Origin of the sequence: Hyphomicrobium sp., assembly GCF_035548195.1 — a bacterium.
Taxonomy (GTDB): domain Bacteria; phylum Pseudomonadota; class Alphaproteobacteria; order Rhizobiales; family Hyphomicrobiaceae; genus Hyphomicrobium_B.
In genome coordinates this window covers 1-57,144 of record NZ_DASZTY010000037.1, presented here as the reverse complement: position 1 = coordinate 57,144, position 57,144 = coordinate 1, and the positions used below count along the sequence as shown (strand labels likewise).

Annotated in this window: 54 protein-coding genes and 1 other RNA gene (1 of these 55 only partly in view); 27 read left to right on the top strand and 28 right to left on the bottom strand. The window is 59.3% G+C overall.

The features are described 5' to 3' along the window. Positions 1-292, top strand: the 3' portion of a protein-coding gene (hisC, locus tag VHB22_RS15350; protein ID WP_325457859.1) for a histidinol-phosphate transaminase. 812 nt of this gene lie to the left of the window's left edge; the window shows 292 of its 1,104 coding nt (coding positions 813-1,104); its start codon lies beyond the left edge, outside the window; it ends in the stop codon at positions 290-292. After that, a complete protein-coding gene (locus VHB22_RS15345) occupies positions 292-1,254 on the top strand; it encodes a prephenate/arogenate dehydrogenase family protein (RefSeq protein WP_325457858.1) in 963 nt (320 codons plus the stop codon). Before hisC ends, VHB22_RS15345 begins: the two co-directional genes overlap by 1 nt. 16 nt (positions 1,255-1,270) lie before the next feature. On the opposite strand, the gene VHB22_RS15340 is transcribed toward VHB22_RS15345, so the two are convergent. The 6 genes from VHB22_RS15340 to ftsE all read right to left on the bottom strand — a co-directional run bounded on the left by VHB22_RS15340 (position 1,271) and on the right by ftsE (position 7,856). Beyond that, positions 1,271-1,696 (bottom strand): hypothetical protein, encoded by a 426-nt coding sequence (locus tag VHB22_RS15340; RefSeq protein ID WP_325457857.1) that lies wholly within the window; start codon positions 1,694-1,696, stop codon positions 1,271-1,273. A gap of 248 nt (positions 1,697-1,944) precedes the next feature. Continuing rightward, positions 1,945-4,380: an adenosylcobalamin-dependent ribonucleoside-diphosphate reductase gene (locus tag VHB22_RS15335; RefSeq protein WP_325457856.1), complete on the bottom strand. Its 2,436-nt coding sequence runs from the start codon at positions 4,378-4,380 to the stop codon at positions 1,945-1,947. A gap of 131 nt (positions 4,381-4,511) precedes the next feature. Continuing rightward, positions 4,512-5,312: a lysophospholipid acyltransferase family protein gene (locus VHB22_RS15330; protein ID WP_325457855.1), complete on the bottom strand. Its 801-nt coding sequence runs from the start codon at positions 5,310-5,312 to the stop codon at positions 4,512-4,514. Beyond that, positions 5,305-5,919 carry a YdcF family protein gene (locus VHB22_RS15325; protein WP_325457854.1) on the bottom strand — a complete coding sequence of 205 codons (615 nt, stop codon included), beginning with the start codon at positions 5,917-5,919 and terminating at the stop codon, positions 5,305-5,307. Before VHB22_RS15325 ends, VHB22_RS15330 begins: the two co-directional genes overlap by 8 nt. A gap of 196 nt (positions 5,920-6,115) precedes the next feature. Continuing rightward, positions 6,116-7,216, bottom strand: coding sequence for an ABC transporter permease (locus tag VHB22_RS15320; protein ID WP_325457853.1), 1,101 nt, complete (start codon positions 7,214-7,216; stop codon positions 6,116-6,118). Continuing rightward, the gene (gene ftsE / locus VHB22_RS15315) at positions 7,200-7,856 is read right to left on the bottom strand and encodes a cell division ATP-binding protein FtsE (protein ID WP_325457852.1); all 657 of its coding nucleotides are present in this window, start codon (positions 7,854-7,856) and stop codon (positions 7,200-7,202) included. The genes VHB22_RS15320 and ftsE overlap by 17 nt, the downstream gene beginning before the upstream one ends. A 174-nt stretch (positions 7,857-8,030) precedes the next feature. Here ftsE and hpt point away from each other — a divergent pair, with 174 nt between their 5' ends. After that, on the top strand, positions 8,031-8,573 hold the full coding sequence (hpt, locus tag VHB22_RS15310; RefSeq protein ID WP_325457851.1) for a hypoxanthine phosphoribosyltransferase: 543 nt from the start codon (positions 8,031-8,033) through the stop codon (positions 8,571-8,573). A 36-nt stretch (positions 8,574-8,609) separates the two neighbouring features. Continuing rightward, positions 8,610-8,972 carry a response regulator gene (locus VHB22_RS15305; RefSeq protein WP_325457850.1) on the top strand — a complete coding sequence of 121 codons (363 nt, stop codon included), beginning with the start codon at positions 8,610-8,612 and terminating at the stop codon, positions 8,970-8,972. A 19-nt stretch (positions 8,973-8,991) separates the two neighbouring features. Here the strand turns inward: VHB22_RS15305 and moaA are convergent, their stop codons facing one another. The 3 genes from moaA to mobA all read right to left on the bottom strand — a co-directional run bounded on the left by moaA (position 8,992) and on the right by mobA (position 11,294). Beyond that, positions 8,992-10,041 carry a GTP 3',8-cyclase MoaA gene (gene moaA / locus VHB22_RS15300; protein ID WP_325457849.1) on the bottom strand — a complete coding sequence of 350 codons (1,050 nt, stop codon included), beginning with the start codon at positions 10,039-10,041 and terminating at the stop codon, positions 8,992-8,994. Positions 10,042-10,105: 64 nt separating this feature from the next. Further along, positions 10,106-10,657 (bottom strand): molybdopterin-guanine dinucleotide biosynthesis protein B, encoded by a 552-nt coding sequence (gene mobB, locus VHB22_RS15295; protein ID WP_325457848.1) that lies wholly within the window; start codon positions 10,655-10,657, stop codon positions 10,106-10,108. Between the two features lie 13 nt (positions 10,658-10,670). After that, positions 10,671-11,294 carry a molybdenum cofactor guanylyltransferase MobA gene (gene mobA, locus VHB22_RS15290; RefSeq protein ID WP_325457847.1) on the bottom strand — a complete coding sequence of 208 codons (624 nt, stop codon included), beginning with the start codon at positions 11,292-11,294 and terminating at the stop codon, positions 10,671-10,673. 176 nt (positions 11,295-11,470) lie between these two features. Here mobA and VHB22_RS15285 point away from each other — a divergent pair, with 176 nt between their 5' ends. Then, positions 11,471-13,027 (top strand): P-loop NTPase, encoded by a 1,557-nt coding sequence (locus tag VHB22_RS15285; protein ID WP_325457846.1) that lies wholly within the window; start codon positions 11,471-11,473, stop codon positions 13,025-13,027. A gap of 8 nt (positions 13,028-13,035) precedes the next feature. Here VHB22_RS15285 and VHB22_RS15280 read toward each other — a convergent pair whose 3' ends face one another. Both VHB22_RS15280 and VHB22_RS15275 read right to left on the bottom strand, forming a co-directional pair. After that, complete coding sequence (locus tag VHB22_RS15280; RefSeq protein ID WP_325457845.1) at positions 13,036-14,058, bottom strand: c-type cytochrome; 1,023 nt, start codon at positions 14,056-14,058, stop codon at positions 13,036-13,038. Positions 14,059-14,424: 366 nt separating this feature from the next. Continuing rightward, the gene (locus tag VHB22_RS15275; RefSeq protein ID WP_325457844.1) at positions 14,425-16,368 is read right to left on the bottom strand and encodes an acyl CoA:acetate/3-ketoacid CoA transferase; all 1,944 of its coding nucleotides are present in this window, start codon (positions 16,366-16,368) and stop codon (positions 14,425-14,427) included. 276 nt (positions 16,369-16,644) lie between these two features. Here VHB22_RS15275 and VHB22_RS15270 point away from each other — a divergent pair, with 276 nt between their 5' ends. From VHB22_RS15270 to VHB22_RS15260, 3 genes are all read left to right on the top strand, one after another. After that, positions 16,645-18,093 (top strand): DHA2 family efflux MFS transporter permease subunit, encoded by a 1,449-nt coding sequence (locus VHB22_RS15270; protein ID WP_325457843.1) that lies wholly within the window; start codon positions 16,645-16,647, stop codon positions 18,091-18,093. A 76-nt stretch (positions 18,094-18,169) separates the two neighbouring features. Further along, a complete protein-coding gene (locus VHB22_RS15265; RefSeq protein WP_325457842.1) occupies positions 18,170-18,493 on the top strand; it encodes a metalloregulator ArsR/SmtB family transcription factor in 324 nt (107 codons plus the stop codon). Further along, positions 18,490-18,900, top strand: coding sequence for an SRPBCC domain-containing protein (locus VHB22_RS15260; protein WP_325457841.1), 411 nt, complete (start codon positions 18,490-18,492; stop codon positions 18,898-18,900). Before VHB22_RS15265 ends, VHB22_RS15260 begins: the two co-directional genes overlap by 4 nt. Positions 18,901-19,051: 151 nt before the next feature. On the opposite strand, the gene VHB22_RS15255 is transcribed toward VHB22_RS15260, so the two are convergent. Both VHB22_RS15255 and VHB22_RS15250 read right to left on the bottom strand, forming a co-directional pair. Further along, complete coding sequence (locus VHB22_RS15255; protein ID WP_325457840.1) at positions 19,052-19,606, bottom strand: S-adenosylmethionine decarboxylase family protein; 555 nt, start codon at positions 19,604-19,606, stop codon at positions 19,052-19,054. Between the two features lie 271 nt (positions 19,607-19,877). After that, complete coding sequence (locus VHB22_RS15250) at positions 19,878-22,184, bottom strand: AsmA family protein (RefSeq protein ID WP_325457839.1); 2,307 nt, start codon at positions 22,182-22,184, stop codon at positions 19,878-19,880. 78 nt (positions 22,185-22,262) lie between these two features. Here VHB22_RS15250 and VHB22_RS15245 point away from each other — a divergent pair, with 78 nt between their 5' ends. Continuing rightward, positions 22,263-23,066 (top strand): pentapeptide repeat-containing protein, encoded by an 804-nt coding sequence (locus VHB22_RS15245; protein ID WP_325457838.1) that lies wholly within the window; start codon positions 22,263-22,265, stop codon positions 23,064-23,066. A gap of 122 nt (positions 23,067-23,188) precedes the next feature. Beyond that, positions 23,189-23,929, top strand: a complete 741-nt coding sequence (locus tag VHB22_RS15240) for a thermonuclease family protein (RefSeq protein WP_325457837.1) — start codon at positions 23,189-23,191, stop codon at positions 23,927-23,929. Positions 23,930-24,010: 81 nt separating this feature from the next. Here VHB22_RS15240 and VHB22_RS15235 read toward each other — a convergent pair whose 3' ends face one another. The 10 genes from VHB22_RS15235 to VHB22_RS15190 form a co-directional block, all read right to left on the bottom strand. Next, on the bottom strand, positions 24,011-25,792 hold the full coding sequence (locus tag VHB22_RS15235) for an OmpA family protein (protein WP_325457836.1): 1,782 nt from the start codon (positions 25,790-25,792) through the stop codon (positions 24,011-24,013). Positions 25,793-26,031: 239 nt separating this feature from the next. Then, entirely contained in the window at positions 26,032-26,406 is a 375-nt protein-coding gene (locus VHB22_RS15230) for a hypothetical protein (RefSeq protein ID WP_325457835.1), read from the bottom strand. 212 nt (positions 26,407-26,618) lie between these two features. Beyond that, complete coding sequence (locus VHB22_RS15225; RefSeq protein ID WP_325457834.1) at positions 26,619-26,873, bottom strand: glutathione binding-like protein; 255 nt, start codon at positions 26,871-26,873, stop codon at positions 26,619-26,621. 23 nt (positions 26,874-26,896) lie between these two features. Then, positions 26,897-27,250 (bottom strand): glutathione S-transferase N-terminal domain-containing protein, encoded by a 354-nt coding sequence (locus VHB22_RS15220; RefSeq protein WP_325457833.1) that lies wholly within the window; start codon positions 27,248-27,250, stop codon positions 26,897-26,899. A 26-nt stretch (positions 27,251-27,276) separates the two neighbouring features. Then, entirely contained in the window at positions 27,277-28,905 is a 1,629-nt protein-coding gene (locus VHB22_RS15215) for an ABC transporter ATP-binding protein (RefSeq protein ID WP_325457832.1), read from the bottom strand. A gap of 5 nt (positions 28,906-28,910) precedes the next feature. Further along, on the bottom strand, positions 28,911-30,113 hold the full coding sequence (locus tag VHB22_RS15210; protein ID WP_325457831.1) for an ABC transporter permease: 1,203 nt from the start codon (positions 30,111-30,113) through the stop codon (positions 28,911-28,913). 2 nt (positions 30,114-30,115) lie between these two features. Then, positions 30,116-31,237, bottom strand: a complete 1,122-nt coding sequence (locus VHB22_RS15205) for a microcin C ABC transporter permease YejB (protein WP_325457830.1) — start codon at positions 31,235-31,237, stop codon at positions 30,116-30,118. After that, positions 31,237-33,096 (bottom strand): extracellular solute-binding protein, encoded by a 1,860-nt coding sequence (locus VHB22_RS15200; protein ID WP_414652752.1) that lies wholly within the window; start codon positions 33,094-33,096, stop codon positions 31,237-31,239. Before VHB22_RS15200 ends, VHB22_RS15205 begins: the two co-directional genes overlap by 1 nt. Positions 33,097-33,130: 34 nt before the next feature. After that, positions 33,131-35,065, bottom strand: a complete 1,935-nt coding sequence (locus VHB22_RS15195; protein WP_414652749.1) for an extracellular solute-binding protein — start codon at positions 35,063-35,065, stop codon at positions 33,131-33,133. 140 nt (positions 35,066-35,205) lie between these two features. Continuing rightward, positions 35,206-35,781, bottom strand: a complete 576-nt coding sequence (locus tag VHB22_RS15190) for a cytochrome c family protein (protein ID WP_325457827.1) — start codon at positions 35,779-35,781, stop codon at positions 35,206-35,208. Between the two features lie 168 nt (positions 35,782-35,949). Between VHB22_RS15190 and VHB22_RS15185 the strand changes: the two genes are divergently transcribed. From VHB22_RS15185 to truA, 13 genes are all read left to right on the top strand, one after another. Next, a complete protein-coding gene (locus VHB22_RS15185) occupies positions 35,950-36,699 on the top strand; it encodes a 3-deoxy-manno-octulosonate cytidylyltransferase (RefSeq protein WP_325458002.1) in 750 nt (249 codons plus the stop codon). Between the two features lie 51 nt (positions 36,700-36,750). After that, positions 36,751-37,653, top strand: coding sequence for a prephenate dehydratase (locus tag VHB22_RS15180; RefSeq protein WP_325457826.1), 903 nt, complete (start codon positions 36,751-36,753; stop codon positions 37,651-37,653). Positions 37,654-37,658: 5 nt separating this feature from the next. Next, positions 37,659-38,411, top strand: coding sequence for a glucose 1-dehydrogenase (locus VHB22_RS15175; RefSeq protein ID WP_325457825.1), 753 nt, complete (start codon positions 37,659-37,661; stop codon positions 38,409-38,411). 162 nt (positions 38,412-38,573) lie between these two features. Then, positions 38,574-38,663: signal recognition particle sRNA small type (gene ffs / locus VHB22_RS15170), an RNA gene on the top strand. A 115-nt stretch (positions 38,664-38,778) separates the two neighbouring features. Further along, a complete protein-coding gene (locus VHB22_RS15165) occupies positions 38,779-40,623 on the top strand; it encodes a DNA polymerase III subunit gamma/tau (RefSeq protein ID WP_325457824.1) in 1,845 nt (614 codons plus the stop codon). A gap of 39 nt (positions 40,624-40,662) precedes the next feature. Further along, the gene (locus VHB22_RS15160; RefSeq protein ID WP_325457823.1) at positions 40,663-40,983 is read left to right on the top strand and encodes a YbaB/EbfC family nucleoid-associated protein; all 321 of its coding nucleotides are present in this window, start codon (positions 40,663-40,665) and stop codon (positions 40,981-40,983) included. 78 nt (positions 40,984-41,061) lie between these two features. After that, positions 41,062-41,667, top strand: coding sequence for a recombination mediator RecR (recR, locus tag VHB22_RS15155; RefSeq protein ID WP_325457822.1), 606 nt, complete (start codon positions 41,062-41,064; stop codon positions 41,665-41,667). A 38-nt stretch (positions 41,668-41,705) separates the two neighbouring features. Next, positions 41,706-43,100 (top strand): MATE family efflux transporter, encoded by a 1,395-nt coding sequence (locus tag VHB22_RS15150; protein WP_325457821.1) that lies wholly within the window; start codon positions 41,706-41,708, stop codon positions 43,098-43,100. A 46-nt stretch (positions 43,101-43,146) separates the two neighbouring features. Further along, on the top strand, positions 43,147-44,073 hold the full coding sequence (locus VHB22_RS15145; RefSeq protein WP_325457820.1) for an NAD-dependent epimerase/dehydratase family protein: 927 nt from the start codon (positions 43,147-43,149) through the stop codon (positions 44,071-44,073). A gap of 31 nt (positions 44,074-44,104) precedes the next feature. Then, the gene (gene def / locus VHB22_RS15140) at positions 44,105-44,620 is read left to right on the top strand and encodes a peptide deformylase (protein WP_325457819.1); all 516 of its coding nucleotides are present in this window, start codon (positions 44,105-44,107) and stop codon (positions 44,618-44,620) included. Between the two features lie 58 nt (positions 44,621-44,678). After that, positions 44,679-45,611, top strand: a complete 933-nt coding sequence (fmt, locus tag VHB22_RS15135) for a methionyl-tRNA formyltransferase (RefSeq protein WP_325457818.1) — start codon at positions 44,679-44,681, stop codon at positions 45,609-45,611. A gap of 90 nt (positions 45,612-45,701) precedes the next feature. Further along, entirely contained in the window at positions 45,702-46,169 is a 468-nt protein-coding gene (locus tag VHB22_RS15130) for a hypothetical protein (protein ID WP_325457817.1), read from the top strand. 63 nt (positions 46,170-46,232) lie between these two features. Next, a complete protein-coding gene (gene truA / locus VHB22_RS15125; protein WP_325457816.1) occupies positions 46,233-46,991 on the top strand; it encodes a tRNA pseudouridine(38-40) synthase TruA in 759 nt (252 codons plus the stop codon). On the opposite strand, the gene folE is transcribed toward truA, so the two are convergent. Continuing rightward, entirely contained in the window at positions 46,988-47,581 is a 594-nt protein-coding gene (folE, locus tag VHB22_RS15120; protein ID WP_325457815.1) for a GTP cyclohydrolase I FolE, read from the bottom strand. The two genes, truA and folE, sit on opposite strands and share 4 nt — an antisense overlap. A gap of 141 nt (positions 47,582-47,722) precedes the next feature. After that, positions 47,723-49,093, bottom strand: coding sequence for a magnesium transporter (gene mgtE, locus VHB22_RS15115; RefSeq protein ID WP_325457814.1), 1,371 nt, complete (start codon positions 49,091-49,093; stop codon positions 47,723-47,725). A 353-nt stretch (positions 49,094-49,446) separates the two neighbouring features. On the opposite strand from mgtE, the gene VHB22_RS15110 reads away from it, so the two are divergent. Genes VHB22_RS15110 through VHB22_RS15095 form a run of 4 tightly spaced genes read left to right on the top strand, consistent with a single transcriptional unit; the run spans position 49,447 to position 53,773 of the window. Continuing rightward, the gene (locus VHB22_RS15110; RefSeq protein WP_325457813.1) at positions 49,447-51,495 is read left to right on the top strand and encodes an FUSC family protein; all 2,049 of its coding nucleotides are present in this window, start codon (positions 49,447-49,449) and stop codon (positions 51,493-51,495) included. Beyond that, on the top strand, positions 51,492-51,701 hold the full coding sequence (locus tag VHB22_RS15105; RefSeq protein ID WP_325457812.1) for a DUF1656 domain-containing protein: 210 nt from the start codon (positions 51,492-51,494) through the stop codon (positions 51,699-51,701). Before VHB22_RS15110 ends, VHB22_RS15105 begins: the two co-directional genes overlap by 4 nt. Beyond that, entirely contained in the window at positions 51,698-52,591 is an 894-nt protein-coding gene (locus tag VHB22_RS15100; protein WP_325457811.1) for an HlyD family secretion protein, read from the top strand. Before VHB22_RS15105 ends, VHB22_RS15100 begins: the two co-directional genes overlap by 4 nt. Positions 52,592-52,615: 24 nt before the next feature. Further along, positions 52,616-53,773, top strand: coding sequence for a patatin-like phospholipase family protein (locus tag VHB22_RS15095; RefSeq protein WP_325457810.1), 1,158 nt, complete (start codon positions 52,616-52,618; stop codon positions 53,771-53,773). Between the two features lie 8 nt (positions 53,774-53,781). On the opposite strand, the gene VHB22_RS15090 is transcribed toward VHB22_RS15095, so the two are convergent. The 3 genes from VHB22_RS15090 to VHB22_RS15080 all read right to left on the bottom strand — a co-directional run. Then, positions 53,782-55,458, bottom strand: a complete 1,677-nt coding sequence (locus VHB22_RS15090) for an alpha-keto acid decarboxylase family protein (protein ID WP_325457809.1) — start codon at positions 55,456-55,458, stop codon at positions 53,782-53,784. 65 nt (positions 55,459-55,523) lie between these two features. Next, entirely contained in the window at positions 55,524-55,958 is a 435-nt protein-coding gene (locus tag VHB22_RS15085; protein ID WP_325457808.1) for a CBS domain-containing protein, read from the bottom strand. A gap of 413 nt (positions 55,959-56,371) precedes the next feature. Further along, positions 56,372-57,144: tyrosine-type recombinase/integrase (locus tag VHB22_RS15080; protein WP_325457807.1), on the bottom strand; the 773-nt coding region annotated here is incomplete at its 5' end.

The following is a 57,144-nucleotide window of genomic DNA, read 5'->3' as shown; positions in this document are numbered from 1 at the left end:
GGAACGAGCCAAGCGTCACAACGACGAATGGCTGCCCTGGGTCGTAGGCGAGCTTGAAAAACTGGGGCTCGGCGTTACTCCGAGCGTCGCCAACTTCGTTCTGTTTCACTTCAAGGATAACGGCGCGAAGAACGCAGCCGCAGCCGACGAATATCTGAAATCAAAAGGCATAATTCTGCGCAAAGTCGGTGCCTATGGTTTTCCGAACGCCCTTCGCATGACGATCGGTTCGGAGGACGACAACAAGCGTACAATCGCGGCGCTCACCGAATTTCTCAAAGGCGTTGCGTGATGAGCGATAATCCGACAAGTGCAGAAGCGCCGATGTTCAAGCGGCTGGCGCTGATCGGCGTCGGTCTGATCGGGTCGTCGATCAGCCACGCCGCGCGGCGCGCCGGGCTGGTCGGCGAAATCGTCGGCAGCTCGCCATCGTCCGAGACGCGCAAGCGCGCCGAGGAACTGGGCCTCGCAACGAAGATGTACGCCGACCCCTCCGAGGCAGTACGCGGCGCCGATCTTGTAATTCTGTGCGCCCCGGTCGGCGCTTACGCCGCGATCGCAAAAACGATTGGGCCCCATCTCGAACAGGGCGCAATCGTTTCCGACGTTGGATCGGTCAAGAGCGCCGTCGTGCGCGATATCGCACCCCATATTCCAGAGGGCGTGCACTTCATCGCGGGCCACCCCGTGGCTGGCACCGAGCAATCCGGCCCGGACGCGGGATTCGCGGAATTGTTCGACGGCCGCTGGTGCATTCTGACGCCGGAAGCTGACGCCGATGAGTCCGCGCTCGCGCAACTGCGCACATTCTGGGAACGGCTTGGCTCCGACGTCGAAATCATGTCGCCCGACCATCACGATATGGTACTCGCAATCACGAGTCATGTGCCGCATTTGATTGCCTATAACATCGTCAATACCGCCGCGCACCTCGAACGCGTGACGGACAAAGAAGTCATCAAATTCTCAGCGGGCGGTTTTCGCGACTTTACGCGTATAGCGGCTTCCGATCCCGTGATGTGGCGCGACGTCTTCCTCAACAATAAGGAAGCGGTCCTTGAGATGCTCGGGCGCTTCTCGGAGGATCTCGTCACGCTGCAGCGCGCCATTCGCTTTGGCGACGGCGCCACACTCGAAAAACTGTTTACCGACGCGCGCACGATCCGTCGCGGCATCATCCAGGCGAGCCAGGATACGCCGCAGCCCGACTTTGGACGGAGGGCCGGAGCCGGTGCAAAGTCATCGGCTCGCTGACAGAGGCTGAATACGCTTAAGCCGAGCGCGGTCCGGCGGCGAATTGCGCCGTGATGAGGTCTTCCTCTACCGCAAGCGCTTCCTGCGGCGATCCGGCGAGCAGATGGACATGAACCTCGTCGGCGCCGAGGGCCGACGCGTGTTGGCGGATTTCGGCGAGATTGAGCGTCGGCGACTGATTGCAAAGCCGGCCAATGGCAAGTACGGCACGAGAAGATTTGTCTATCTTACGGACAAGAATGTAATTTGCGTCTTCGAGCGTCGGACAGTCGAAGATGCTATAAACAGTATGCACGTAGCGCTTGCCGGAAGCACCTGTCCAAAAATGGAATCTCGGCGCATTTTCGGAGGTTGTCGGAGCGATGGCTTCGACGATCTGTTCGGCTTCCTTGCTGGCCCGGCGCGCCCGAACGTCGGCAAGCCAGATTATTTCGGCACTCATAACGCACACCCCTGATCGGCAACTTTCGCCGTACACTTGTTTTGCGTCCGTGATAGCCCTCAGGGACGTGAGGAATCGTGAACTTTGGATCGAAAATTTGACGGGCCCGCCGACTCGGAAAAGCCTTGGTCAATGAATTGTTGAGAAGCACGTAGATTGCACACACTCAGCCTGAGCTTTAGTCGGCCTTGCGGGTGCAAGCATCAATATCTGGTAACGGTTGGAATAAGGTTGCGCGGAAGAAAATATTAGCCGCAGCGCGAATAGGTGCAGTTCGCGCAGGTCCAGCACCCTTCTATGCGCCGCAACGCGCGATCCCCGCAACGCGGACAAATGCGCGCTCCAGCAATTGGAGCCGAATGCAGGACATCCTGGTCGCCCGTCGCGTGAGCGAATGACCCATCGGAAGCAGGATCTTTTAACCCCTGAGTAATAGCGACAGCTTGGCGTCGTGTTTCGGCATCGGGCGTCAGGTGCGGATCGTCGCGCGTTAAAAATCCGGTCCGGAGCATATGCTCTTCAATAACGTCGCCGATCGCCGCCAACAGGCTCGGAACATAACGCCCATCCATCCAGCGCCCGCCTTCGGGATCGAAAACCGCCTTTAACTCCTCGGCAACGAATGCGACGTCGCCGCCGCGGCGAAAGACGGCGCTGATCATGCGGGTAAGGGCAACCGTCCAAGCATAATGTTCGAGGTTCTTCGTATTGATGAACACTTCAAAGGGCCGCCTGCGCCCATCGCGGACGATGTCATTGATGGTGACGTAGAGCGCGTGCGCGCTTGCGGGCCATTTGATCTTATATGTGACCCCTTCCAGCGCGGCATCGCGTTCGAGCGGCTTTGTCATGTAGACAACGCCAGGAGCCACCGCCGGATCTTCGTTCGCGAACTTGCCCGATGCTTTCTGCGGCGAAACAATTGCAGCTTTTGCCGCTTCATTGCGCGGAGCATCCCCGCTGGAAGATGTCTCGCGCGACAGAACTGCACCCGTCACCGCGTTAGGACGGTACGTCGTGCACCCCTTGAGACCGGAATCGTAAGCCGCAAGATAGATATCGCGGAAGCTTTCGAAACTGATGTCTTCCGGGCAGTTGATCGTTTTCGAGATGGCGCTGTCGACATACGGCTGCAAGGCCGCTTGCATCGCGACGTGCTCAGAGGGCGAAAGCGTCTCCGCCGTCACGAACGTATCGGGCAGTTCCACGTCGCTGCCGAACGCAGCGCGAAACACCCGATGCGCGAAATCCTCGACCGTTTCCTCCGTCGCGGCATTGTCGTCACCGAGGACGCGCCGCCGGAATACAAAATCAAAGACTGGTTCGACCCCACTCGAAACATTGCCCGCAAGGAGCGAAATCGTTCCCGTCGGCGCGATCGACGTCAGGCAGCCGTTGCGGATGCCGTGTGCCGCAATTGCGTCGCGCACATCCTTGCCGAGCCGCCCAACGTTGGGCCGCGCCAAAAATTCCTCGGCATCGTAGAGCGGGAAGGCCCCTTTCTCCGCAGCCAGCGCTGCGCTCGCACGATAAGCGGCATTCTGAATGACAGACATCCATAGTGCCGCGGCTTCACGCGCCGCCGCACTTCCATACGAGAGGCCAAGGAAAATCAGCGCATCCGCGAGCCCGGTAACACCAAGACCGATCCGCCGCTTGGCGCGCGCTTCCTCCGCCTGTTGGGGCAGCGGATACCGTGAAAGATCGATGACATTATCCAGGAAGCGCACGGCAGTCGCCACGCGCGCCTCAAGCTTCGCCACGTCAATATGCGCATCCGGCGTAAACGGCTTCTCGACGAGCCGCGCCAGATTGATCGATCCGAGCAGACACGCGCCATAGGGAGGTAGCGGCTGCTCCCCACAGGGGTTCGTAGCCGAGATCGTTTCGCAATAGGAGAGATTGTTCGCGGCGTTGACGCGGTCGATGAAAATCACGCCCGGCTCGGCGTAATCGTATGTCGCGCGCATGATCTGATCCCACAGCGTCCGCGCTTCGACCGTTTTATACACCTTGCCCTCGAACACGAGATCCCACCGCGCGCCGCGTTTCACGGCGTCCATGAAAGCGTCGGTGACAAGAATCGAGAGATTGAAATTTCTGAGCCGCTGCGAATCGGCCTTTGCCGCTACGAACGCTTCTATGTCCGGATGGTCGCACCGCAGCGTCGCCATCATCGCGCCCCGACGCTGTCCGGCCGACATGATCGTGCGGCACATTGCATCCCAGACGTCCATGAAGCTGACAGGACCGGAAGCATCCGCTCCGATACTTTTGACCGGCGCACCGCTCGGACGAAGGGTAGAGAAGTCGTGCCCGATGCCGCCGCCCGCCTGCATCGTCAGTGCCGCTTCCTTGACGCTCTCGAAGATACCCGACAGGTCGTCCGGGATTTGGCCCAGCACGAAGCAATTGAAAAGCGTCACGTTGCGGTCGGTGCCGGCCCCCGCAAGGATTCGGCCAGCCGGCTGGAAGCCGAAATCGGCCATGGCGTCGTAAAACGCGCCCGCCCACTGCTGCTGAAGATTGTTGTTCTTTTCGACGGACGCCGCCGCCGTGGCGACGCGGCGAAAAGTGTCCTCGACCGATTGGTCCTGGATCGCCGTGGACGATCCGGCAAAGCGGTATTTCCGCCGCCAAATGGCGCCGGAAATCGCTGGCAAACCTGACAAAATCGCGCTCATTTGGGTTCCCGAAATATAGGGATTTGCGCCGCATCTTCAATTCATGTTCACTATATGTTCCAAAAGAAGACGTGTCAATCGTCCGACAAGAAGCAAGCGGCCGATACGCGTTTGCGTCCGCTAATGACCGGTCAAATCGAACCTTTGCTCTCGGCTTGCCGCGCGAGAGGCGGCGGCTCGTCACCCTGGGCGGCTTCCTCAATCAACCGCCGGCTGGCCGCTTCGATTTCCGTTTCTATGCGACGGCGAAACTCCGTACGCGGAAGACCCGGCGGCAATGAGGGAAGAAACTCGACGACGATCGTGCCCGGATAGCGCCAGATGCTCCGCCTCGGCCAGAAGAGCCCTGAGTTCAACGCCAGCGGCACGGTGACCACGTTCAGCGCCTCATAGAGCGCGATGTAACCGGGCTTATAGTCCGGCGGCGCTCCCGGAATCGTGCGCGTCCCTTCCGGAAAGATAACGACCTCGCGCCCGATGCTGACCCGCTGCTTGGCATCCCGGATCAGTGCTTTCAGGGCCGCCGAAGCTTTCTCACGCTTGACGAGGATGTGCTCGAACTTGACGCAAAACCAGCCGTAGAACGGAATCCATTTCAGCTCGTCCTTCAGCACAATGGCCGGATCTCGGAAAAGAGAAATCAGTCCGAAACTGTCCCAAGCTGATTGATGCTTGGCGACAACGAGGCAGCCACTCTTCGGAAGATTTTCTTGTCCGCGCACGTCGAGCTTCGTTCCGCAAATCAAACGAAGAAGCCAGACGCAGGTGCGTCCGTGCAGCTCAAGGCCTTTCATGGCCCAGGATCGCGGACCCAACAACAGCCAGGACCCGAGCACGAGATAGAGCGCGGTCACAATATAGAACGTAAAGAAATAAATCAGCGACCTGACGATCACGAGACCGCTCGGGCGGCGTTCCGCACGATTAGCCATCGGCGCGCTTTGGAAGGGTCGCGGCAACGGAACGATCGTCGCGCCAGTCAATGACGCGCTGGGCTGCCAAGCGGGCGACAGCAGGAAGATATTTCAGGTATTCCGAAACGAGCACTCGCGTCGTCGACGCGTGCAACCACCAAGCCGTCTCTGGAAAGCGGCGCGGAGTCACCGGGAAAGGCAGTAACGTCACATTCGGCATGGCGAGCGCGAGCTCCGCAAGGCTGCGTGGCATATGATAGCGAGAGGTCACGACAATTAACCGGACAAAGCCGTTATTCTTCGCCCATGTCCGCGTTTCGTCCGCATTGCCGACAGTGTCGAGCGCCTCATAGCCAAGGTCGACACAGCAGTTGAATGTCTTCGCGTCTAGCCCAAGCAGATGTTGCATCTCTCGTCGCGTAACCTTGCGATTGACGCCGGAGATTAGGAGTCGTTTGGCCCTGCCTTCCGACAGGAGTTTAGCGCCCGCTTCCATCCGGAGATCGCCACCCGTCAAAACCACGATTCCGTCGGCTTTATCTTCGCCATTGACGTCCTCCCGCGTGACGGAAATCGCGAACAGCAGGAATCCGAATACCAGCGCGCCAAGAGCGAGCGCTAGCATTGAAACGACTGATTGCGAAAACCCCTTCATCGGATCACGGACGTTGAATGGTGCAAAGGATCGGCCGCAAGCCGCCGGTCCCGACGCATAGCCGATTCTTACGGAGCGGGCAGCTTACAGCATGAGCGCCTGTCTTTTCGCATTTTGCGTGATGTCGCAAGCCTGCACCGCCATGGCCCAGGCATTGCGGGCTCTGCTAATGTCGGCCGTTCAGAATGCGATGGACGCCGACGCGCGACGTCCCCATGCACAGGCCCGCGATAATGATCACGACGAGGCCGAGGATCACATAACCGAGGGCATCGAGCGACCCGGTGCCAATGAGTCGCTGCATTTCGACCGCGCTCACAGCCCCGCCGCCCAGAAGCTCCGTTATGGCCGGCATACTCATGAAGACGACCATCGCGCACGTCGCCCCCACAATTCCCGCTTTTATACCGAGCCGCAGAAAATGCTTCTCGAACTCGCGGGAGATGAATTTGTCCGTCGCTCCGACGAAGTGAAGGACTTCCACGATTTCCCGATTCGATGCCATCGCGCTACGCGTCGCCGAGACAATGATCGCCATCGTCGCTGCTCCGACAAGCGCCAGTATCGCTAGCCCGCCTAACGCCATTGATCGCGTAACGGCGCGGATTTGCCGTTGCCACCGCCGGTGATCGTCGAGAGAGACGCCGTTGAACTCCCGTCCGAGCGCTGCGCCGACGTCTGCAAGCGCCGGAGGATTGTCACGATCGACCTGGACCGCAATCAGGCGCGGAACGGGAAGTGACTTGAGCGCGTCGCCGGAGCCCAGCCAGGGCTTCAGGAGATCGGCGGATTCGTCGAGACTGAGCGCCCTGACATTCGCAATGCCGCGCTGTTTTTGAAGATAGGTAACCACATCGGTGACGGCCTTGTCGGTATCGCCGTTCTCCTGCGGCGTCACCTGAACCGTCACTTCGCTTGCGATATCCTTGAGCCAGGCATCGGAGGACTCCTTGATCATCCATACGGCACCCGCGGTAAGACAGGCAAGGAAGCACATGATCGCGATGACGAGCGTTAGCGAACGGCCGGTAACGGAGCCCGGCGGCACGACGGGCGCCATCACTTTCATCTTTCGGCTTCGATCGCTGCCGCGCGGCGGAATATAGGGGTCCGTCGTTTCAATCGTCGCATGAGCGTCCGATCCATTGTATTGGTATGAGGCTGCGCCGGTGGGCAGCATCGTCGGCGGTTCGTCGTATGGATCGTAGCCCCCAGCCGGCATGGCGGGTTCGGCACGTCCGGGAAAGCGGCTAGATGATCCGGACATGGCCCCTGTGCACCTCAATGCGCGGCGCCTTGAACTGCCGCATCAGTTGATAATCGTGCGTCGCGATGACCACCGACGTGCCGAGCCGGTTCAACTCCACGAAAAGGCGCAACAACCGTCGCGCCATCTGGGGGTCGACGTTTCCCGTCGGCTCGTCGGCCAACAACACTTCCGGCTTGCCAATGACGGCCCGCGCGATCGCCGCTCGCTGCTTTTCTCCACCCGACAGGACGGAGGGATTAGCATACATCCGGTCCCCAAGACCAACCCACTGCAGCAGGTCTGTCACATCCTCGCGGTAATCGGCGGGCCTCTTCCCCGTGACCTGCAGAGGCAAAGCGACGTTTTCCCAGACGGTCAGATGATCGAGAAGCCGGAAATCTTGGAAAACGATACCAATCCGGCGGCGCATCTGAGCACGTTTCTGCGGCCCGACCCGCGTAACGTCCTCATTGAACATCTGCAAAGCGCCGCGGCTCGGATGCAGGGACATGAACATCAGTCGCAAAAGCGACGTTTTTCCCGCCCCGGATTCTCCGTGTAAAAAGTGGAACGAGCCGGGCCGCAGGTGGAACGTGACATCCGTCAGCACCGCCGGTCCGTTGTCGTATTTCAGTCCGACATTCGTCAACCGAATCACGGGAGTATCAGCCTCGCTGGGAGAAATCAGACTCGTGCTTACATCCAGGCGCGTATAGACACGCCAATCCAGCACCGATCAATCGATTACGATTGTGGCGCAGTCGTGTACACAGAAAGCTGGATGATTATGACCGGCCGCAGTGGGCTGTCGGCATTTTTTTGGGTAAATTGCATGTCTGATACGAAAACGGGGCTCGCTATCGAGACGATCTTTTCAGCAGATGAGATCAGCGAGCGATTGCAGGCTTTGGCGGCCGAGATTGCCTCAAAGCGGCCGCAAAACCTGCTTGTCGTTCCGATCCTGAAGGGAAGCTTCGTCTTTGCCGCGGATCTGTTGCGAGCCCTCTATGCAGCCGGGCTTACGCCGGAAGTCGACTTTCTGACGCTTTCGAGCTACCGGAAAAGCCGGATATCGTCGGGTCAGGTATCGATTTTGCGCGACCTGGACCTCGATGTGCACCATCGGCACGTGATCCTGATCGATGATGTCCTCGATTCAGGACGAACCTTAGCCTTCGCAAAAGACCTGATTTCGGCGCGCGGCGCAGAGAAAATCGAGACCTGCGTTCTTCTTGACAAAAGGACGACACGCGCCGTTTCGATCGAGCCGGATTATTGCGCGTTCACTTGTCCGGACGTTTTTGTCGTCGGTTACGGCATGGATGTCGGACATCGTTACAGAGAACTGCCATTTGTCGGACGGCTCGTGGACTGAGCCCGTGTCGGGATCAACCGAGGGAGGTGCTGTGACATGGCGACGATCCTGCTCGCAGATGACGATGCGGCCGTGCGCGATCTCGTCAAGCGCGCCTTGAGTTCTGAAGGACATACTGTCCACGTCACGCAGGACGGTCTTGAGGCGCTCGATTATCTCGCAGGAAACGCCGCTACCGTCGATCTATTGGTCACCGACGTCGATATGCCCCAGCTGGATGGTATCTCCCTCGCCGAAAAAGCCCTCGTTTTGAGACCTGGCCTTGCGCTCGTTTTGATGTCGGGATTTTCCGATCAACTCGACCGTGCGGCTCGTCTTCGCGTACGCCGGCTGTTGTCGCTCGAAAAGCCGTTTACGCTGGAGCAGATCAAGCAAGTCGTGCGTTCGGCGCTGACTTGAAACACATCGGCATTCGGAATCAGCCGCCCGTCACGCTCATGTGGCGCGTCAGGGATGGCTTTTTCGTCCGTCGGTCGATGACGAAGTCGTGTCCCTTGGGCTTTCTTGAAATCGCTTCGACGATCGCGGTATCGAGCAACGTATCGTCATCGGAAGCGCGAAGCGGCGCGCGAAGATCGGCTGCGTCCTCCTGACCCAGACACATAAAGAGCGTCCCCGTACAGGTCAGCCGGACGCGATTGCAGCTTTCGCAAAAATTGTGCGTAAGCGGCGTAATAAAGCCGAGGCGGCCGCCTGTCTCCTTCACGGTGACGTAGCGCGCCGGACCTCCGGTCCGGAACGCGCTTTCCTGTAGCGTGAAGCGATCCATAAGCTTCGCTCGGACCATCGACAGCGGCAGGTATTGCGCCGTGCGATCCTCCCCGATATCGCCGAGAGGCATGGTTTCGATCAACGTCATGTCGGCGCCGCGACCATGGGCGAACCTGATCAGATCCTCGATCTCATCTTCGTTGACGCCTTTTAGGGCCACGGCGTTGATCTTGATTTTGATCCCCGCTTTTTCCGCCGCGTCGAGACCGCGCAGAACCGTCGCGAGATCACCCCAACGCGTAATCGCTCGGAACTTCACCGCATCGATCGTATCGAGCGAAACGTTGATCCGCTCGACGCCCGCTGCTTTCAACTCGCTGGCGTATTTTTCGAGCTGGCTGCCATTGGTCGTTAACGTCAGCTCTTGCAGATCGCCGCTTTCAAGGTGACGGCCAAGAGCGCGGAACAGCCACATGATGTTCTTGCGAACCAACGGCTCGCCGCCTGTGATGCGGAGTTTCTTGACGCCCCGGCGGACGAACGCCGCGCACAAACGATCGAGCTCCTCAAGGGACAGCAAATCGCGTTTCGGCAGAAAGGTCATATGTTCGGACATACAGTACACGCAGCGGAAGTCGCAGCGGTCCGTAACCGATACGCGCAGATACGCGATCTCCCGTCCGAAGGGATCGACGAGTTGTTGAGCGTTATCAATTCGCTGTAGAGCCAGCGACGTGTCTGCTGAAACCTGCGCCATTCGCCTTAATATCGGAGGTTGGGCGGAGGAGGGCAAGAGGCCGCAAGACCGCACGTTTTGTGCTTTATGCCCGATGCCTCAGGCTTTTGAATGACCCGAGGGCTTTTTCGATCAGTTCTGCGATGCCGACAACGTCATCGAGGTTAAAAACCGCCTTGCCGGGCGCGTCGAGTTCATAATCGGCCGCAATGGCCAAAACATGCGGATCACTGGCCGCAAGCAACCGTTCATGGGCAACAGCTGCGCGTCGCACTTCGATTTTCGGTATGGCTGCCGATTTGTAGCCTTCCACAAGGATTATGTCCGCAGGCTCAAGTCTGGCCGCAACGGCATCAAGTGCCGGCTCTCCTGCCGTTTCGATTTCTTCAATGATCGCCACGCGCGATCCTGAAACGATGGCCGTCTCGGCGGCTCCGGCAGCGCGATGTCGCGCCGTGTCGCTCCCCGGCGCATCGATATCGAATTTATGATGCGTATGCTTGATGGTCGCGACACGGAGGCCGCGTTGCGCAAAGTGCCCTGCCAGCTTTTCGATGAGCGTCGTCTTGCCGGAGTTGGACCATCCTGCAATGCCAAAAAGTGGGGCAGGCTGCGGCACAGAGGAATCAAAAGACATCGCTTAATCCCTTTCAGATCTTGCCGATCAGAGCCTTCGCAATTGCGAGATCGTCCCTCGTGTTGACGTTGAAAAAAGGATCGACGTCAACACCGTCAATGTTGCGCATCGCGAACGGCACAGCAACGGCTTTGAGGCCCTCCGTCAGCGCATTCACGCTCAAAGCCCGTCGCTTCAAGGCGTCTACGACCGCGTCGCGCGCGCCGAGAGGCCAGAGAGCTATGGTTGGATGCCGCCGTTCCGCCGACATCGCGATGGCAACGCCGTCACCGCGCTGGACATCGAGCTTTTCCACGAGATCGAGCGGCAGAAAGGGGACGTCCGTCGAAACGGTCGCGATCGCAGTGCAATCGGAGGCATTCTCCCTTTGCCAGTCGAGCGCCGCAAGGATGCCGCTGAGCGGGCCAAGCTCCGGTTCGACGCGGTCGGAAATCGTCTCAAGGCCGAATTGTGCGAAACGGCTGGCGTCGCCATTAACATTCAGGACCAATCGGCCGACCTGTGGGCGAAAGCGCGCGATGACGTGGGAGAGGACAGGTTGCGCCGCAAGCTCGGCGAGCCCCTTGTCGCTTCCGCCGAAGCGCCGCGATTTACCACCTGCCAGGATAACGCCGAGAATCTGGGGCTTTGCTGCCATGTGGCACGCTTAAATGTCTCGCTTGCGCGCCGCAAGAACCGATCAAAGTCCAAACAAGCTAAAGTCGTGGTCTTTATTGGCGTATCCGGCTTCCATCATCCGTCTACCCGACATATATCGGGCGAAGAACCGTTTACGTTTGCGCGGTGGAGACTGCGCTCAGGAGATTTCCCAATATGCCGCTGGAAAAAGGCGACGTGCTCACAGCACTTCGCCGAGTTAAAGGCCCCGACCTCACGGGCAACATCGTCGATCTCGGCCTCGTGTCTGAAATACTGATCAAGAACGATCACGCATATTTCTCAATCACCGTGCCGCCCGATCGCGCCGAGGAATTGGAGCAGTTGCGTCTCGCCGCAGAAAAAGTCGTTTCCGGTATCGAAGGCGTGAGCGGCGTTACGGCAGTCCTGACGGCCGATGCAGCCGCCGGATCCGTTGCGCGCGCGAAACCTACGCCCCCATCGCCAACGCGAACGGTGCTGCCCATCGGCCGCGCAGAGCATCCACGTGTCCAGGCCGCCCGAGCCAAGGGAGCCACCGGCGACGGAGCAGGTCCCCGCCAAGCCGCGTCCGGAACCGGACATTCGGTTAGGGCCCAGGCCGTCCCCGGGGTAAAGCACATCATCGCCGTTGCCTCCGGCAAGGGCGGCGTCGGAAAATCGACGGTCGCGGTCAACATTGCTCTCGGTCTCCAAGCTCTCGGTCTGAAGGTCGGGATCATCGACGCCGACATTTACGGCCCCTCGCAGCCACGCCTGCTTGGCGTCTCAGGAAAACCGCGCGTCGCGCACGGCAAAGTCATTACTCCGCTGGAAGGCTGGGGCCTGAAAGTCATGTCGATGGGCTTTCTCGTCGATGAAGGAACGCCCGTCGTCTGGCGCGGACCTATGGTCGTCTCGGCGCTGAGTCAGATGCTGCGCGAAACCGATTGGGCAGGCGACACCGGCAATCTCGACGCACTCGTCATCGACATGCCGCCGGGGACCGGCGACATTCAGCTGACGATATCCCAGAGCGTGCCGCTTTCAGGTGCCGTCATCGTTTCGACGCCCCAGGACTTGGCGCTAATCGATGCGCGTAAGGGCATCGCGATGTTCAAGCGCGTCGAGGTACCGATCCTCGGCATCGTCGAGAACATGAGCTATTTCCTGTGTCCCAAGTGCGGCGAACGTTCCGACGTATTCGGCCACGGCGGCGCACGCGACGAAGCGCAAAAGCTGGGTGTGCCGTTCCTCGGCGAAGTGCCGTTGCACATGGAAATTCGCGAAACATCCGACAGCGGCAAGCCCGTGACCGTTGCGGCACCGGAAAGCGCCTATGCGCAAATCTTCCGTGGTCTTGCAGCGAATGTCTGGGGCGAGGTCGAGCGCGCCAAAGGAACACTGACACCGCCGCCGCACCTTGAGCTTACTGACAGCGGCAAAAACCTGAGAGCTGCTTTTCCGGATGGGCGCACGTTCGATCTTTCAGCCGAATTCCTGCGCGTCGTAAGCCCCTCCGCGGAAGTGCAAGGTCATTCGCCCTCGCAACGGATTACGGTTCCGGGAAAAAAGAACGTTAAGATCACCGGCATGACCCCAGTCGGCAATTACGCCACCCGTCTTGCCTTCGATGACGGTCACAACACCGGCCTTTACACGTGGGGCTACTTGCATCTGCTCGGCCGCGAGAAGGACGCGCGCTGGACCAAATATCTCGAAGAACTCGCTGCCAAAGGGCTCACGCGAGAGTAGCCTCCGCTCTATTTGCGCGCCGCGCTCGCGGCTTTCAGATTTCGGACAGCGGCATTGATAGGTCCGAACGGGCCGAACTTATGCTGTTCGGCCGTGAATCCATCAGCGTAAGGACCATATGGCGTATCGACAGGTTTTTCGAGCTTGTTCGGGAAGTCACGGCCGAGATTCGCCATAGCGGGACGCGGTTGTGAATCGATGTAGGCCGCAACATCCCACGCGTCCTCTGGCGACAGAGTTGGATTTTGCCAGGTTGTTCCATCGGGCATATTGCTATGAATGAAGTTTGTTGCGTCGATAATCTTGTTCATTCCGGCGCCGTCGTTGAAGCTGTCCGGTCCCCAGAGCGGCGGAAAGACGTATCCCTTGCCATCTCCAACCTTGCCGACGCGCTGACCTTGCCCGTCTGTCCCGTGACATCCCGCGCAGGTGTTCGCATAGACCGTGGCACCCTTGACCGGATCGGCAGCGCGGTTGAGTTCTCGCATGCTGCCGCTGCCCCGCCCCGCGACTGGAGCGCCGACCTGATGGCCGGTCGATAGAAATTTCAGGTATGACATCATGGCGGTCATTTCCGGACCATCCGGCGGAAGCGGCCTGCCGTTCATGCTCCGCTCCATGCAGCCCTGGATACGCTCTCCAATCGTCTCGACGCGGCCCAGACGCGCTGCGTAGGCCGGAAAATTCGCGTAAATTCCGATCAGCGGAAGGCCGAATTTTTTTGTACCGGCTTTGATGTGGCAGCTCTGACAATTGAGATTGTTTCCGGCAAACCGGTGCGACGGATCGGGGACCTCCGGGCCAATAAGCGACGAGGTTTTGGTAATCAGGTCGCGGCCGTACCTGACCGTTCGTCCCCACGTATTGTCCGGCAATTTGTCGATGTCTGGAACAACCCCTGGTCCATCCATTGAAGGGGATGCGCTTTGCGCCGCGGGTGCGTCGCCCGCTTGACAAGCCGGCAATCCCGCAACGGCAACCGTCGCGGCAAAGGTTGTGAAGCAGGCAATCGCGATCCTGGATTTGACCATGAGGGGCACCGGCTGAGTCATTGCAATATTAGCGGAAAAATTTCTCCCATTGCCGAATGTTTCTCAAAGAGTTTCTAATTTTCCGGGACCCGCATCGATTTGCTCGTATCAACATCTTTGTGGAGAGGCGGCAGCATGGTGTCGTGCACGAGCTCGGCGAAGTTTTTATCGACGCCGTTTGGGGGGACTGTCCCAGGACACCGTCGTGCCTCAAGGCATGCCGGAAACCGGCACGGCACTTGAAGAGATTAAGCCGTGCAACGAATTCGGATCGTCAAGCGCTGCCTGACGCGTCTTCGGCTCCAAGCGCGCTCTCACATTACGCAATGGCCGGATTTTCCGGCCATTCGCCGATCGCTCGCTTGTTTACTCTGCCGCCTGTTGCTCCAGCGAGGCTTTAGCATCCTCGGCGCGCTCGTAGATCTGCGTCTTCAACCCGCGCCGCCGGAGGGCATCCTGTAACTTCTGACGCGTGATGTCGCTCGTCGCGTAACGCGCCATGCTCGCGTAATGGTTCTTCATCAGATAGGCGACCATGTTCGCGTAATCCTCATAAAGGTCTTCCGCGATCCGGCATCCGTCCTGATTGACGACGACATTCACCCGGCGTCCGGCAGCCTCACACTTTCCGGCGATCACCTTCTGCAGATCCGTGATGTCGCTCTTTTTGCGCACGCTCCAACCGCTGAGGTCGATAGAGAGCATATTGGTGGCCGGATCATAGCTTGCTCGCTCGCCAAGCTTCAGATTCAAAAGATCCGACAACAAGTCCATCGGTTCGTCGCGGAACAATGCCGGATTCATCGGGATGGGCTTATGAATGTGCGGCTTGAACGCCATGTGTGCAAGAATATCGCGATCGATGTCGATGCCCGGCGCCACCTCGATCAATTCGAGTCCATGCTCCGTGAGCTGAAACACGCAACGCTCCGTCACATAAAGCACGGGCTGTGATTTTTGCGCCGCGTACTGACCCGAAAACGTGACCTGTTCGACCTGCTTCACGAACTTCCTGGCGCGGCCTTCCTGCACGATGCGAAGCTTGCCGTCTTCGATCGCAATCTTGAGTCCGCCCGCGGTGAAGGTGCCCGCGAAAACCACGGCGCGCGCATTTTGCGAAATGTCGATGAAGCCGCCGCAGCCATTGAGCTTGCCACCGAACTTGCTCGTGTTGACGTTGCCGAGGCTGTCGCATTCCGCCATGCCGAGGCACGTTAAGTCGAGCCCGCCGCCATGATAAAAATCGAACATCTGGTTTTGGTCGAGGATCGAATGCGCGTTGGCCGACGAGCCAAAGCTCGATCCTCCCGCAAGCACGCCGCCGACTGCGCCCGCTTCCGTCGTCATGACGAGATACGGCGTAACTTTCTCTTCGTTCGCGACGTTAGCAACACCGTCCGGCGCGCCGACGCCGAGATTGATAACGCCGTTTGGCGGCAATTCGAAAGCCGCGCGCCGCGCGATGATCTTGCGTTCGTCGAGTTTCATCTTCGGCAAGCTATCGACGGTCACGCGAACCTCGCCTGCTAGCGCCGGATCGTACATGACGCCGTAGTTCATGCGGTGCATCTCGGGAGGATCGGCGACGACGACGCAATCGACGAGAATGCCCGGCACTTTGACGTCTTTCGGCTTGATCGATCCGTCGGCAACGAGACGTTCGACTTGAGCGATCACGAGGCCGCCATTGTTATGCGCCGCCATCGCCTGCGCCAGCACATCGAGCGTCAGCGCTTCCTTTTCCATGCTGAGATTGCCGAGAGGATCGGCGCTCGTCGCCCGGATTAGCGCCACGTCGATCGGCGTCGCTTTATAGAAAAGCCATTCCTTGCCCTCGACCTCGACCAGTTTGACGAGATCTTCCTTCGTCATCGAATTGACCTTGCCGCCGCCGAGACGCGGATCGACATAGGTGTGCAGACCGACCTTCGTAAAGAGGCCGGGACTGCCGGATGCACAGCTGCGGTAGAGCTTCGAAATCACGCCCTGCGGCAGGTTATAGCCTTGGATTTTATTGTCCTGTGCCGCCGCTGCGACCTTCGGCATGCGCCCGAAATTTGCGGCAATGACACGCTTTAGGAGACCGTCGTGATGGAGACGCCCAGTGCCGAGACCCTTGCTGTCGCCGGCGCCTGCGCACATGATCAGCGTCAGGTCGCGAGGCGCATTCGTTTCGACGAAGCGCTTTTCGAGTGCCGCGTGCAGCGCCTCCGGAATACAACTCTGGACAAAGCCGGTGGTCGCGATGACGTCGCCCTCGCGGATACGGGCAATGGCTTCATCAGCCGTAACGACTTTGTTCGTGAGCATTGGTTGCGCTTCCCCGAATGGTCCCGCGCTCGACTTCAGCGGAACAGTCACCGTCCAGTGAAATCGGGGGGTTGTTGCTTTGTTCGATCGTGGACACGTTGCCGGTCAGTCGACCTTAGCGCAATAGCGTAGCTCTAGTGTGGTTGCCCCACTCAAGAGGGTAACCTCGGACTATCCGTGGTCGTCCCAGGGGCATTTGCCGCACCTCTTGTGCTCAAGCGCGCGCGTCGGAATGCCGGTCGGGGCGCGTTCTCAACCCATGATAGACAGCCGCCGATGACCGAACTGCTGCGCCGCAACCTGATCCCGCTCATCGTCGCCACGGCGCTGTTCATGGAAAATATGGACGCGACGGTGCTCGCAACGTCGTTGCCTGCGATTGCGCGCGACCTCCACGTCAATCCCATTAACCTCAAGCTGGCGCTCACGACGTATTTGCTCGCGCTTGCGGTTTTCATTCCGGCGTCCGGCTGGATGGCGGACCGGTTTGGCGCCAAGAACGTTTTCCGCGCGGCGATGGTTGTGTTTGCTGCAGGCTCGATTGCCTGCGCCCTCTCGACAAGCCTGGTAACCCTTGTGGCGGCGCGCGTGCTTCAAGGCATGGGCGGCGCGATGATGACGCCCGTTGGCCGCCTGATTGTGCTTCGCACCGTACCGAGAGCTGAGATCATCGGCGCGATTGCCTGGCTGTCCATTCCCGCGCTCGTCGGCCCCGTCGTCGGACCTCCGCTTGGCGGCTTCATCACGACATACTTCACGTGGCGCTGGATCTTCTGGATTAATATTCCCGTCGCGCTGCTCGGCCTTGCGCTGATTACCCGCTTTATCCCGGATGTGCGCGAAGAAACGCCCGCGGGTTTCGACCTTCGCGGCTTCCTTTTGATCGGACCGGGACTGTCGCTGTTCCTCACCGGCGTGACCCTAATGGGAATAGGGCTTGCGACTCCCGAGACAGTTGCGATTGTCACGTTGATCGGAGCCGTGCTGCTGGTCGCCTACATTTGGCACGCGATGCGCGTTCCCGAACCGCTCATCGATCTGAAGCTGCTCTCGATCCAGACCTACCGCGTCGGCGTGCTCGGCGGCTTTCTGTTCCGCATCGGCCTCGGCGCCGGACCTTTCCTGCTGCCGCTGCTGTTTCAGGCGGGCTTTGGCATGACGGCGTTTCAATCGGGAATGCTGACATTCGCCACGGGCATCGGCGCCATGGTGATGAAAACGCAGGTCGCAACAATCCTGCGCCGTTACGGGTTCCGGCGTGTTCTGCTCGCGAACGCCATTGTATCGAGCTTGTTTGCTCTGTTGCCCGCCGTCTTCACGATCGACACGCCGGCACTTCTCATCATCTTGCTGTTCCTTGCCGGAGGTCTGTCGCGTTCGCTGCAGTTCACGAGCCTCAACACGCTCGCCTATGCTGATGTGCCGCCCGAGCTTTTGAGCCGCGCGACGAGCTTCGCCGCCGTCTGCCAGAACCTTTCGGGGTCGGTCGGAGTGACCGTCGCCGCCATCGGACTCGAACTCGTGCAGAAAGCTTGGGGCGGCAACGCCATCGATGCCGGGCACTTTCCGCCTGTGTTTATTCTGATTGCGGTGATCTCTGCGTCGTCCATGCTCTGGTTTATGCAACTTTCTAGTTCGGCCGGAGCGTCGCTTCTGCCGACCGACGCCATGAAGGCGGCCGAGCCTGCCAAGGACGCTGCGCGGCTGAGCGAGGAACCACTTTAATCTCGGATCTCGGGTTGACTAATGCATAACTATTTGGTTATTGCTTTAATCCATAACCAGAGAGTTATAAATCAAGATGCCGAGCACAAACGATATTCTGTTCAAAGCGCTTTCCGATCCGACGAGACGCGCGCTTTTCGAGCGGCTTTGCCGCGAAGGGGAGCAGACCGTCGGTGCGCTGACCGCGCGCGCGAAAATCTCTCAGCCGGCCGTCTCCAAACATCTCGGAATTTTGAGAGAGGCCGGTCTGGTGCGCGATCGTCATGAAGGCCGCCAGACGCACTACGCGGTGCACATCGGCGCCCTTTCTCCGCTCATCGACTGGACCAACCAGATGACCCGATTCTGGGAAAGCCGGTTCGATCAACTTGAAGACCTGCTGAAAAGGATGGATCAATGAGCACGCCTGCAAATGAAACGCTTTCCGTCGTCGTCGAGCGCGACCTCGCGTATCCGCCCGAAAAGGTCTGGCGTGCGCTCACCCATCCGCATCTGATCGAAGAATGGCTGATGAAAAACGACTTCAAGCCGACCGTGGACCACCGTTTCAATTTTCGCGGCGATTGGGGCGCCGTCGATTGTCAGGTCGTGGCTGTCGAGCCGAACAAAACGCTGTCCTACACATGGGCAGCGATGGGCCTCGAAAGCGTCGTGACCTGGAGCCTCACGCCGACAAGCGAAGGCACACGTCTGCGGATGGAGCAGATCGGCTTCCGGCCCGATCAGCAGCAGGCTTACCAGGGCGCCAAGTTCGGGTGGCAGAAGTTCTTCGGCAATCTCGAGCAGGTTCTGTCGCGTGAAACCTGACATCGGCTGCCCGCGCTAGGCGTCCGACCAGCCCAAAAGCCGCGACCGGTATCCCGATCGCGGCAACCTATTGCTGGAAGAAAAGATCGGCGCATCGGGCGCCGCTTCCCCAAAGGGAAGTCGCCCGATACAAAAGATTAAGACTCTCTTCTTAAGCCGCCTTCGCCTGGGCTCGCTGGCGCTGGGCCTTGCGTGGCGCTTTCGCGATCACGCGCAATGCCGGCACCACGACGTCCGAGATCGGCCTGCGGCGGCGGATGACCGCTTCGCGTGCCCCAAAGGCATCGGCGAGAGCGAGCAAAGCCAGTTCAGGCTTCACACCGGCGCATCCGCGCGCGTCGACGGCGGCGAACCCGGTCCGCGAGCATGCCTGCAAGGATAAGTGCCCGGAGTTCAAGAGCGCGACACCCGACACGCCGCCGCCGGCGACGCGGTCGAGATGGAGGCTCTTGAGCTTAAGGCCCAGGCTCTCGACGGCGCGCTTTGTCGCGTGCTCGGCCGACTTGACGTCGTCGAGGCGCTTGGCGCCGTGAAGATCGATAAAGATCGTAGTCCCTGCACTAGGTACGCTAGGTTCAGAATTCGGACTCGTCCGCGAGTCCTTGACTTCCGTATTGAACGCAGCGCGCGAGTGATCTTCCTCTTGGGCGGTGCTTGAACGAGTCAAGTCCATCCCCAATTGGAAGAGGGTGTCATTAAAGGCCATGTGACCCTCCCCAACCAGCAGATAGGTTTGACTCGCCCGCTCCTTACCTCATTGGTTCTGGAATACCTCGACCATGTTGGCAGGTGGACAGACGAGAGAGGGTGCATATGAGGCCTATGCCCCCCCTACGCAAGATTTTTTTTGCCCCTCGCGGAATTTTTTTTGGCGGCGGTTTCACGTTGGCTTAACGGAAGTGTTTTTCGCGCGTCATCCACGCGCATCGGCGCGCCGTCCAGCGCAGCGTGACCGCAAGTCTGTCGCACCGCGTGCCTCAGTTGTCGTCCTTGCCGAAGAATTTGTTCAGGAGCGCCTTCGCTTTGCGCTTGGTGCGGGCCGTCGAGTCCGAAGCATCCCCGTCGTCCTTGCCGCCGAAAATCTTATCGACGATTTCGTCGCCGTTCTTGCCTTTAAACTTCTTCCCGATCTCCTTGATCGCTTCGACAGTTTTTCCAGGATCGGAAAGCACGCCCTTGAGGTCGGGATGATAGCTTGGACGGTCCCAGCTGCCCGTGATTCGCACCGGCACCTCTATTCCCGAAGCGCTGGCTGCGCCTTGCTGGCCTTGCAGAGAAGCGACAAGTTTGGGCTTCACCGTATAGTCGACCGTCCGCTCGGGCATGTGGATCGTGCCCGCGCCGGTCACGCGCAGCATCGGACTGACGAGCTGCAAATCCTGGTTCTCCGCGACACCGTTTGTCACCGTAAACGTCGCGCCGAGCGCGCTGAAATCCGTTTTCTCCGTAGGCGACGTTCTAAGACCCGACAAATCTCCCCGGGAGAGCCCGCGGATAGCGCCTGGCAGATTGAAGCCGACGACCGCACCGTCTGCAAAGAAGAAGTTCGCCTTGCCGTTCAGCGCCTCGACAAGTTGAAGCTGGCTTTGCCCGTTGGCCGTCAGTTGCAAGGTGACGTTCGCCTTGCCCGAAACCCATGAGAAATTCGCCGCGTCTTTTAGGAACGGCAGCGCGGAGACGTTTTGAAGCCCGATGTTCGCGCCGATATTCGCCGTGCCGGAAGAACCATCGACGGTGACGACGCCCTTGCCGCGTCCATCATAAAGCGCAACATCATTGAAGTTCGCTTGCATGACGTGATTTTTGACCGCGACGGTAACGGTCGAGTGCCCAATTGTAATCGTCTTGAAATGGATCTTGCCGACGTCGATGGTCGCGTTGCCGTCAGCGATGCCAAGCAGCGTTAGATTCAATTTCTCGCTCGACCAGCCGGCGCGCTGCTCAATACCGTAGACCTTCGTCTTCGGCCCGTTGAGCAGCTTTTGAATCTCGTCCGGTTGGGATGATGGTTTGGCGTCCCCGCCAATCGGCGCTTGCTGTGTCGGCTGGGCCTGCGCGCCACCCTCGGTCGCGATCACGCCCGTGACCGCACTTGTCAGGTACTTGTTGAGATCGAGTTCGGAGATCGCGAGATTGGCCTCGACGAAGGGGCGAACGCCTCCCGTCGTGACCTTGATCGTCCCTTTCGCGGTAGCCCCGTCGAGGCCGAACTCGGCGTTGTCGAAGTCCGTAACGTTGTCAGCTGTCTTAAGCGTGCCCCGTATCGTCAGGGGTCCAAATCCCGAAACCGGGGGAAGGTGGGTCCCGAACCATTCGGCCAACGCTCGTGTCGAAGCCGATCGTGCCGAAACCTTGCCCGCTAGATAGACGCCGTCGTCAATCATCAAGCCGCCATCGTAGGATGCAGCGAGAACATCGGACTTCGCATTGAACGCAAGGCGCATCGGCCTTCGTGCGTTGATGTTGGCAACGTCGGTGACATGGCCGTCGAAATCGACGCGTTTGCCGTGCCACGCGAAATTTCCGGTCGCAACGAGGGGGTCATCGAGCGATGAGAGGCCAAGCTTGGCATTGACGTTTTTTATTTCCTGGCCCTTGCCCGTGCGCTCGTCCATGAAGCGGAAAGTTCCGTTCTCGAGCCTCACGTCATCAAACTTGATGTCACCGATCGAACGAACCTTGGACGCGGAAGGCGCTGCTTCCGCCGCCGCGACTTCGATGGCGTCGCTGCGTATCCCGGGCGTTTGCAATTCGGCATAACGGAGCGGAGCCGTGCGAGACGCAAATTGCCAGTTGTTGCGGCCCGCCTTGTCGATGCGAAAGTCGAACGTCGGGTTCCGGAGAATCAGCGAATGTATCTGAACGCGCCGGGACCAAAGACTGGACGGCTTTATGCTGACATCCAACGCCTGCATCTGGACGAGCTTTCCGTCCATGCCGGGTGGTCCCGAGAGCGAAACGTCGTGCAACGAAACGCCGATCTCGGGATAGAACGTGAAGGATGCAGGCCCGGCCATGAGAAGCTCGCGACCGGTCTTGGCGCGGACTTCATCGGCAAGCTTCTGCCGTATAAAATCGCTTGGCGGATTGACGATGAGATATCCGGCGGCAGCTCCGCCGAGCAGCAGCACGCCAAGAAAAAAATAGACGACGGCGAGCAGCAGAGCATTGCGCCGCGGTGGAGGCGGCGGTTTCCGGCGCGGCCCCGACCCCAGCGGAGCGCGCACGTAGTTTGCCCGAGGTGTCGGGAAGGGCGGCGGTGGCGCAGGGTTTTGAGGTCCCATCCAATTCCTCAGAAGGCGTGATCGCTCGCTGGTATGTCGAACATCAGGCCATTATATGATCCATCGGCGAGGTCAGCGATGCTTTGTCGCCGCGGAAAACGGGTATCGGGCATGTGGAAAACGGCACTTTTGGTCATGGTCGGCTGTGGGACGGCGACGCTCTCGCAGGCGCACGCGGCGGATATGACCGCCCGTCAGGTGACTCGATTGCTTTTCACATCTCCCGCAGGTAGCACGCCCAACCTCTCGAACAAAGACCTGTCGGGCCTCGATCTCAGCGGGCTGGACTTCAAAAAGGCCAAACTCAACGGGGTGAATTTCTATGGCACCGACTTGACGGGTGCAAATCTTTCCGGCGCGAGCCTGAAAGCAGCGCGGCTCGATCGGGCGACGTTAATTGGAACGAATTTGTCGGGAGCCGATCTCTCGGGCGCGAGCTTGCTCCGGCCGAATGTCTTCGAGGATATGAAGCCGACCACGCGTTCTGGCCTTTCGTTCGCCGGAGCCCGGCTGGTCGGAGCCAATTTGAACGGCAGGTTCGACGGCGTGAACTTCAGTCGCGCTGATCTTTCGTCGGCCGTCTTCGGTCCGCGCGACCCGCGCGAGGAGGTGCTCATCACGCCGATGATGAGCCTCGCCGCCGCGAATTTCGGCGGGGCTAAGCTCGTCGGCGCAAACCTCAGCCGCAACAGTTTGGAGAACGCCAACTTTACCGACGCCGATCTGACTCATGCCAATTTGCGCGGAGCCCGGCTTGGAGGCGCAAATTTCTCGGGTGCGATTCTCGACGGCGTGGATATGACAGGTGCGGCGCTTTCGAGCGCCAATCTGCAAACGGCACGCGATTTGGACTCGGCGATCGGTCTCTCGACGACGCCGTGATCGCTTGGGGCGTTCCGCACGATTGACGGATAATTGGCGGTTGCAGTCGCAATAATAAGTTGCACGACAAGACCACGACTCTGCCCAGGTTGTGACACACGAGTCACCGAGCGTCGTGACTCATGAAACCTGTGGCGTTCGTCCTGTCCGCCAAACTCAGCCGCATCGGCCGCAAGGCCGGTGCGTTTTTTGCCTTGGCCATATTCTCGCAACTGCCCGCCATCGCCTTCGCTGTGACCGGGCCGGAAAGAGACCAACCCGCAATCATCGAAGGGTCTGGCCGGGTCGTAGATGGCGATACGCTCGATGTTGGAGCAACTCGAATTCGGCTGGAAGGCATCGACGCGCCGGAGATGGCGCAAACCTGCGAGACGGCCACAGGCAAAACGTGGGCATGCGGCAAGGTATCGGCGGCATTCCTCAGAAGCCTGGTGCAGCAGCGGGATATCGCCTGCGACCGTACCGGAACCGACAGATACCGCCGCGTTCTCGCCAACTGCTTCGAGGATGGCACCAGCGTCAACGAAGCGATGGTGCGTGCAGGTATGGCATGGGCGTTCGTGAGATATTCGCGCGAATACGTGACGGTGGAAGCCGACGCGCGCGCCCGAAAGGTCGGCGTCTGGCAAGGGCCGGCAGAAGCGCCTTGGGATTTCCGGCATAACAAATGGCAGCTTGCCCGCACGACAGCGACGCCAGGCTGCGTGATCAAAGGCAATATTTCCTCGCACGGTCACATCTACCACATGCCGTGGAGTCCCTGGTATGACCGCGTGAAGATCGACGAAGCGCGCGGCGAACGCTGGTTTTGCTCGGAAGCCGATGCCCTCGCAGCCGGGTGGCGACCGGCAGCTGCGAATTAAGACGAACTGGGCGCGGCCTCAGTCATCGCGCTTAGCGCCACGCAAGAAAGGCGCATCGGTAAGATGCGCCTTTCTTTCTACTCAGTCGGGATCGTTTCCACCCGGAACCTGTTCGTAATGTTCTTCAGGCGGACCATTATCCGGTGGTGCGTAGCGATCATCGGGCGGCGGCGGCCGGTCGTTCGCACGCGGCGGCGGCGGTGGTGGCGGTGAATCTCCGCGCGCCAGCAGCGGTGTAATCCGGCGAACGGCGACGCGGCGATTGAGCCGTTCCGGACCGTTGGTCGGAACCTTGAGATAATCTTCGCCATATCCTTGCGTCACCAGGTTCTCGAACGGCACTTGGAACTCTTCCGACAGCACCTCGGCTACCGATTCCGCACGCCGGTCCGAAAGCGACAGGTTATCTTCCGGCGAGCCGACCGCATCCGTATAGCCTTCGATCATGAAGACCTCATTCGGATTATGACGAATAACGCGCTTCATGGCGCGCGCCACGCGATCGAGTTTGCCGTACTCGCTTGGATCCACCTCCCACGAGCCGAACTCGAAATTGATATCGTCGAGATCCACGCGCCGCATGCGATCGCGAAGCGCCGCCGTCGCGCGGATTTCATCCAGCGTATACCGGTCCCTGAAATCCTCGACGGGCGGCGCGCTAAGTGCGTCGTAGACGGATTCCTCGCTCGCGCCATCGTAATCGACGATATACTCGTTGCGCGGAATTCGAACGCGCGGCGGTGGCACGTCGAGCACCGAGTTCAGGATCGCGGCACCGGCTACAACGCCGATGCCGATCCCGACGCCGGCGGCGATGTCGCGACCGACCCCGCCATGATGCCTGCGGCGATTGTCGATGATGATCACGTCGCGTCCGTCCGGCCCGCGCCGGTAGCGCCGGAGCAAGTGCCCGCTCGAGTCCGTTTCAGAATAAATCCGGACGCCGCCCGGGCGATCGATCACAGCGATGTTCGTGCCGTTCCGGCCCCGTTCGAACCGCGCATGCGGATCGACACGTCGTAGCCGCTCCCTTTCGTCATGCTGAATAACAATGCGGTTATTCTGTTTGATGATCGTACGGTCGCCTTCCTTGATGAAGGTTTTATTGCCCTCGACCTTTTGCGTTCGAGCTTTACGAAGGTTTTCAAAGCGCTGGCGTGCTTGGGCGGGTGGCAGAGGTTTCGGGAGCGCCGTTTTCCCGATGGGGGCTTTTGCCCCGATCGTCGGTGAGACAGGTCGATTCCTTACAGCAGGATTGTTGGTAGGATTGACGACCGGCGGCTTGGCGCCAGGCGTCGGAGCCCGTCCCTTTTCGCCGAAGTGTCGTTGCTCCGGCTTGCCGCGATCGCCGGCCTTGTGCTCGGCGCGGCCGTGATCCTTCGCACCGGCGGCGGGCGCCTTCGGAGCGGCCTTCTCGGTAACAGGGTGTTGCGGCGCAGGCTTGTTCGGCGCGGCGTTGATGACGGCCGGCTTTGAGGCCGGAGGTTTGTGAGGTTGCGCCGCCGCTGCCGGCTTGTTGTTGCTCGGTGTTGCGGCGCGTTTGTTGGGGGGCGGAAGATTATGAAAGCCGCTCTTCGGCGGCGGGCCCTGTTTGCCGAACGACGATGAGGGGCGTTGAGGGACAGATGGTTTCGCGCCTTGCGGTTTCGCCGTGCTCGGTTTGCCGCCAGCATGTGGCTGTCCGTGTGGCGGAGCCTTTTTCTCGCCAGTCGCCTTCGGATGCTCGTTCTTGTGCTTATTTTTCTTGCCCGCCGCGTCTTTCGAAGGAGGCGGCTTATCGTCGGCAAATACGGTCGGCGGCATCGCGACGATGGCCGATAGAAGCGAAGCCGCTGCAAAAACGGCCCGTCGGGATAAATTCATCGAATTCCTCTCGAATGCTGACGCCCACGCATGTGCCGCCACGAATCGAACCCGCGGCGCATTACTGAGGCTAGCAAAAGAGGGCCGATGCGGCATTTCTACGGCGCACATCGGGAAAGCAGATCAATAAAAGTAAGAATACGGCGCGTTGTTTCGCGAAATTTCCCCTATTTTGGCTATAAGGAACTTTGACTGGCGCGGGCGAATAAGACCGCGCCAGGATAATCGGTAAAGAGCGTTTAGACGAACTCACGTACATCGACAGGTTTGAAAGGAACAGGCTTTACGGTCTCGACCAAGGACGCAGTCACGCCCGGGCCAAGCTGCTGCAAGGTTAGAACCTTGCCATTCCGGAACCGAATGGAATCGCGGTGATAAGGCCCGTCCATTTGGGTGAACGTTGCGAATTCGGTTTCGCCAAGCCCGGCCTGCTCCCGCAGATGCGCCGGAATGTTAGCAAGCTTTAATTCGGTATCGCAGTCCATGCAAATGGCGACGGACTGATCACCCGGCGCCACGAAACCGACGCTCCCGGTCGGGAACTTGTTGCTGATGTATTCTTCGCCTTCTTGCGCCGGCCTGCTGCGATACATTTCAAGTGAGTAATCGCACATGTCTGAACCTCGTGGGTTTGTGCCTGCTCAGTGCAAACTCAGCCCAGAAACAGAGGTTCCTCCGAGTTGACCCGCTATCGGCAACGGCGCCAATTTTTTTTGGTGGTCATTGAAAACGAGCAAAGGGCGCCGCCGCGTTGAACGCATGTCTGCACCGCGGCACCGAATACTTAGATGACGCTACGGCATGGCTCGCCAATAACGTTCACTACTTAAGCCTCCATCGCCTTTGCTAGCTGGGCGTCCTTTTCGGCAGCGCGGATAAAGGCGGGGCGGCTCATCAAGCGCTGTGCATAGCTGGTGAATTCTTCTCGCTCTGGAATAAGCTTGAACATGAGCATCCAGCGGATGCCGGATCCGACCACGACATCGGCGGCAGAAAACCGATCGCCGAGAATATACGAGCCTTTGGAGACCGCCCCTGCAAGAGCCTCCATCGTCTCGTCATAGGTGCCGTAAGGCATCATCGAAGGCAGCCCCGGCTCGCGCTTTAGCGCGAAATCGCAGATGGCGGGCTCGACAGCCCATGATTGAACACGATCCAGCGCAGGTATGTGCCTCGCGCGGGATCGCCGATCGCGGGCGCAAGCCCGGCTTCGGGAAAGAGATCGGCCAGATAGATCGCGATCGCACCGACTTCCGTCACCGGCGTCTTGCCATGGACGATTGTCGGAACCTTGCCCATCGGGTTGACGGCCAGAAATTCGGGCGATTTGTGCTCGCCCTTCTTGAGATTGAGAATTTTTTGCTCATGCGGGGGTGAGCCAAGCTCCTCGAACAGCCAGCGGATCGTCGCGGAGCGCGAGTTCGGCGCGTGATAATGCACAAGCTGCGATGCGCTCATTAGAACGTTTTCTTTGATTGCTTCCGTTAAGTCGTCAGCGCCGCGCGGTGCGTCACCTTGATATCGAAGGCAGCCGCCAGCAGGGCCTTCGTATAGTCGTCCCTCGGGTGATCGAAGATCTCACGCGCCGGACCTTCTTCGACGACCTTGCCGTTTTTCATCACAATGACGTAGTTGCACAGCGCGCGAACGACTTTCAGGTCGTGACTGATAAACAGATACGCGAGATCGTGCTTATTTTGCAGGTCGCGCAACAGATCGACGATCTGCGCCTGTACGCTCATATCGAGCGCGCTCGTCGGCTCATCGAGCATGACGAATTTCGGTTTCAGCACCATTGCCCGCGCGATGGAAATACGCTGGCGTTGTCCGCCGGAAAATTCGTGCGGATAGCGGTCACGCGTCGCTGGATCGAGCCCGACTTCCTTTAACGCCACCGTCACACGCTCGTGGCGGCTGTCTTCGTCGAGTTCCGGATTCTGAATAAGCAGACCTTCTTCGATGATTTGCTCGACCGTCAGGCGCGGCGAGAGCGAACCGTAGGGGTCTTGGAAAACGATCTGCATTTCCTTGCGCAGCGGCCGCATCTGCTTGTTATTGAGGCCGTCGATCCGCTTGCCGACGTAAGCTATCGGGCCTTCAGACGAGAGAAGCCGCAAAATCGCAAGTCCGAGCGTCGTTTTTCCCGATCCCGACTCGCCGACAACACCGAGCGTTTCTCCCGCCCGCACCTTCATCGAAAGCCCGTCGACCGCCTTCACGTAATCAACAGTCCGTTGCAGCCAGCCGCGCTTGATCGGGAACCAGACCTTGAGATCGTCAGTCTCGACAACGACCGGGCGGGAGGTATCGACAGGCGGCGGCTCACCCTTAGGCTCGGCCTCAATCAGATGTCGCGTATAGGAATGCTTCGGTGCGGTGAATACATCTTCGGTATCCCCGGTCTCAACGATTTCACCGTGACGCATAACGTAGACCCGCTCCGCCATGCGCCGGACGATGCCGAGATCGTGGGTGATGAGCAGCATCGCCATGCCCATTTCTTTCTGCAGGGCTTTCAGCAATTCCAGAATCTGCGCCTGAATGGTCACGTCGAGTGCCGTCGTCGGCTCATCGGCGATAAGGAGATCGGGCTGGTTGGCGAGCGCGATGGCGATCATCACGCGTTGCCGCTGACCGCCCGAAAGCTGATGCGGGTAGGCCGATAGTCGCTTTTCAGGATCGCGAATGCCGACCTTATTCAAAAGCTCAATGACGCGGGCGCGCGTCTCGCTTGTCGATAGCTTCTGATGCAGCTTGATGATTTCACCCACCTGCACTTCGATCGTGTGCAGCGGATTGAGCGTTGTCATCGGCTCCTGAAAAATGATGGAAATCCGGCGCCCGCGAATATCGCGCAGTTGCGATTCCTTGAGCTTCAGAATGTCTTTGCCTTCGAACAGGATTTCGCCCGACGGATACGAAGCCGAATTTGGCAGAAGCCGCAGGATCGACATCGCCGAGACGGTTTTTCCCGAGCCCGACTCTCCAACGAGTGCAACGATCTCGCCCTTGCCGATATCGAACGAAACGTTCTTTACGACACGGCTCACGTCTTTTCCCTCGCCGAAAGCAACGGAGAGATCGCGAACGTCAACGAGCGTGTTGCCTGTCATCGGTGCTACCCTTGCGTTCTGAATGTCTTGCGCGGGTCCAGCGCATCGCGCACCGCTTCACCCATGAAGATCGCGAGCGACAGGATGATCGATACTGAAATGAAGCCCGAGATGCCGAGCCACGGTGCTTCGAGATGCTTTTTGCCTTCGAGCAGAAGCTCACCGAGCGACGGCGATCCTGGCGGCATGCCGAGACCAAGGAAGTCGAGCGCCGTTAATGCCGCGATAGCGCCGGAAAGCTTGAACGGTAGGAACGTCAGCGTCGCGACAGTCGCATTCGGTAACAGGTGCTTGAAAATGATCTGCCAGTCGGAAAGGCCGAGCGCACGCGCGGCGCGGACGTATTCAAGATTGCGCCCGCGCAAGAACTCGGCGCGAACGAGCCCGACAAGAGATGTCCAGCTGAAAATCATCAGGATGCCGAGGAGCGTCCAGAAGCCGGGCACGAACAGAGATGACAGGATCAGCAGCACGAACAACTCGGGGATCGAGTTCCAAATCTCCAGCAGGCGTTGAAAGATCAGGTCGACCTTGCCGCCGAAGTATCCTTGCACGGCACCGGCAATAATTCCGAGCGCCGACGACACGATCGTCAGCAGCAAGCCGAACAGCACAGAAATACGGAAACCGTAAATGACACGCGCCACGACATCGCGCCCCTGGCTGTCGAGCCCGAGCCAGTTGGTATTTCCCCATTTGTTATAGCGGGCCAATTGATCCGCGGGCGCGTCACAAAGCTTGAGCGACGAAGCCCAGGGCGGCGGTGCCGGATAGCCGAGGCAGATACCATTATCGCCGATGCGTCCGGGATAGTCCTTGTTGATTGTGTCGTACGAATACCGGATCGGCGGCCAGATCATCCAGCCATGGGCCTTGATCTCGTTGGCGATCTCCGGCGTCCGATAATCTGTTATGGCAAGAAAGCCGCCGAATTTGTCTTCCGGATAATCAACGAGCACGGGAAATAGAATTTCGCCCTTGTAGCTGACAATCAACGGCCGGTCGTTGGCGATGAACTCGGCAAACAGCGAAACGAGAAATAACGTCGAAAAGATTACGAACGAACGATAGCCGAGCTTGTGCGATTTGAATCGTTCGAGCCGCCGCCGGTTGACCGGCGACAGATGGAAGCGTCGTTTAAATAGCTGAAATCGCGACAATGTCTTGGTGGGCGCCGTCGCGCTCGCATCGATCGTTTTCTGATCCATCGTCAGACCTCGCGCGTCTCGAAGTCGATACGCGGATCGACGATCGTGTAGACGAAATCCGAAATGATACCGACGAACAAACCGACAAGAGAGAAAATATAAAGCGACGCGAAGACGACGGGATAGTCGCGCTTCTCGATGCTTTCGAACGACAACAGCCCCAGACCGTCAAGCGAGAAGATCGTCTCAATTAGTAGCGCACCGGAGAAGAAGGCGCTGATGAACGCAGATGGAAAGCCGGAAATGATCAGTAGCATCGCGTTACGGAACACGTGCCCGTAAAGCACCTGATGCTCGGTCAGGCCCTTCGCGCGCGCCGCGACGACATACTGCTTGCGGATTTCGTCGAGGAAAGAGTTCTTCGTCAGGAACGTCATCGCCGTAAACGATCCGACCGCCATCGCGATCATCGGCAACACGAGATGCCAGAGATAGTCAGTAATTTTTCCGAACAACGAAAGCTGATCCCAATTGTCGGAGAACAATCCGCGCGACGGGAACCACTGGAAGAATGAAGATCCCGCAAACAGGATCAGCAGCAGAACCGCAAACAGAAATCCGGGAATAGCGTATCCGAGAACCAGCACGGCGCTCGTCCACGTATCGAATGGCGAGCCGTCCCTGACGGCTTTCCTGATGCCGAGTGGAATCGAGACCAGATATGTCAGCAGTGTCATCCACACGCCGAGGGAGATCGATACCGGCAACTTTTCCTTGATCAGTTCGAGGACGGAGACATCGCGGAAATAGCTCTTGCCGAAATTGAACGTGAGAAAGTTCTTCATCATCAGGTAGAAGCGCTCGGGCGCCGGCTTGTCGAAGCCGAACTGCTTTTCGAGACTTTTGATGAAGGCTGGGTCCAGTCCTTGCGCGCCGCGATATTTCGACGTTATGGCGTCGCCGCCTTGGCCAAGCTGCGCCGTAGCGGAATTACCTCCGCCGAGCGCATCTCCCCCTCCGCCGCCCATGCGGCTGACGATGGATGAAGTATTGCCTGTTAGCTGGGCAATCATTTGTTCCACCGGACCGCCCGGCGCGAACTGAATGATGATGAAAGAAAACAGCATGATGCCGAACAACGTCGGAATGACGAGCAGCACCCGTTTGAGAAGATAAAAGGCCATCAGGGCTTCGCCTGTTGTTCGTGGGACTGCGGTTGCGGTTTGCCGGAAGCGAGCGCTTCGGCCTTCTTCGGATCGAACCACCACGTATCGAGCACGCCCTCATCGTACTTGGGCTGCACGGCAGGGCGCGAGTATTTATTCCAATAGGCTATGCCATATGACGCTTTATACCAGTGCGGCACCCAATAATGCCCGGCGCGCAGCACGCGGTCGATAGCGTGCGTGGCGGTGACAAGTTCTTTTCTCGATTTTGCCGCTGTTACCTTGTCGATCAGCGCATCGACGACGGGATCAGCGATGCCAGCAAGATTGAATGACCCATCCATCTTTGCTGCCTGCGATCCCCAATAGCTGCGCATCTCGATGCCAGGCGTAAGACGCAGGGCATAGCGTTGCGTGGTCACGTCAAAATCGAAGGATTTGACGCGCCGCTCGAACTGGCTTGGATCGACGAGACGCCAGGACGCATCGATGCCGATACTCTTGAGATTCTCCGTATAAGGCACGGTGATGCGCTCGAAGGCGGCTTCGAAGTCGAGGAATTCGATCGTCAGCCGTTCGCCCTTGGCATTGTGCAGCATGTGGTCTGGGCCGGGCTTCCAGCCGGCCGCAAGCAAAAGATCATGCGCCTTCTTGAGATTGGCGCGGTTGTTGCCGCTGCCGTCCGTCACAGGCGGAATATAGGGCTCGCCGAAAACTTCGGCTGGAAGCTTGTCCTTATAGGGGTTGAGCAGCGCCAGCTCCTCCGGACCAGGCAACCCCGTGGCCTTCATGTCGGAATTTTCGAAGTAGCTCGTCGTGCGCTTATAGAGTCCGTAGAACAGCTTCTTGTTCGACCATTCGAAGTCGAAGACGAGATCGAGCGCAAGCCTCACGCTCGGATCTTTGAATTTGTCGCGGCGCGTATTGATAAAATATCCCTGCGCCCCGGATGGCCTGTTGTCCGGTAGCGAAGTCTTGATCAGACGGCCGTCATGCACAGCAGGTATATTGTAGCCCGTGGCCCATGCGACGCTTGAGAACTCCTCGCGAAAATCGAGTTGCCCCGATTTCAGCGCTTCGAGTTCGATGTTGCGGTCGCGGAAATAATCGTAGCGGATTTCGTCGAGGTTGAAGCGGCCGCGATTGACCGGCAGATCCTTGGCCCAATAGTCTTTTCGCCGCTCATAGGTGATGTACGTTCCCGGATTGAATTCCTTGATCCGGTACGGCCCCGAACCGAGCGGCGGCTTCAAGGTCGTTTCTTCGAATGGCTGCTTTGAGTAGTAAGCCTTCGACAGGACCGGCAACTGCGCAACCGTAATCGGCAGGTCGCGCGTTAGCGTGCCTTTGAACGTGTAGCGCACGGTTTCGGGATCCAAAGCTTCCGCCGACACGACATCGTGCAGCGGCTGCGCGAGCGCCGGATGGCCCTTTGCTTTGATCGTATCGAACGAAAAAACAACGTCGTCGGCCGTGATCGGCGTACCGTCGGAAAACTTCGCTTCGGGCCGCAGCTTGAACGTCACCGACATGCCATCGGCGGCGACATCCGCGGACTTCGCGACGAGCCCATAAACGGCGTCGGGCTCGTCCTGGGCGCGCACCATCAGGCTATCGAAGAGGAAGTCGAGTCCCTGGGCGGCGTCACCCTTCAAAATGTACGGATTGAGATTGTCGAACGTGTTTGCGCCGCCTGTTCCGAGGGTGACCATGCGGCCGCCCTTCGGCGCATCCGGATTGACATAGTCGAAGTGCTGGAAGTCGGCCGGGTATTTCAATTCGCCGAAGACGGAAAGCCCGTGCCGCGGCTCAGCAAGCGCATCCGTTGCGCCGAGACTCGCGGCCGCCAGAGCCAGTGCCGCGAGCTTCACGACCATTTCCGTTCGCTTTTGAAGAAAAACCGCCACGGAATTATTTCGCCCTTGCAGCTTCAACAGCCTTCTGTTTCTCCGGATCGATCCACCACGTCTGCATCATCGCGGCGGTCTGCGACGGCAACGTCTTCGGACGGCCGAAAATATCCCAGTAAGCAATCCGCTCATACGGATAGTACCATTGCGGCACGACATAGAAGTTCCATAGCAGAACGCGGTCGAGCGCGTGAACCGCCGCAACGAGATCATCTCGATCTTTCGCGAATACGACCTTATCGATCAGCTTATCGATAGCCGGATTTTTGATGCCGATCGTGTTGCGGCTGCCGGGCTTGTCCGCCGCCGCCGAACCCCAGAAGTCGCGCTGCTCGTTTCCGGGCGAATTCGATTGCGCGAAATTATCCACGATGATGTCGAAGTCGCGGCTGTCTTCGCGCTGCTTGTACTGCGCATCGTCGACGACCCGGACGGATGCATTGATGCCGAGTGCCTGCAGATTTTGCACGTAAGGCAGAATGATGCTCTGGAATGTATCGCCGTTGATGAGGAACTCGGCGGTCATTTGTTCGCCCTTGGCGTTGCGCAATACGCGCGCACTACTTCCCGACGATAACCCGACCGCACGCATGAATTTGCAGAAGTAGCCGCACGAACCGTCGTTCACCGGCTCGCTCGAAATTTTCCAGCCGGCCGCTTCGAATAGTTTCAACGCTTCCTGCTGATGCTTGCGATAATCGCCTTCCTTGGAGTTAACCGGGTTTTTCCACTCCGTCGTGAAGATTTCCGGAGGCACCTCCGATTTCACCTCGTTCAGGATTTCAAGCTCGCGACCCTTCGGCAGTCCCTTCGACTGCAAGTCGGAGTTCGCGAAAAAGCTGTCGAGACGCACGTAAGAGCCATAGAACAGCTTCTTGTTCGTCTCTTCGAAATTGAACAACAGGTTGAATGCGTGCCGTACCCGCGGATCGGCGAATTGCGGCCGCCGGATATTGAACGCAAATGCTTGCATGGCCGCGACGCGCTTGGTCGGAATTGCCTCCTTCTTGACTAGGCCCTTCTTCAGCGCATCGAAATTATATTGCGAAGCCCACGCCGACGCGCGGTTTTCAAGCCAGAAATCGATCTTTCCGGTTTTGAAATCCTCAAACGCCGGAGCACGGTCGCGATAATACGTGATTTCGACGGTGTCGAAATTGTATTGCCCGCGCATCACGGGCAGATCTTTCGCCCAATAGTCCTTGACGCGTTCGAAGACGATGCTGCGGCCGGTATCCACAGACTTGATCTTGTAGACGCCGTTACCGAGCGGTGGCTCTACGGTCGTTTCGCCGAGATTGCGTTGTTTGCCGTTAGCGTCCTTGCCTTCCCAATAAGCTTTCGAAACGATGTTGAGCTGGCTCATGATCATCGGCAACTCTCTGTTGCCTTTGACATCGAATGTGAACTTCACTTCGTGATCGCCGGTCTTTTCGGCCTTCACGACATTCTTGTAATAGAACGCGTAGAACGGATTGACCTTTTTGAATTCGTCGAACGAGAAAACGACGTCGTCGGGCGTTATCGGCGTTCCGTCGTTGAACCGCGCTTCCGGGCGCAGCTTGAACGTCACCGACGAAAAATCGTCCGGATAGGATGCACATTCTGCAATTAGGCCGTACTGCGTTTCCGGCTCGTCAGGACTGCTCGCGAACAGGCTATCGAACAACAGCCCGAGCCCCGCCGCCTTAACGCCTTTATCGGAAAAAGGGTTTAACGTATCGAAGGTGCCGTCCGCCCACTGACGAAGTGTGCCGCCCTTCGGTGCATCCGGATTGACCCAGTCGAAATTCTTGAAATCGGGGCCGTATTTCGCTTTGCCGACAAGGGAGAGAGACGGCCGGCACTGCGATTCGTCGGCCCGTGCTGCCTGCGAAGCCGGCAAAAGACTGATGAGCGCCAGGGCGGCAAGGGTTAACGTCAGGCGCATCCGCATATTCGATATCGTCCTTTCTCTGCCCCAAGTTTAACACGGCCGGGCGAGGCGGGGATAACGCCGCGCCTGGATATGAAGCGACCCCGCCAACGGCTCGGCAGGGTCGCAAACTTTATGCAGCATAGCGAGTTAACTTGCCTTCATTTTGGCAAGGGTACGGGCGTATCGGCAAGTGTCGCCAGATAGGCGATGACGTCGGCCTCGTCGTTGGCAGTCGGCAACCCGGCAAACATCATTTTTGTGCCGGGAATATAGGCCTTGGGATTGTGGATGAATTTCGCGAGTTCCTCGAAAGACCAGTCGCCGCCCTTGGCCTTCATCGCGTCGGAATAAGCAAATCCCGGATAGGATGCCCGCTTGCGGTTGACGACGTCCCAGAGGTTCGGACCGACGGTTGGCTTCTTGCCTTTTTCCGCGACATGGCAGGCGTGGCACTTGTTGAAAATCGTCTTGCCGTTTTCCGCGTTGGCTTTGGGAAGCAAGGCCATAACCTTCTTCGCCGCTTCATCGGGCGTCTCGGCCGCCGCCGGGGCAGCCTCTGCTGACGCTCCACTGCCCTTGCCACTGGTCGCTGTTGGTGCCGGTAACGTGTAGCCAGGCTTTTCCGGCGCGTGTCCGACGTTCATGTCGATGATTGTTCTCGTCCCGAAGATCAATAGGAGCGCCGAGAGGACGGCGCCAGCGATCTTGGTGAACTCGAATTCGTCAATTCTCATTCTGGTGTCCCCCGGGTATCGGCCAGACGGTGACGCGCAACCTAGTGTAATGAGACCGTTCAATTCAACTGTATCAAGACTTAAGTCAGGTATATAAGCTCGCCTTTCCCATGCAAGCGCACAAACGGTTTCGCCACGCCAGGAAAGCGAGACAGTTTGTCACGAACGATGATTCCGACCGACGTGCCCCAGAATATCTTGATCGTCATACCTGCCCGTATGCAGGCGACCCGCTTGCCCGGCAAGCCACTCGCTGACATAGGCGGAGTGCCTATGATCGTCCACGTCTGGCGCCGCGCAATGGCAGCCGAGCTCGGACAGGTTATCGTCGCAACCGATAGCCAGGAAATTGCATCCGCCGTCGAGAGTGCAGGCGGCAGCGCTGTCCTGACGCGAGCCGATCATGAGTCGGGTTCCGATCGGGTGTTTGAAGCCGTCACGAAATCCGATCCTGCCCGGAAGGCGAGTACCATCGTCAACTTGCAAGGCGATCTCCCGACCCTCGATCCCACTCTGGTGACGCGTTGCATTGCACCGCTCGAAACGTCCGATGTTGATATCGCAACTCTTGCAGCCGTGATCGGGAACGACGAAGAGCGAACCAATCCCAACGTCGTCAAAGTCGTCGGCACGCCGCTCGCCGAAGACCACCTTCGGGCGCTTTACTTCACGCGCGCCACAGCACCCTCGGGCGAGGGGCCGCTCTATCATCACATCGGCATTTACGCTTACCGCCGGCCGAGCCTCGAACGGTTCGTTGCGTTGCCTCAGTCTCCGCTCGAAAAGCGCGAAAAACTCGAACAGTTGCGGGCACTCGAAGCCGGAATGCGTATTGACGTGACCGTCGTTGACACTGTTCCTCTCGGTGTCGATACTCCGGCCGATCTTGAGCGCGCCCGTCGCCTTCTCGCGCCATGACACGGCTATGTCGCCATCCACACAAATCTGAGAGTTCAGGCGCCCGAAGTCATGCCGCATTCTGACAGCACCCCTCCGCGCATTTCCTACCAGGGCGAACCCGGCGCCAATTCGCACCTCGCTGCGCGCGAAGTCTATCCCGACCTCGAAGCGGTCGCGTACCCGACGTTCGAGGATGCAATCGCGGCTGTTAAATCCGGCGAGACGCGGTACGCGATGATCCCGATTGAAAACTCGGTCGCCGGCCGCGTCGCGGATATCCATCACCTGCTGCCGAATGCCGGGCTTTACATCGTTGGCGAATACTTCCTGCGCGTGCGCCATCAGTTGATGGCTAAAGAGGGCGCGACCATCGACACCATAAAGCGCGTGATGAGCCACACCCAGGCGCTCGGGCAATGCCGCTCGACGCTTCGCCGGCTTGGATTGAAGCCGGTTCCGGAAGCCGACACGGCAGGGTCTGCACGCCTAGTCGCCGAAGGCAACGACTTGGCCACCGCCGCGATTGCCTCGCGCCTTGCGGCCGAAATCTACGGTCTCAAAATCTTGCAAAGCGATGTCGAGGACCAGACGCACAACACCACCCGGTTTGTGGTGCTCGCGAAAGATCCAGACGATGCAGAGCCTGGCAACGGCCCGGTGATGACCACCTTCGTCTTTCGCGTTCGCAACGTGCCCGCCGCGCTCTATAAGGCGCTCGGCGGATTCGCGACCAACGGCGTCAACATGACGAAGCTCGAAAGCTATCAGGAAGAGGGCACTTTTAACGCCACGATGTTCTTCGCCGACATTGAGGGGCATCCTGTCGATCGGCCCGTGCAACTTGCGCTCGAAGAACTGTCATTTTTCTCGACACAGATCACGATTCTCGGAACCTACCCCGCAAGCCCGTACCGAAAGGAAGCTGCGGAACTGGCGGCCAACGGCCAAGTGCCTTTGAGCCGGTCGAGCTGACCGCGATGCGTCTCAAGGATAAAGTGGCGGTGATCACGGGTGCCGCGTCGGGATTTGGCCGCGGTATTGCGGAGCTTTTCGCAGCCGAAGGCGCGAACATTGTGATCGCCGACACCAGCGGCGCCGCGGCCGACGCGCTCGCGCAAAAGATCGGTAACGATCGCGCGATCGCTAAAATCGCGGACGTGACGAAACGCTCCGACGTCGATGCGATGATCGACGCGGCCGTCGAAACGTTCGGCGGCGTCGACATTCTCATCAACAACGCAGGCGTCACGCACAAGAACCAATCGCTGATGACCGTCACCGAAGACGAGTTCGATCGCATCTATGCGGTCAACGTCAAATCCATCTACCTGACGACGCTCGCCGTTGTGCCGGTCATGGAAAAGCGCGGCGGTGGTTCGATCATCACGACAGCATCGACCGCAGGCATCCGGCCGCGTCCGGGGCTCACGTGGTATAACGGCTCGAAGGGCGCAGCGATCACGCTGACGAAATCGATGGCGGCGGAACTCGCGCCGAAGAATATCCGCGTCAACGCCATCAATCCGGTCATTGGCGAGACCGGCATGCTTGAGCAGTTCATGGGCCTGCCAGACACGCCGGAAAACCGCGCCAAGTTCATCGCGGGTATACCGCTCGGCCGTATGTCGAAGCCGTTCGACATTGCCAACGCCGCACTCTTCCTTGCCGATCCCGCGAGCGCCTTCATCACCGGCGTCGCCATCGAAGTCGACGGCGGTCGCTGCATCTGACGGCGGCGATTCCGTCGATCTCTCGTACGCGTCGATATCTACAGGCGGATCGATCCAGGTTTATATCCTCGCATCAATAAGTTGGGTCGCGCTGCGACACTTGTGGGTTGCAGTATCGCGGGGTTGTACTTCGCTGCCGTTGGCCCCATTATACGCGCGGGAGGTTGGCGGCGGACGAATTCGTCGCCAACCGGGTCAGGTCCGGAAGGAAGCAGCCCTAACGATCAGAAGTCGGGTCGTTCGCCAGCCTCTCATATTGAGTTTAAGGGTCAATGGCCCTCCGCGGACTGCGGTCATTTTGGACAAGGTTTGGCGCGGGTCGCCTTGTTCCCTCGCTCTCACGGCGAAAGTCAGCTACTCCGGATCAATGGCCAAGAAGAAATCGGATACGTCTGGTGGCGTTGCAGGTTCGGTTGGAGTCGAGCCCGCGAAGCCGTACGTCGTTCTCGCACGCAAATACCGCCCCGCGACGTTCGACGATCTGATCGGCCAGTCGGCGATGGTAACGACGCTCCGGAATGCTTTCGCATCGGGACGCATCGCGCAAGGCTATATGCTCACCGGCGTGCGCGGGGTCGGCAAGACGACGACTGCCCGCATTCTCGCCCGCGCCTTGAACTATGAAGCTCCTGGCTACGATAAGCCGACGATCGACATGCCTGGCCTCGGCGTCCACTGCAAGGAGATCATGGAAGGGCGTCATCCGGACGTCCTCGAAATGGATGCCGCCTCGAATACCGGCGTCGACAACATTCGCGAAATTATCGAAAGCGCGCAGTACACGCCGCTCGTTGCGCGAACGAAAGTCTTCATCATCGACGAGGTCCATATGCTGTCGAAGGGCGCGTTCAACGCGCTCCTGAAGACGCTGGAAGAACCGCCCGCGCACGTCCGCTTCATTTTCGCGACGACCGAAATCCGCAAGGTCCCCGTCACGGTGCTATCGCGCTGTCAGCGTTTCGATCTGCGTCGTGTCGACCAGCCGGTGCTCGCCGAGCATTTCAAGAAGATTTCCGAAGCCGAAGGCGCCAAGTCGGATGCCGACGCATTGCAATTGATCGCGCGTGCCGCCGAAGGCTCGGTGCGCGATGGCTTGTCCATTCTCGATCAGGCAATCGCGATGGGCGAAGGCCACGTCACGGCGACAAGCGTGCGCGACATGCTTGGCCTCGCCGACCGGGGCCGCATCTTCGATCTTGCGGAAGCGATCTTCCGAGGCGACTTGCCGACGGCGCTCAGCGGTTTTTCGAGCCTGCATCGCGACGGCGCCGAAGCCGCCGAAGTGGTGGCTGACCTCGCCGAAGCCGTTCATGTCATCGCGCGCGTCAAAGCCGTGGGAGAGGAGCCTGCCGGGGAAGATCTGACGGCGGAGGAAAAGAAGCGCTGCAGCGACCTCGCGAGCCGGCTGTCGATGCCCTACCTCTCACGCGCTTGGCAGATGCTGCTCAAGGGCCTTGAAGAAGTCGGACGCGCGCCGAATCCTGGAGTCGCCGCCGAGATGGTTTTGATCCGTCTCGCCTACACAGCCGACTTACCGACGCCCGACGAGTTGATCAAAAGCCTCGGCGGCGCGGCGCTTCCGGCACGACGCCCGGCGTTGGCTCCAGCAGAAACGCGCACGTCGGAAACCCGGCCTACTGTCAATACAACGACGGCGGCGCCGAGTGCTCAGCAGTCAGATAGCGAGATAGACGAGTCCTTCGACTTCGATAGTGACGAAGGCAACCTTGACGATGGTACCGGCGATGCAATCGAAGATGACAATTCGATGCCGGCAGCGCAGTTTCGCGTGGCGACATCGGACCCGCGCACCTTCGCCGAAGTCGTAGCGCTCGTAGGCGAGAAGCGCGACGCCAAGCTGAAAATTCACCTCGAAGATCACGTCAGCCTCGTGAAGTTCGATGCCGTCGCCGGTTCGATAGATATTTTCCTGCTGCCGGGCGCGCCGCCGGAACTCGCCAACGATCTTCGCGAAAAACTCAACGCATGGACCGGGCGGCGCTGGGTCGTCGTACTCTCTAAAGAAGCCGGACAGCCCGCGCTCGGGGATGTTCGCCGCGCGCGCGAAGCCGCCGAGCTTGAGCAATTGAAGGCGCATCCCGCGGTTCGCGCCGTACTTCAGGCGTTTCCCGATGCGAAGATCGCGGAAGTGCGCCGAATCGCCGGAGGCGATATGGCCACCGATGACGATAAAGAGAGCGAAGCAGGCTGAGCCGCACAACCGGGCATCGGCCGCCACGCAGAGGATCACATGAAAGACTTGATGGGCATGATGAAGCAAATGGGCCAGATGCAGGCTCGCTTCAAGGAAATGCAGGAAGAGTTGGCGCGCACCGAGATCGAAGGTCAATCGGGCGGCGGGCTTGTGCATTTGACCGTCGATGGCAAGGGCGAGGTCAAGCGCGTCCGCATCGACCCTAGCCTGATGAAGCCCGACGAAGTCGAAATCCTCGAAGATCTGATTGTCGCCGCAGCATCCGACGCCCGTGCCAAGGCTGACAGCGCCATGCAGGAAAAGATGGCAGAGATCACCGGCGGGATTCCCTTGCCGCCAGGAATGAAATTGTTCTAGCTCGCGGCGACATTCGAGCCGCGCAACACCTCTACGAAGGCGGTCCGGGGTGGGCCGCCTTTTGAGCATAAGCAGAGCATGTCCCGTAAAATTGCAGGACCTGAAATCGAGCGATTGGTTCAGCTGCTGGCGCGTTTGCCGGGGCTGGGTCCGCGTTCCGCGCGCAAGGCGGTGCTGTCGCTTTTGAAGCGGCGCAACGATTTGCTATTGCCGTTGTCGGACGCTTTGCAACGGGCCGTTGACAAGATCGCCGAATGCCCTATTTGCGGCAATCTCGACACTGTCGTTCCATGCAGCGTCTGTGCCGATCCGCGTCGCGACCAAAGCCTCATCGTCGTCGTCGAAGAAGTCGGCGATCTCTGGGCCCTCGAAAGAGCAAACGTCGTATCGGCACGCTATCACGTTCTTGGCGGACATCTGTCGCCGCTTGACGGTATCGGGCCGGAGCAATTGAACATCGCGACGCTATTGACCCGCGCGCGATCTCCCGAAGTGAAAGAAATCCTGCTCGCTCTCAACGCTACGGTCGAAGGTCAATCGACCGCGCACTACATATCCGACCAGCTGACAGCAACGGACGTGACCGTCTCGCGCCTGGCGCAGGGTGTACCGATTGGCGGCGAACTGGATTATCTCGACGACGGCACCCTTGCCGCCGCCTTCAAAGCGCGGCGCAAACTCTAAATATCTAAGCGCGGACAACGAAGCTTGAAAGATTGCCGATGGCGAATGTCGAGACGGCGCGACGCAATGCCGAAAGGCCGAAATTCGTAACCGGCTCGCTGCTCCGCCACATTTTGACGATGACGGCCGCAGGCGCTCTCGGGTTGATGGCGATCTTCGTTGGCGATCTTGCAAACATCTATTTTCTGTCGCGATTGAATGACGAAGCCGTCGTCGCGGCCGTCGGCTACGCGAGCTCGATTCTCTTCTTCGCGACTTCGGTTGGCATAGGTCTTTCGATTGCAGCGACCGCCCTTGTCTCGCCCGCTCTGGGTGCGGGCCGCCGCATTCGAGCGCGGCGGCTGGCAGCTAACGCCCATGCGCTTGCATTTGTCGCTTCCACATTGATCGCTGTGGTCTTGTGGCTGGCGATCGTGCCATTGCTCGAATTGCTTGGTGCCAGCGGCCGCACGCTCGATCTCGCCGCGATCTATCTCGAAATTCTGGTGCCGACGCTGCCCGTCCTGGCGCTCGCGATCACATCCTCCGCAGTCTTGCGTTCTGCGGGAGATGCCCGCCGCGCCATGTTCGTGACGCTGTTCGGCGCGGTGGTGAACACGATCCTCGACCTCATCCTGATCGTCCATTTCGGATTTGGAATCGAAGGCGCCGCCGTCTCGTCCTTCATTGCGCGTCTGACAATGTTAGCCATCGGTTTTTATGGCGTCGTCAAAGTACACGATTTGTTGGGCCGGCCGAAGATCGCAACGCTCGCGCAGGATGCGCCCGCATTCCTACGCATCGCCGCGCCCGCCGTGCTGACCAATATCGCGCCGGCGATCGGCAACGGCTACGTCACACACGCGATTGCCGCTTACAGCGATGCAGCCGTAGCCGCTTGGGCCATCCTGGCCCGCCTGACGCCGGTCGCATTCGGAACGATCTACGCGCTTTCCGGAGCCGTAGGCCCGATACTCGGACAAAACTACGGCGCCCGTTCGCAAGAGCGCATGCGCGACGCCTTCACCCTCGCGTTGCTGACGATGGCGGCCTTTACCGCAATCGCCTGGTTCTTTCTTGCCGTTCTCGCGCAGGGCATTGCGACCTTGTTCCATGCCGAGGGAGAGCTTCGCGATCTGATCGTCTTTTTCTGTCGCTGGCTATCGCCTTGGTTTGTGTTCATGGGAGCGTTGTTTGTCGCCAACGCGGCTTTCAACACTCTCGGCCGCGCCCACTATTCCACGCTCCTGAACTGGGGTCGCGCGACGCTCGGCACCGTTCCGTTCGTACTGATCGGCGGCAAGTATTTCCAAGCCGAAGGCGTGCTCGCGGGCAACATGATCGGGGGCGTCGCATTCGGCATCATCGCGATTTTTTCCGCATACCGCTTGATCGCGACTCTCGGCGACACCTTTAAGCCGCAAGCCAAGGTGATAAAATCCGAGATGACGTAGTGGCCGCACGGCGATTTGAGAGTTGAGGGCGCGGATCGTGACCGCCATGCCGCGAATACTCGTGACGGGAGCGTCGGGCTTCATCGGCCAGCATCTGGTCCGCAGGCTCGCTGAAAGCGGTTATCGCGTCCGGGCTGCCGCACGCCAGCCCATCGTCTTCGATGATCCGAACATCGAAGGAATCGCTCTTGGCGACATGTCGCGTTCGTTCGCAGCCGAGTATGTCGTGCGCGGCGTTGATGCGGTCATCCACGCCGCAGGAATGGCGCATGCCCAACCCGGCATCCCGGACTCCGCCTTCACGGCGATCAACGTCGATGCGACGCGCCAACTCGCGCGGGCGGCCAAAGCTGCGCGCGTGAATCGCTTCGTTCTCATGTCGTCCGTCCGCGCGCTCGTCGGCGCGCGATACGACGGGGTCGTGACAGAGGCTACGCCGCCCGCACCTACCGATGCCTATGGCCGCTCGAAGGTTGCTGCAGAAGCCATCACAGCGGAACTGTTGGCAGGCTCAAACACGCGCTGGACGGTGCTTCGCCCCGTTCTCGTTTACGGCCCCGGCGTCAAAGGCAACATGGCCGCACTCATGCGCCTCGCGGCCCAGCCATACCCGCTTCCGTTCAGTGCCTTGAAAAGCCGGCGTTCGCTGGTGAGCATCGGCAACTTATTAGGAGCCATCGAGCATGTACTCCAGTCGCAAGCCGCCGAAGACGGATCATTTATCGTCGCCGACCATGCGCCCGTCACGATTGCGGACGCGATCCGGGCTCTCCGCAAAGGTCGTGGCCGTCAGCCGCTACTGTTCCCGGTTCCCCAACAGGCGATCGCATCGGCTTTGCGGCTGGCAGGCAAGTCCGAGCTTGCAGAACGGCTGACCGGCGACCTCGTCGCAGATGCATCACGGTTAAGGCAAACCGGTTGGACTCCCTTGGAAGAGACGGCGGAGGCTCTCGCAAAAGCCGCACGCCATTGACCGGCGAACCGCGGTTCCATATGTCAGCACCATGGCCATTCTACCGATCATAACCATCCCGGATCCCGTGCTGCGCAAGATCTCCGATCCGGTCGAGCGCGTCGACGAAGCTGTCGTCAAGCTCATGGATGACATGCTGGAGACGATGTACGACGCGCCCGGCATTGGGCTCGCCGCGGTGCAGGTCGGCATCCCGAAACGCGTCGTCGTCATCGATGCAGCCGAAGAGGGCGAGCCGCCAAGTCCGATCGCGATGGCAAATCCGGAGCTTGTCGGGCTCGGATCGACGACGCGGCTTCACGAGGAAGGTTGTTTGTCAATTCCCGACGTGCGCGTCGAGATTGAACGGCCTGCAACGGCGACGGTGCGCTACATCGACCGGCATGGAAAGGAGCAGCAACTCGAAGCCGAGGGTCTGCTCGCAACTGCTATCCAGCACGAGCTTGATCATCTCGATGGCCAACTGATCATTGATTTCCTGTCGCGGCTGAAGCGCGACATGATCATACGAAAATTCAAGAAGCAGGCCCGCGAGGCAAAAGGCTAGTTCGCGAGCGGCCGGCCGGTCGGAAGATTCAGTTGCACGTGAAAACGAAGGATTGCGGATGTCGCTCGACCTCGTCTTTATGGGCACGCCGGATTTCTCGGTTCCGGTTCTCGACGCGCTCATCGCCGCAGGGCATCGCGTCGTTGCCGTTTATAGCCAGCCGCCGCGTCCGGCAGGGCGCGGACTGACGGAAGCCAAATCGCCGGTCCAACGCCGCGCCGAGACGCTTGGCTTGCCGGTCAAGACCCCAAAGAACTTCAAATCCGAATCCGATCCCGCCGAATTCGCGGCGCTGAACGCGGATGCGGCCGTCGTCGTCGCTTACGGATTGTTGCTTCCCCGCGCCGTGCTTGCAGCGCCGCGCTTCGGCTGCTTCAACGTGCATGCTTCGAAGCTTCCGCGCTGGCGGGGGGCCGCTCCGATTCAGCGCGCGATCATGGCGGGCGATACGACAACCGCCGTCAATATCATGCAGATGGATGAGGGGCTCGATACGGGGCCGGTTTGTCTCGGACGCGATGTGTCGATCACACCGGAGATGACGGCTGGAAAGTTGCACGATGTGCTTTCGAGCCTCGGTGCCGAACTGATGGTCGAGGCTCTGGCAAAGCTCGAAGCCGGCACGCTCCAGGCCAATCCGCAGCCGGTTGAAGGCATCACCTACGCGGCAAAAATCGACAAACGCGAAACACGTATCGACTTTGCGCTGCCCGCGCATACTGTTGCTAATCATATTCGCGGACTGTCGCCCTATCCGGGTGCTTGGTTCGAGGCAAATCTCGGAAATAAGGTCGAACGCATCAAGATCCTCCGCGCGTCGCCCGCGTCCGGGAAAGGAGAACCCGGAGTTCTGTTGGACGGCGCACTGATGATCGCCTGCGGCGATGGCGCGATCCGCATAACCGAGCTTCAACGCGCCGGAAAACAGCCGATGACCGCCGACGAGTTCCTGCGCGGGGCCCGTCCCGAACCCGGTATGCGCCTGGCTTGAACCCGAATTAAGCATGCTCCGCGAACCGTATGCGCGCGCAGCATCGTGAGGCTAATCTCGTGGCCGCCTGTTCAGCTCCGAGGTCCCGCCATGCTTCGCTCGTTTTCGCTTTGTCTCATCGCCACCGCGTCAGCGATGTTCGCGCTCGCAGACGCCGCGAACGCCGACGGAAGCTTCACGACGCGCATCGAAACGCATCCCTACTATGGCGCCGTCACGACGATCGAGCACGGCGTGCGTGTTATCCGTCCGCTGCCGCCGACGCGCCACGTCATCATCAATCCGAACCGGACGCCGCTCTCGTTGGAATACAACGAGACGCACGTCTACGAGCAAGGCGGAAGCGGCTACGGCAATACGATTGTTCGTCGCCAGGACCTCGGCGCCTACAACGAAGACGGACCAATCTACACCTATCCCGCTTACGGACGGCGATACTGGTTTGGACATAATGGCTCCGGACGTCGTGGGTTCAAACATCCAGGACACGGCGGCAAGGGTCCGCGCGTTAACGGCTTTTCCGCTGTACCGCACACCGGCGGCATCGGTGCCAGATAGAGGCATTGAGCCCGGAGGCCCCAACGGCTAGGGATGGCGCTCCATCCCCGTCGCGAGCCCAGAATGCCCCGCTACCGCATTACGATCGAATATGACGGCACGCCCTTCATTGGCTGGCAGCGCCAAGCCGAGGGCATATCGATTCAAGGAGCACTTGAAACGGCAATCAGCAAATTCTCGGGAGAAACGGTTGGCATCCGCGGTGCCGGCCGCACCGACGCGGGAGTGCACGCACTAGGACAAGTTGCGCATTTTGATCTCGCAAAGGCATGGGAGCCGGGCCGCATACGCGATGCAATGAATTTTCACCTCCGGCCGAATCCGATCGCAGTCTTGTCCGCGCACAAGGTCGACGAAACGTTCGATGCCCGCTTCAGCGCCATTAAGCGCCATTACGTCTATCGCATCCTCACCCGCCGCGCCCCTCCGATCCTGCAGCGCCATCGCGTCTGGTGGACGATGCGCGACCTCGATGCCGGTGCGATGCACGAAGCGGCGCAGGTACTGACCGGAAATCACGACTTCACAACCTTCCGCGCTGCGCAGTGCCAAGCGCAGTCGCCCGTCAAGACACTCGACGTGTTCGACGTTTCGCGGCACGACGGGGAGATCGTATGCCGCGTATCTGCGCGGTCATTCCTGCACCATCAGGTCCGTTCGATGGTGGGAAGCCTTAAGCTCGTCGGCGAAGGTAAATGGACGCGCAAAGATCTTACCGATGCGCTCTCCGCTGCTGATCGGAAAGCCTGTGGTCCCGTCGCTCCTGCGAGCGGGCTATATCTGGTGGCCGTCGATTATCCTAAATCCGAAAGCGCCGCTTAACCGGTCTGTGAGTCTTCCGTGACAAGAGACAGAAACTCCTGACGCGTGATGGGATTGTCGCGGAACACACCGAGCATGCGGCTCGTCACCATGTCGGTGCCCGGCTTGTGCGCTCCGCGCGTCGTCATGCAATGGTGCTCCGCCTTGAGCACGACGGCAACGCCTTCCGGATCCAGAACCTCCTGAAGCGTATTCGCGATTTGCGCCGTCATCTTTTCCTGGATCTGTAGCCGCTTTGCAAACGCATCGACAGCGCGCGCCAGCTTCGAAATACCGACGACTCGCCCGCGCGGAATGTAACCGACCCAGGCACGCCCAATGATAGGCGCCATATGGTGCTCGCAGTGGCTTTCGAAGCGAATGCCACGAAGCACGATCATTTCGTCGTAACCCTCGATCTCCTTGAACGTCTTTTGCAGGATCGTTCTCGGATCTTCATTGTAGCCGCGGAAATATTCTTCGTAGGCGCGCACGACGCGGGCCGGCGTTTCCAGAAGACCATCGCGCGAAGGATCGTCGCCGGTCCAGCGGATGATGGTCTTGATTGCGGCCTCGACCTCGGCGCGCGTCGGCTTCTTTTCTGAGCTCATTTGATCACTAATTTCGAGATTGGAGGGTTACGGCGGTTTCAAAGGCCGATCTTGGCTTACTTTTTATCACGATGAAAGGTGAGCAAGATCACATCCTTAAGCAGAATTGCCGCAATCGAGGTCCGGTTTTCTTCGGTCCGCCTAAAGGAGCGTGCCCCGGAGGATGAGCGTTGCCACCGAAAAATAAATCATCAGTCCCGTTACGTCGACCAACGTCGCCACGAACGGCGCCGATGCGCTGGCCGGGTCGAATCCGAGCCGCTTCAAGAGAAACGGCAACATCGAGCCCGCGAGCGACCCGAAGGTCACGATACCCACGAGCCCGGTGCCGACTGTCAATGCAACGAGCTTCCAATGCTCGCCATAATTGAAAATGCCGAGCGTCTGCCACAGCGCAATACGCCCCATGCCAATCACGCCGAGAATGGCGCCGAGCGTGATGCCAGTCGGAATTTCTCTCACGGCGACCCGCCACCAGTCGCGCAGGCGCAATTGCCCGAGCGCCAAGGCACGGATCAATAGAGACGTCGCTTGCGATCCCGAGTTGCCGCCCGAACTCATGATCAATGGGATGAAAAGGGTCAGCACGACCGCCCTCTCCAGTTCGTCGGAGTAATGCTGCATCGCGCTTGCGGTCAGCATTTCACCTATGAACAGCGCACAGAGCCAGCCGGCGCGCTTCTGAATCATTTCCGAAAAGCTGATCTCCATGTAGGGCTCCGCCATGCCCTCGACGCCGCCGAACCTCTGCACGTCTTCCGTACTTTCGGCGAGAATGGCGTCGATCACGTCATCGACCGTGACAATGCCCAGCACACGATGCCGCGCATTAAGAACAGGCACGGCAAGAAGGTCATGGATAGAGATCAGCCGAGCAACCTCTTCCCGGTCGGCATCGGGGTCGACCCAGACTGGATCGCGATCGGAAGCGACATCCATGATACCGCTGTTCGGATCGCTCATCACGAGCTGGCGTAGGGATACGACTTGCAATAGTTCGCGTGTGATCGGATCGAGCACGTAGATCGCATAAACGGTTTCGCGCGTATGTTCGACGTCCCTGATGTGCTTGAGCGTCTCCGCGACCGTGTACGTGGCGGGCACGCTGACGAATTCGGTCGTCATGATGCTGCCGGCGGTCCCTTCCGGATAGGCGAGCAGCAATTTGAGCGATTGGGCAGTTTCGAAATCGACGCGGGCAAGAAGGCTGGTGCGATCCGGCCCGTCCAGCTGCCGCAGCACGTTCGCAGCGCGGTCCGCCGACATACCTTTGAGGATATGTCCGGCGAAATCGTCCGGAAGATCGAGAATGAGATCGCCGGCGCGCGCCAGCTCCGGCCGGTCGAAGATCTCGACAGCGCGCTCTAACGGAAATTGCGAAAGGATCGCCGCAGCGGTCTCGATATCCTGCTGATTGAGCTGCTCGACGATGTCCGCATCGTGCTCATCGAGCAGTTCGACCAGCAGAATCGGGTCGACGTCTTCGCCCGACGCATAGTGGATATCTTCCATGGCTCACCTCTCGATCCGCCGTCGCAACGGATCGTGGTGAACCGACCCAACGGTCAGACCACGAACCTCGACGGCCGAGTTCTACTACTGTCGCTAGACAAGGGTTGGGTTCCTTCAAAACGCTTCGCCGGGAGTACCGGCAGCCGCGCCGGTGACATGGGCCGATCGGCTTCAATAGTCAAGGCAGGATCGAAATTGTTTCTGTGCGTCGCGCGGCCAAGCCCCCGCGCAGAAATTCAGAAGTGTCGTCGCAGATGAAAATTGCTTTAACGCAATCGTGCTTTTATTGCATAGACTCGCCACCCGCCAAGAAATGAAAACTGTGTTCGGACGAACGAAGACGGATGTAGCCAATGGACGTGCCGGGCTGGCGTGATTGGGCGTTCGCCTTAAAGACCTTTGGGGCCGCCATCCTGGCTCTCTATCTGGCGCTTTGGATCGATTTGCCCCGGCCCTACTGGGCCGTCAGCACTGTTTACATCACCAGCCAGGTTCTCGCAGGCGATACGCGCTCGAAAGCCCTTTATCGGGCATTGGGAACGCTTCTCGGCGCCAGCATGAGCATTGTGCTCGTTCCAAATCTGGTCAATACGCCGCTGCTCCTTTCGCTCGCCATCGCGGTGTGGGTTGGGTTTTGTCTGTACTTTTCGCTGCTGGACCGGACACCGAAAAGTTACGTGCTTATGCTCGCGGGTTACACTGCCGGCATTATCAGTTTTCCCGCCGTGGATGCACCGGGCACGATATTCGACATTGCAGTCTCACGCGTGGAAGAAATTACGCTCGGCATTTTCTGCGCCAGCATCGTCTCGATCGTCATTTTCCCGCAATCGGCCGAACCCGCCATGTCCGCGCGTTTGGATGCTTGGATTAGGAGCGCCAGGGAATGGGTTATCCAGTCGGTCTGCCACATCCATGCCGGCTCTGATTCTCAGAAAAAACGCTTGGGGTTGGCCGCCGATGCAGTCGCTTTCGACGCAATGATTTCATCCTTGCGCTACGAGTTAAGCACCTTTCGCCGCTCTCCGGAGGCGTTGGCAACGCTGCGCCAACATATGCTGATGTTCCTGCCGATCGCCTCGGCGATGGCCGACCGCATTAAATTTCTAGAGAGATCGAAGGGCCTAGATGCTTCTGTCCGCAAATTGTTCGACGACGTTGCAAGTTGGTTGCGATCCGACCGGATCGATCCCGACCGTGCTCACAGATTGCGTCAAGAATCGGAAAAGCTCGATCCGCCCTTGAACAAAAAGTCGACTTGGAACGATCTCGTTCTGGCGAATCTGCTGGCCCGCCTCAGGGACTTCATCGACCTTCGCCAGGATGTAAGGCTTCTCCAGCAGCATCTTCACGTCGGTGTACGTCCGCCGGACCCATTTGCTTTTCGTTATACAGCTAAGGCGCGCGCCATACGCCACCGCGACCACGGCATGGCGCTGCTTTCTGCAGTCGGCGCTTTTCTCGCAGTCGGCGTGAACTGCGCGTTTTGGATCGCGACGGGATGGCCCGACGGCGCATCGGCTCCGATGATGGCGGCCATCGTATGCTCGTTCTTCGCCACCTTCGACGATCCGGCGCCCTACATTGTTGGTTTTGGATATTCGGCATTGTTCGGCGCCATTGGGGCTGCAATTTATCTTTTCGGAATTTTGCCGCTCGCGACCAATTTCGAGATGCTGACGCTTGCACTCGCTCCCGGGCTGATCGTATGCGGCGTCTTTATGACCAAGCCCGCCACGGCCCTTATCGCAAGGTTGATGGCCGTGAACTTTGCGACCCTGATAGCAATCCAGAACGGAGGCATTGGCGAGTTTTCACCATTTGCAAACTCGACCGTCGCGGTCCTTTTCGGAATTTGGTCCTCGGTCGTGATCATCCGCCTGGTGCGCTCGGTCGGCGCGGCATGGAGCGCACATCGCCTGGAACGAATCAATCGCGAAAGCCTGATCGACGCTGCGAGGCATGGAGGCTCGAACCATGGTCTTGAACTTGCGGCTCTGATGCTCGATCGCGTCGGCCTAATCGCGCCGCGGCTGTCGGCGCTCCCGCGTGACGATGCCGAATGGATCGCCGATGTCCTCGCCGACGTACGCGTCGGCATAAACGTTGTTGAGCTCCGAAGGGTGCGAACGCAGCTTCCGCACAATACCGCACGAGCGGTGGAGCACATTCTCGCCAATGCGGCGCGATATTACCGGCACTCGCCGCATCAAGACAGCGTCCGCTCATTGCTTTTGCATAACATCGACCATGCATTGGAACTATTGCTGGCCGGACCGGAAAATCCCGCGCAACGGACAGCTGCTCTCGCTCTCGTCGGCCTGCGTCGAGCGCTCTTTCCGGATGCGCCGGAGTTCCGCTCGCCCTTGCTTTTGCCGCCTCCGCACGGAGTAGCTGCATGAGGGGGGAAATAGACGTATATGGAGTCTTCATCCCGTCGCTGCTTGCCTGGGCGATCATCGGATTCGCCCTCAGCATCTTTCTGCGTCGCGCGTTGGAAAGGTTCGGTGTTTACAAATACGTTTGGCACAGGCCCTTGTTCGACATTTCCCTTGTCGTCGTGCTCATCGGAGCCGTCGTCATGATCGCAAACCGGCTGCTCGCATGATCCGCTTTCCCCCGATACTGCTCCGCCTCGTTGTAACGCTCGCCATGGTACTGGCGGCGATCGTCGTCGGCGTCGCCCTTTGGGATTATTACCTGGAAGCACCGTGGACGCGAGACGGTCGCGTCCGCGCCGATGTCGTGGCCATCGCACCGGATGTTTCCGGGCTCGTGACCGAAGTTTTGGTCAGGGATAATCAGGATGTGAAGCGCGGCGACGTTCTGTTCCGAGTCGATCCGGAACGATACGAAATCGCTCTCAGGCAGGCAGAGGCCACTGTCGAAGGAATGAAAGCAGTCGCGGCGCAGAAAGCGGCCGATTATCAGCGCTACTCGCATCTCACCTCAACAGCGGTCTCGCAGCAGAAGGTCGAAGAAGCCCGCGCCGCCGATCTCCAGGCTCAAGCCGAGGTCCTGCGCGCTATCGCTGACCGCGACCTCGCAAAACTCAATCTCGAGCGGTCGAGCGTCAAAGCGCAAGTCAATGGCCGCGTCACGAACGTCAATCTACGCCCCGGCGCTTACGTCACCGTCGGCAAAGGCGTATTCGCATTGATCGACAGCGATACCCTACGCGTCGAGGGGTATTTCGAGGAAACGAAGCTCCACCACATTCACGTTGGAGACGTGGCCACGATACGGCTGATGGGCGACGGTCGCCGCTTGCAAGGTCACGTCGAAAGTATCGCAGGCGGCATCGAGGACCGGGAAAGAACCGAGGGCTCGAATCTTCTGGCAAACGTCAATCCGACTTTTTCATGGGTTCGTCTCGCGCAGCGCATCCCCGTCCGCATCAAATTGGATTCGCCGCCGGGCGACATGCCTTTGGTGGTAGGCAGGACGGCGACGGTGTCGATTGAGAGCGGCACTGCGGCTGACGCGCCGACGAAATGATGCTTCGGGTAGGGAACGAGGCAGATGACGAAGCAAATCGGAGCCGGAACGCTTGGCCTCGTACTCCCTGGCGGCGGCGCGCGCGGCGCTTATCAGGTCGGCGCCATCAAAGCGCTCGCCGAATTAAGGCCTTCAACGCGCAGCCCCTTTCCCGTTATTGCCGGCGCATCGGTCGGTGCGATCACGGCGGCGTTCCTGGCATCGAAGGCCGCGCAATTCGATAGCGGCGTTAGAGAGCTGGTTACGCTTTGGCAAAACCTCCATTGTGAAAACGTTTACCGCACTGATTTCGGTTCGATTTCCCTTACCGGACTTCATTGGGTCTTATCGCTGACGCCGATCGCATCGCTCGGACTGCCAAGCCCGCGCGCACTCTTCGATAATGCGCCATTGCGTCAATTCCTCACTGAACACACCGACTTCGATCGCATCGCAAAGGCCGTGGAGACGGGCGCACTAAAAGCACTCTGCATAACAGCATCATCGTATGACCGCGGCCGGGCGGTGACATTTTTCCACGGCTCGCCCGAGATAAAGGAGTGGAGCCGCTCGCGCCGCGACGGTATCGCGACGCCACTAACGGTCGAACACTTGCTCGCATCTTCGGCGTTGCCGTTCGTTTTTCCGGCGCAGAGGCTTGGACGCGAACACTACGGCGATGGTTCGCTTCGTCAAACGTCGCCGCTGAGCCCAGCGATCCATGCCGGCGCTGACAAGATCCTTGTCGTCACCACGCGCGACCGCAATCCTGACCCGCCGCCGACGGCGCAGGAGGTCAAGTATCCGACGCTCGGCGCGATCAGCGGCAGCATGCTCGACATCATCTTCATGGACAACGTCGATGCGGATATCGAGCGCGCGCTTCGAATCGACCACACGCTCTCATTGGTATCCGAACCGCGCTTGAACGAGACGCCGTTGCACGACGTTGACATCATCGCGCTCGAACCGTCTGAAGATATCAGAGATATCGCGCGCCGATATGCGAACGATATGCCCTGGACGGTACGCATGCTTCTGCGCCGTATGGGACTGTGGGGTCAGGACTGGCGCCTGCCGAGCTATTTGATGTTCGAGCCTGCCTACTGCCAAGCCCTGATCGAACTTGGCTATCGCGATACGCTCGCCCGGGCCGAAGAACTTCGGGCGTTCATGGACGCATCCCAAACGATCACCACTTGAACGTCGGTTTATGTGGCTTTTCGTAGGCCCTTCGAATCCTGATGCCGGTCCGGCGACAAAGCCGCTCCAAGGCGCTTCAAGGCATTTGATGTGTCAAACCGATCGAGCATGATCTCAATAACGGCCGGGCCTTCGTTCGAAGCCTGCGCATACGTCAACGCGTCTTCTAGTTCGTCTTCGGTTCTGACGCGGCGTCCCCAGCCGCCTCCGAAAACCTCCGGAAGCCTGTGGTAAGCCCAGGGTTGAATGTCGTTATACGGCCCCTCATGAATGATGCGTTCGGTCGTATATCCGTCGTTGTTCAAGAGCAGGATGATCGCATTGCTCTTGTGCCTGCAAAGCGTCGACAGCTCCTGCACCGTCATCTGAAATGCCCCGTCGCCGATGAAGGTGACGGGCCGCCTCGCGGGATCGGCAAGCGCTGCACCGAGCGTCGCCGGAAGGGCATAGCCGATCGAGAGATAGAACGCCTGCCCGATAAAGCCGACGTCGTGATGCATCACAAGATCTGCGGCGAGAAAAAGGGAATCGCCCGTCTCGGCAATGACGGTCGTGTCGTCGCCCACAAATGCGTTTATCCGTTTGGCAAGGTGGCCAACAGTCAATGCGCGGCCCGGCTCGACGGTAAAGCCGGTATCCAGAAGCTTCGAAACACTCGTGAACGGTGGATGCCGCAAACCGCCCTTCGGCATAAGATCGGCAAGCCCCTTCACGACATCGCCGATCCACACCTGCTCATAGACGTGCTGGCTGATCTTCAAACGCCCGGAGTTCGCCAGGATCATGTGACGGCCTTCGAGCCCGCTCGTCTGCAAGCCGAAATTGATATCGCTGACCCACGCGCCAAGGCACAAAAGCACATCGCTGTTTTCGACAATATCGCGAATCTCTTTTCGCGACGTACCGCCTTCGTAAACACCGATGGCTTGCGGATGATTTTCCGAAATTACCGTTTTGCCGAGCAGGGTCGTTGCCACCGGCAGAGCGCTGGCTTCGACCAGCCGATAGAAGTCCTGCATCAGTCCGTAGCGATGCAGCTCCGCGCCGCCGAGTATGACAGCTCGACTGGCACTGGACAGCAATCCCATCACCTCGTCGAGGGCCTCGTGAAGCGCCTCGGGATCGGACGGCGGCCGGCTGGGCGGCGCAAAGGGGCCGGGCGTTTGGCATGAACGATCCACCATATCGACGGGGATTTCGATCATGATTGGACGTTTTTCAGCCATGCATCGCGCCAGCGCCTGGTCGATGCGTTGCGGAGCCTCGGCGGCGTCGTCGAGCAGCACAGATGCAACCGTGATGTGGGAATAAGCCTGCTGCATGGTCGTAAAGTCGCCGACGCCGTGATGCAAAAGCATGGACGATCGACGCTGCATCGTCCGCGGGCTGCCAACGAGAACCACGACTGGTACCTGTTCGGCATAAGCGCCTGCGACGGCATTCATCGCGCTGAACCCGCCGACGCCCCAGGTCACGCAAACGCAGCCGACTCCGTTGATCCGCGCATAGGCATCGGCGGCATATCCGGCGTTGAGCTCGTTGCAAGTGCCGACGAATTCGATGCCGGAGGCAATCAAACGGTCCATGAACGTCAGGACGTAGTCTCCAGGCACGCCAAATGCATGCCTGAGACCGATTTGCTTCAGGCGTTGGGTGAGAAAGCTGGCGACAGTCGATTGCGGCATCCATCCAGGATGGATGCCGGGAAGTGCCGCGTCAAATGTCTAAAAAACCAATTCGATCGAATTTGTTATCGATGGGCAATGGCGACGTCCTGCAAAACGTGTGCTTCGAGCAGAACCTCGTCCAGGCGATATTTCAAAATATCTCCGACACTCACGATACCGACGAGCCGGCCGCCGTCCATGACCGGCAGGTGTCTGAGACGCTTGTTGGTCATTAATCGCGCTGCATCTGCAATGCTGTCGGAGGGCGCGCAGGTGAAAACGCCGGTGATCATCAAGTCCGAGACATGCATGCCGCCGACCGCGCCCCCATGGACGGCAACACCGTCGGAGATCGCGCGCTCCGTGATGATGCCGTTGAGCGTCACGCCGTCGTTGCTGACGATCAAGGCCCCGACACCCTTGAGCCGAAGCCTCATCGCAGCATTCTGTACGGTTTCGGTCGGCCGGACCGTCATGATGTCCGACCCTTTTGTCTTCAAGATGCTTGAAACATTCATGGACAACCTCTTTTTCGGAAGACGCTCACGGCGCCGACAGCACGACAAAGGACGTCCCTTGCCGTGTCCGGTGTTCTCCTAGCTTTTCTTGAAGTGCCGCCAGACGGTGCCCCCGTACAGCGGTACGGCACTGAAATTAGGCGCGAAATGTGCCAAGACGAAGCCATTGGCAGATAGCGACCCGACTTATCGAAGCCCGTGGTACTTATCGAAGATGTAGGAAACGATGCCGCACGAGACCAGATGTCGTCGGTCGAATGGAAAAATTGTTTTGAGGCGTGGTGCTGCCGGAGGGGATTGAACTCTCGACCTCTCCCTTAGCAAGGGAGTTGTTGAGTTTCTAATTCCTTTTGTTTTCCGCATGTTTGCAGCACCTTTATAGAAGTGTTACAGGTTTCGTTACCGGAGCTTCGTTATTCCAATTCAGAGGTATCAACGTCGCGCACGGCTTCTGAGACTTCATCCAACTCAAAATGATCATAGCGCTCGACCGCGCTGTCGCTAAGCCAGTTGCCAGCCTTTTTAAGTTTCGGTCGATCGAGCTTCGCCTTCTGCCGCATGCGCCGACCAAAGCTGTGCCGGCCAATATCGTGCGGCCGAATCTTACCAAGTTTGGCGCGCTCGCGTGCATGTGCAACCATTTGGGACATCCCCGTCCGTGTCTTCCATCCAAAGACGAGAGCTTCCGGATCAGGCCGATCCGAGTCCTTAGCTTTGCAAAATTCGGCCCACTCCTTCAGCGCGCTTATCAGCAACCGCGGTAGCATTACGAGGCGAGGCTTTTTGTTCTTCGTGTTTGCGAAGAGCACGGTCCCCGCACCGAAATCGATATTCCGCCACCTCAGCTCCACAGTCGCCGCTGTGGTGCGTTCGCCGGTCAACGTCAGCATATAAAGAGCGGCCTTGTTGCGCGCCGCCTTCTTGCGATTCCGGCCGTTAAGATCCGATGCGACCGCGATCAGTTTCTTGATGTCTCCATCCGACGGTGCGTTTGTCTCTATCGCTCGGTGCGCGCCTTCCGGCCGCCGCCAGCTCCGCTCTGGAGCTTTCCCGGCCTTGGACGCCGCCGTGTAAACCGAGATGAACGGCGTGTAGACCTCTCGATTTCGGGTCTTACCCGTGGCATTGGGCCGAAGCTTCTTGGCGGCGTCGTCGAGTTCCTGTTGGGTGATGTCGTCGAGAAATC

Coding starts and splice junctions, on each gene's coding strand:
- VHB22_RS15345 (WP_325457858.1), top strand. CDS start 292: ATGAGCGATAATCCGACAAGTGCAGAAGCGCCGATGTTCAAGCGGCTG.
- VHB22_RS15340 (WP_325457857.1), bottom strand. CDS start 1,696: ATGAGTGCCGAAATAATCTGGCTTGCCGACGTTCGGGCGCGCCGGGCC.
- VHB22_RS15335 (WP_325457856.1), bottom strand. CDS start 4,380: ATGAGCGCGATTTTGTCAGGTTTGCCAGCGATTTCCGGCGCCATTTGG.
- VHB22_RS15330 (WP_325457855.1), bottom strand. CDS start 5,312: ATGGCTAATCGTGCGGAACGCCGCCCGAGCGGTCTCGTGATCGTCAGG.
- VHB22_RS15325 (WP_325457854.1), bottom strand. CDS start 5,919: ATGCTAGCGCTCGCTCTTGGCGCGCTGGTATTCGGATTCCTGCTGTTC.
- VHB22_RS15320 (WP_325457853.1), bottom strand. CDS start 7,216: ATGTCCGGATCATCTAGCCGCTTTCCCGGACGTGCCGAACCCGCCATG.
- hpt (WP_325457851.1), top strand. CDS start 8,031: ATGTCTGATACGAAAACGGGGCTCGCTATCGAGACGATCTTTTCAGCA.
- VHB22_RS15305 (WP_325457850.1), top strand. CDS start 8,610: ATGGCGACGATCCTGCTCGCAGATGACGATGCGGCCGTGCGCGATCTC.
- moaA (WP_325457849.1), bottom strand. CDS start 10,041: ATGGCGCAGGTTTCAGCAGACACGTCGCTGGCTCTACAGCGAATTGAT.
- mobB (WP_325457848.1), bottom strand. CDS start 10,657: ATGTCTTTTGATTCCTCTGTGCCGCAGCCTGCCCCACTTTTTGGCATT.
- mobA (WP_325457847.1), bottom strand. CDS start 11,294: ATGGCAGCAAAGCCCCAGATTCTCGGCGTTATCCTGGCAGGTGGTAAA.
- VHB22_RS15285 (WP_325457846.1), top strand. CDS start 11,471: ATGCCGCTGGAAAAAGGCGACGTGCTCACAGCACTTCGCCGAGTTAAA.
- VHB22_RS15280 (WP_325457845.1), bottom strand. CDS start 14,058: ATGGTCAAATCCAGGATCGCGATTGCCTGCTTCACAACCTTTGCCGCG.
- VHB22_RS15275 (WP_325457844.1), bottom strand. CDS start 16,368: ATGCTCACGAACAAAGTCGTTACGGCTGATGAAGCCATTGCCCGTATC.
- VHB22_RS15270 (WP_325457843.1), top strand. CDS start 16,645: ATGACCGAACTGCTGCGCCGCAACCTGATCCCGCTCATCGTCGCCACG.
- VHB22_RS15265 (WP_325457842.1), top strand. CDS start 18,170: ATGCCGAGCACAAACGATATTCTGTTCAAAGCGCTTTCCGATCCGACG.
- VHB22_RS15260 (WP_325457841.1), top strand. CDS start 18,490: ATGAGCACGCCTGCAAATGAAACGCTTTCCGTCGTCGTCGAGCGCGAC.
- VHB22_RS15255 (WP_325457840.1), bottom strand. CDS start 19,606: ATGGCCTTTAATGACACCCTCTTCCAATTGGGGATGGACTTGACTCGT.
- VHB22_RS15250 (WP_325457839.1), bottom strand. CDS start 22,184: ATGGGACCTCAAAACCCTGCGCCACCGCCGCCCTTCCCGACACCTCGG.
- VHB22_RS15245 (WP_325457838.1), top strand. CDS start 22,263: ATGCTTTGTCGCCGCGGAAAACGGGTATCGGGCATGTGGAAAACGGCA.
- VHB22_RS15240 (WP_325457837.1), top strand. CDS start 23,189: ATGAAACCTGTGGCGTTCGTCCTGTCCGCCAAACTCAGCCGCATCGGC.
- VHB22_RS15235 (WP_325457836.1), bottom strand. CDS start 25,792: ATGAATTTATCCCGACGGGCCGTTTTTGCAGCGGCTTCGCTTCTATCG.
- VHB22_RS15230 (WP_325457835.1), bottom strand. CDS start 26,406: ATGTGCGATTACTCACTTGAAATGTATCGCAGCAGGCCGGCGCAAGAA.
- VHB22_RS15225 (WP_325457834.1), bottom strand. CDS start 26,873: ATGATGCCTTACGGCACCTATGACGAGACGATGGAGGCTCTTGCAGGG.
- VHB22_RS15220 (WP_325457833.1), bottom strand. CDS start 27,250: ATGAGCGCATCGCAGCTTGTGCATTATCACGCGCCGAACTCGCGCTCC.
- VHB22_RS15215 (WP_325457832.1), bottom strand. CDS start 28,905: ATGACAGGCAACACGCTCGTTGACGTTCGCGATCTCTCCGTTGCTTTC.
- VHB22_RS15210 (WP_325457831.1), bottom strand. CDS start 30,113: ATGGATCAGAAAACGATCGATGCGAGCGCGACGGCGCCCACCAAGACA.
- VHB22_RS15205 (WP_325457830.1), bottom strand. CDS start 31,237: ATGGCCTTTTATCTTCTCAAACGGGTGCTGCTCGTCATTCCGACGTTG.
- VHB22_RS15200 (WP_414652752.1), bottom strand. CDS start 33,096: ATGGTCGTGAAGCTCGCGGCACTGGCTCTGGCGGCCGCGAGTCTCGGC.
- VHB22_RS15195 (WP_414652749.1), bottom strand. CDS start 35,065: ATGCGGATGCGCCTGACGTTAACCCTTGCCGCCCTGGCGCTCATCAGT.
- VHB22_RS15190 (WP_325457827.1), bottom strand. CDS start 35,781: ATGAGAATTGACGAATTCGAGTTCACCAAGATCGCTGGCGCCGTCCTC.
- VHB22_RS15185 (WP_325458002.1), top strand. CDS start 35,950: ATGATTCCGACCGACGTGCCCCAGAATATCTTGATCGTCATACCTGCC.
- VHB22_RS15180 (WP_325457826.1), top strand. CDS start 36,751: ATGCCGCATTCTGACAGCACCCCTCCGCGCATTTCCTACCAGGGCGAA.
- VHB22_RS15175 (WP_325457825.1), top strand. CDS start 37,659: ATGCGTCTCAAGGATAAAGTGGCGGTGATCACGGGTGCCGCGTCGGGA.
- VHB22_RS15165 (WP_325457824.1), top strand. CDS start 38,779: ATGGCCAAGAAGAAATCGGATACGTCTGGTGGCGTTGCAGGTTCGGTT.
- VHB22_RS15160 (WP_325457823.1), top strand. CDS start 40,663: ATGAAAGACTTGATGGGCATGATGAAGCAAATGGGCCAGATGCAGGCT.
- recR (WP_325457822.1), top strand. CDS start 41,062: ATGTCCCGTAAAATTGCAGGACCTGAAATCGAGCGATTGGTTCAGCTG.
- VHB22_RS15150 (WP_325457821.1), top strand. CDS start 41,706: ATGGCGAATGTCGAGACGGCGCGACGCAATGCCGAAAGGCCGAAATTC.
- VHB22_RS15145 (WP_325457820.1), top strand. CDS start 43,147: ATGCCGCGAATACTCGTGACGGGAGCGTCGGGCTTCATCGGCCAGCAT.
- def (WP_325457819.1), top strand. CDS start 44,105: ATGGCCATTCTACCGATCATAACCATCCCGGATCCCGTGCTGCGCAAG.
- fmt (WP_325457818.1), top strand. CDS start 44,679: ATGTCGCTCGACCTCGTCTTTATGGGCACGCCGGATTTCTCGGTTCCG.
- VHB22_RS15130 (WP_325457817.1), top strand. CDS start 45,702: ATGCTTCGCTCGTTTTCGCTTTGTCTCATCGCCACCGCGTCAGCGATG.
- truA (WP_325457816.1), top strand. CDS start 46,233: ATGCCCCGCTACCGCATTACGATCGAATATGACGGCACGCCCTTCATT.
- folE (WP_325457815.1), bottom strand. CDS start 47,581: ATGAGCTCAGAAAAGAAGCCGACGCGCGCCGAGGTCGAGGCCGCAATC.
- mgtE (WP_325457814.1), bottom strand. CDS start 49,093: ATGGAAGATATCCACTATGCGTCGGGCGAAGACGTCGACCCGATTCTG.
- VHB22_RS15110 (WP_325457813.1), top strand. CDS start 49,447: ATGGACGTGCCGGGCTGGCGTGATTGGGCGTTCGCCTTAAAGACCTTT.
- VHB22_RS15105 (WP_325457812.1), top strand. CDS start 51,492: ATGAGGGGGGAAATAGACGTATATGGAGTCTTCATCCCGTCGCTGCTT.
- VHB22_RS15100 (WP_325457811.1), top strand. CDS start 51,698: ATGATCCGCTTTCCCCCGATACTGCTCCGCCTCGTTGTAACGCTCGCC.
- VHB22_RS15095 (WP_325457810.1), top strand. CDS start 52,616: ATGACGAAGCAAATCGGAGCCGGAACGCTTGGCCTCGTACTCCCTGGC.
- VHB22_RS15090 (WP_325457809.1), bottom strand. CDS start 55,458: ATGCCGCAATCGACTGTCGCCAGCTTTCTCACCCAACGCCTGAAGCAA.
- VHB22_RS15085 (WP_325457808.1), bottom strand. CDS start 55,958: ATGAATGTTTCAAGCATCTTGAAGACAAAAGGGTCGGACATCATGACG.